This window comes from Shinella sp. BE166, from assembly GCF_051201095.1.
Taxonomy (GTDB): Bacteria; Pseudomonadota; Alphaproteobacteria; order Rhizobiales; family Rhizobiaceae; genus Shinella; species Shinella lacus.
In genome coordinates this window covers 54584-110065 of record NZ_JBPEHL010000018.1, presented here as the reverse complement: position 1 = coordinate 110065, position 55482 = coordinate 54584, and the positions used below count along the sequence as shown (strand labels likewise).

Here is a 55482-nt window from a genome sequence, read left to right as displayed (position 1 = left end):
TTATACCGTCGCGGTTCTCCTCGGCGCCGCTCTCGCCTTCGCCGTTTTCTATGGGGTCGGGCGCGATTGGGAGCAGGCGCTTTATCGGGCCGCGACGCTGCTGGTCGCCGCCAGCCCCTGCGCGATCGTCATATCGGTACCGGCGGCGATCCTGTCGGCGCTTTCGGCGGCCGCGCGCGGCGGCGTTCTGTTCAAGGGCGGCGGCGCGCTCGAAACGCTGGCCGCCGTCAATATCTTCGCCTTCGACAAGACCGGCACCCTCACCAACGGCCGGGCGGCCGTGACGCGGATCGTCGCGCTGGACGCGGACGAATGCGGCTTCCTGTCGTTGCTCGCCGGGCTCGAAGCCCATTCCGAGCATCATGTCGCGGCGGCCATCCGCCGGGAGGCGGCTGCACGTGGCATCGCGCCGGCGCATGTCGTGGATGTCAGCGCGCGCCCAAGCGCAGGGATCGTCGGGTCGGATGCGCTTGGTGTCCTCTGGGCCGGCAATCTTCATCTCGTTCGGGACATGGGGGCGTCGGTTGATCACGCCCGGCTTCGGGAACTGACCGACAGCGCCGAGACCGTCGTCTATCTGGGACGAGGACCGGCTGTCCTCGGCGCCGTCGGAGTGGCGGACGAGGCGAGGGCGAGCTCGGCCCCGGCGCTCGCCGCGCTGCGGGCCGGCGGCGTGCGCCGCATCGTCATGATGACCGGAGACCGCCGGCCGGTGGCCCTGCGGATTGGCGGGCAGCTCGGCCTTGCTCCCGACGAGATCCACGCCGAAATGCTGCCGCAAGACAAGGTGCGCCATGTGGGGGACCTGGCGAGCGGCGGCACGGTGGCCTTCGTCGGCGACGGCGTCAATGACGCGGCCGCTCTTGCCCGCGCCGATGTCGGCATCGCCATGGGCGCGGCCGGCTCGGATGTCGCCCTTCAGGCCGCCGATGTCGCCCTATTGTCGGAAGACATGAAGAAGCTGGCCGATGCGCAGCGTCTGGCACGACGGACCGCCGCGATCATCCGGCAGAACCTCGTCGTCGCGATCGGCGCCATGCTGGTGCTGGTAACGGGCGGGTTGTTCTTCGATCTGCCGCTGCCGCTGGCGGTGGTCGGACATGAAGGCGGGACCGTGCTCGTGGTCCTCAACGGCTTGCGGCTGTTGTCGGATCCGATCCGGCGGCCAGTGGACAGGGCCGCATCCGTCCGTGCGCTGGAGGACGGGTTGGCGACGTCGCCACCGGTTGCGGCCACGTCGCCGGCCGACACGCCGGTATAGGCGCCGGCCGCGTTCTGCGGATCAACAGGACAGGAAGCGGGTGCGCGTGTTCTCTTCGAGAAGCAGACCCGTGATTCCGCCGAACACCCATTCCCGCAGGCGGCTGTGACCATAGGCGCCGGTGACGACGATATCGGCGTCGCTTTCGTCGACGAATTGCAGAAAGCCGATCGTTTCGTCGGCGCTTTTGATCATCTGCGGCCTGGCTTTTACATTGTGCCGGGCGAGATAGGAAACGATATCGGCGAGGCTCTGCCTCTCGGCCGGTGCGGGCTCCGGGGAAACGGAAACGACGGCGACGTCATAGGCGACCGATAGCAGGGGAAGTGCATCGGCAATCGCGCGGCGGGCCTCACGGGTGTCCTTCCAGCCGATGACGATCTTTCTTGTCGCAATCGCGTCCCGGTCCCTCCCGACCACCAGCAGCGGCCGGCCGGCGCGCAGGACGATGGCCGCCGGGTCCGCGCGCTCTTCGGCCGCCATCAATACGAGATCGGCGATACGGGCGGCGGCCACGACCGCCTCGGTCGGCGCCATTGTTTCGCCGCGCCATTCCGCCTCGATCCTGTTTGCCGCCAGATGGAGGAACGCGGCGCGGGCCTCCTCCATGCGCTCTGCGAGCGTTTCGGCGGCGCAAAGCCCGACGAGCCGCGCGCCCGAGCGGGATGCCAAATCGATGGCGGCCTCCGTTATCGGCTCGAACGGCCGGTCGATATCGAGATTGACGAGAATGGATCGATAAACCACGCGTAGATTCCTTCCGGTCCAGGTAAGCGGTCGGAAGCATAGCGCCGATAGCGCGGTAGATATTGATCCTGGTCAAGTATCGCGTAGGGCCTGCCAAAGGGCCGGGTCAGCCGCCCCGTTCCGCCTCCGGAGGCCTTACCTTGGATTGCGAGCATGCGCTCCACGTTCGCCGAGAGGATCGGGGGCAGGAACGGCCGCAGAAGTTCCAGCCGGGCGACGATTGCACCGTGAGCGGGTCCAGCAATTTCCCCGACGCCCCGGTGAAGACGGACACGTTTTAACGGGCCATTGCAAAGATTTTGGGCGCTCCTATCTCTTGCTAGAGATCGTTGGAGACACCCGCGATGAAGACCATCCCTATCGAAACTCTCATTTCCGACGCGGCTGAAATTATGTTGCCGCGGCGGTGCGCCAAGGCAACCCGACCGGCTGTGGCCTGTATCTGCTGCGGAAACGCTGATCGGGCAATGGACGACGACGGGTGCGGCATCTGCGATGCTTGCCTCGATGCGCCGCTGCAGGCGATTTGTAATCTGGAAGGATTTGATTTGCCGGAAGTCTTTCCTCATTTATCGCGGCGACGGTAGCCGTCGCGCGTTCGCAACCATACGGTTCGGAAGGGCGCTCTCCGAATGGGTCGAGCGCCCTTCGGCATTACTGGAAGGTGCGCCCGGCGGATCATGCGGGTCGCCGCGAGCGTTCCATCTGATTACCTCTCGCCTATCATTTCGATACCGCCGCGAAGCTCCACCACGAATATGTCCGGCGGCTCGGTGTCTTCGACGCGGACCTCGCGGGCGGGATAGGCATGGCTAAGCGGGAAGGACAGGCACATCAGCCGACGTGCTGCACGGACAGGGCACGGGCGGAAGCGGCCTGATCAGCGATTTTGCGGAGACGGAAGGGTCGAGCCAGTCCGCCCAGGTGTTTCGCTCAAGGATCACGATTTGCCGATCGTGGTAGGGAGCGATATCGGGGCCGGGCGGCATGGTGAAGGCCTCACCGACCTAATCGGTGGCCCGCCAGATGCCGACAATAGCAAAGATCAGCTCCGCGATCTTGCGAAATAGCCACTAATCCTTGCGTTTTTTTTGCCTTTCTCGGCCGGTTCGGTGAACTCAGTTATGCGGACCCCCTTTGTTTTTCCCGCGGCGTTTTTGGCGAGGTCCGCCTTGCGAAGCCTTCAATTCTACCTCAGCGCGGCGGACCTCGATAGCAAACCATCGCAATTTTGGCGCCCGCGAGCCACTAATGCCGCCACACCTTCACTGCGGAGATCAGCAAGATGATCGCTAGGGCTGGCAGCAGTACCGCGTTCGGAACGATCCCGAGAAGCAAGCCGCCGACAAAGGTGCCGACAATCGAACCGGCAGCCATGATCAAGAGAAAGGCCTTGTTGCGGCTGATAACAGAGAAGCTCCGATCACGGCTATAGCGAGTGAACCCGACCAGCATGGTTGGCAGGCTTATGGCAAGCGAAAGGCTGCCACCGAGCTTGATGTCCGCTCCAAAGAGGAGAACCAGTGTCGGGATCAGTAGTTCGCCGCCCGCTACTCCCAGCAGTGATGCGACGATGCCTATGATGAAGCCGGCGAAAACACCCGCGATGAGCTGGCTGACGCCGGTCAACATCGGTTGGCCGGCTGTCGCGTCGTGCCCGAACACCAGGACGATCGCGATTGCCACGAGCATGATGGCGATAACCTTGTAGAGCGTCTCCGACCGCAGCTTTGTCGCCCAGCCTGCGCCGAACCAGGCGCCGATCAGGCTTCCGGCGAGAAGATTGAGGACGATCGGCCAATTGTCGGCGACGGCGCTGAACGGAACGGTTCCTGCCCGAAAAGGAAGCGCGGTCGCAACGACCACGAGGCTCATCGCTTTGTTGAGGATGACAGCCTCAAGCGCTGCAAAGTTGAAGAGCCCGATCAGGATTGGGAGGCGGAACTCCGCGCCGCCGAGCCCGATGAGTCCTCCAAGAGCGCCAATAATCGCGCCAATTGTGAATTAGCCCCGAAAGGCTCTCGTGTCGCCCCCCAATTTGAACGGACAGTTGGCATAAGCAGAAAGGCATAGCGTCTGAACGCTGCAACCTGCGTATGTCGGAGCGTTGGACCCAAGGTAGCACCTTGTCTGTAGCGCCCATTATTCCCGGCGTCGTGAGTGGAACGCCACGCACAGAGGCACCGTGGCGGACATTGTGATCAAGCCATCGTCGGCCCCCAGCTTCGGTAGAAGATGTAGCCAGCGACGACGAAGATGAGCGCCGCGAACAGACGGTTGAGTGTGTTCTTGTAGCCACTCAGTCGAGTTGCCAGCCTCATTCCGAGGATGCCGCCTGCGATGCCTCCACCGATGAACTCCGTTGCAAGCCACCAGTCCACCAGCCCGGATGCCGCATAGTTCAGCGCGGTCGCCAGTCCGAAGGCGCCGACGGACAGAAGCGACGTGCCGATCGCATTGATCATCGGCATGCCGGTTGCCAGCATCAGACCTGGCACAATCAGGAACCCCCCGCCGATCCCGAAGAAGCCTGACGCCGCTCCGGCGGCCAGCGCCACGGCTGCTGTGACAAAGCACATCTTAAGGTCGATCGGCCGGCTTTCGACCGACGGCGGCTTCCTGGGCTTAAGCATCAGGGCGCCGACGACGACCATCAGAATGCCGAACAGGAGAATCAGTCGGTCTCCGTCCATCGCCTTTCCGAGGCTGGAGCCTGCTAGCGCGCCGAGGACGCCGAGCGCTGCAAACACCGCGGCGCACCGCCACCAGACGTGTCCCTTGATTGCGTGGCTCGTAAAGTTCGCGAAAGCGTTGACCGAAACTGCAAGCGCACCGGTTCCAATCGCGACATGAGGCTGCGCGACTCCGACGACGTAGAGGAGGAGCGGGGTCGCCAGGATCGAGCCGCCGCCGCCGAGAAGGCCGAGCATGAAGCCGACGATCCCGCCGGAGCCGACAGCCGCTAGAACGGAACCAATCATGTTCTTCTGCTCCACGCTCTGTCGTAGACTGCCATACCGATTAACATGGCGGCGACGAACAACACCGTTTGTGGGATGCCAACCGATAGGGAGGCGACTGCAGGGCCGGGACAGAAGCCGCCGATCCCCCAGCCAATTCCGAACAAGGCCGATCCGATGAGCAGCGGCGCGTCGATCTTCCGGGTCGTGGGCACATGGAAACTGTCGTCGAAGGTGGGATGGCGCATCTTCTTCATCACCTGAACGCCGATGAAGGCGACAGCGACGGCGCCGCCGAGGACGAAGGCAAGACTTGGATCCCAGTTGCCGAAGACGTCAAGGAAGCCTCGGACGCGAACCGGATTGAGCATGCCCGAAAGCGACAGGCCGAAGCCGAAGACGATGCCGGATAAGAGGGCGGCGCCGAACTGATAGATGGTCCTGTTCATAGTCCGAAACCTCGTAGAATGGCGACCGCGACCACGCCCGCGGACAGGAATGTGGCAACGGCCACCATCGATCGCGGCGACAGGCGGGCAAGCCCGAGCACGCCGTGTCCGCTGGTGCAGCCGGATCCCATCCGCGAGCCGAAGCCGACCAGCAGTCCGGCCACGATGATCAGCGGCCAGGCTGTGATGATCTCAACAGTCGGCCAGCCACCAATGACCAGCAGGTAGACGAGCGGCCCGAGCAGGAGGCCAAGAACGAACGCAAGATTGGTGGTCAGGCCGACGCCTTGAGCCAGACGCCCGACAATGCCGCTGATGCCGGCAATCCGGCCGTTCAAGAGCAGGAGCATGACCGCGGAGGCGCCGATCAACATGCCGCCGCTCAGCGACTGGAAATAGATGCTCATGTCTCTTCCTTTACGCAGAAGATGTCATAGAGGGCGGAGACCAGCTGTGCGGCTTTCTCCTCGGTCAGGCGGTAGAAGATCTGCTTTCCCTCCCGCCGGGTTTCGACGATGCCAGAGCTCCGCAGCACGGTCAGATGCTGCGAAAGATGCGGCTGATGGACGTCAAGCTTTTCCTCGAGTTCGCCGACCGAGAACTCGCCCTCGACCAGCGTGCATACGATCATCAGACGCGCCTGGTGGGACAACGTCTTCAGAAGATCGGCGACGGCTCCGGCTCGGCCCGCCATCTCGGCGGGAGAGAGCCGCGCCTTCATCATTTTCTCTGAGTCGGTGCTCATTCCCATGCGGCTCCCTGCAATGCGTCGAGCGGAAACTTCAGGTAGCGCTTGCCGTTCGCTTCCGGCTCCGGCAGTCGCCCACCGCGGATGTTCACCTGCAGGGCATGCAGGATGAGCTTCGGCATGGGCAGCGTCTTGTCACGCTTCGTCCGGAGCGTCACGAACTGTTCTTCTGTCACGCCAGCAAGATGCTCGTTGAATTTCTTCTGCTCGGCCACGGTGCTTTCCCAGCGCGGAGCACGGCCGTCCGGCTGGTAGTCGTGTCCGGTGAAGATGCGTGTCTCGTCCGGGAGAGCGAGGATATCCTGAATCGACTTCCATAGGATGCGGACATCACCGCCGGGGAAGTCGGCGCGCGCCGTGCCGCTGTCGGGCATAAACAGCGTGTCATGAACGAAGGCCGCGTCGCCGACCACATAGGTGATCGAGGCAAGTGTATGCCCTGGCGAGAACATCACCTTGGTGTCGATGGAGCCGACCTTGAACGTCTCACCATGTGCGAAAAGCCGGTCCCATTGCGAGCCGTCGATCGCTAGCTCAGGCCAGTTGTAGATCTCCTTCCAGAGCTTCTGAACATCGACAACGCGTTCGCCGATCGCGGTTCTGCCACCGGTCTTCTCCTTCAAATACTGGGCCGCGGAGAAATGGTCGGCATGTGGGTGGGTATCGAGGATCCACTCCACCGTCAGGCCATTCTCCCGGACATAGTCGAGGATCGCGTCGGCGTTTATGGTGCCAGTGGCTCCGGCCTTCTCGTCGAAATCGAGCACTGGATCGATGATGGCGCACTTGCCCGTCGCTGGATCGGACACAACATACTGGACGCTCCAGGTGCGCCTGTCGAAGAAGCCCATCACCTTCGGGCGACGCGTTGCGTTCTGCTCGAGCCATGCCGCAGCTGCACTAGTGTCGAAGCCGTTGGCTCGTCCGAATTCGACGACGTCCTCAGCAGCCATCCGGCCGTCGAGGACCTCCCCGATCAGGTACAGGCTGAGAGATCTCGTGCCGGACTTGCAGTGTGCGAAAACCGGTCCGCCGGAGTCGTCGAGCGCCTTCTGGAACGACCGCACGTCCGCTTCGGTGATCGTGCCGAGCGTGACAGGAACGAAAGAGTAGGACAGGCCGCAATGCTCGGCCGCCTGTTTTTCGGCGTCCGTTCCCGGCTGGAGAGCGTCTTCGGCGTCCGGTCGGTTGTTGATCAGCGTCGTGAACCCCAAGCTGCGCAGGGACCGAATGACGTCGACGCTCGGCTGCGGCGAGACCGATAGCTTCTCAGAAATCTTGATGGCAGACATGCCTGACTCCATGTTTCGATACATTATACAATATAATATAATATATAATGAAGAAATTACAACGGGGTTCGATGACCAGATTGTCGCAGCGGGTTGTCGAGAATGTGCACCGGCCTACACCTGACGGCGTTGTGAGTTGCTCCGACTACTATGAGGCCTGCAGCACGCTGAAAATGCTGTCATTGTTTCGCGAGCGATATAAGCCGCGGTTCCATAATAGAACTTATCTGATATGTTATAACGTAACGAAAATGCGGCGCTTCCTAGCTTGGAAGCGGTCTCCGGTCATACCGGTGTCGATCCTCCCGCGCCACTGCAAGTCACTTGCCAACCAGCCGGTCAAACGCCAAGCTCCCCCGCGCAAATGAGGCTTGGGGACAATGAAAAATTCAGACGACATTCGCGATTTGGAAATCCGATTGCACGGCCTTAATCGTGCCGATGTCCCCTACACGCTCTACTATGATGAGACGAACAATCATCGCAAACTTCATGTCACCACGAACGGCCTGAATGTCAAAGACCCTGGCTGTTTTGTGTTGGCCGGCGTCGCCATCGCCAGCAACGTAGCCGTCCCGGACATCCAAGATCTGCGGCGCGTTCTCTTCTTACAACCAACGACCGGCGAGATTAAACTCACCCACATTGCGAAGGGTGACTTCATCCAAATATTGCGCTCCCGGCGCCTGGGGGACTTGTTAGACTGGGTCGAGTCTCAGGGACTGCACATTCACTATCAGTGCCTCGATCAACTCTACTGGTCGATTGTCGACATAGTCGACAGCGCGATCCTGGCTGCAGAACGTCCAGACCTAGTCGCCGTTGCCCCGCCGTTGAAAGACATGTTGAACATCGCGCTACGCAGCGATTTCGACACAACATTATCGCTCTTCCGATCTTTCAATTTCCCAGCCATCGATCCGAGGGACGGGCCGCGATTTTACGAAGCCCTCCGGACGATTCTCCAGCGACAGGCCAGCCACCTACATCCCGTTTACGGACGGCTACTCGATAGCCTTTTCGAAGCGGCTGCCGAAGGCGAGACGTTCCCATTTATCGAAGGTACCCTGGATGACGCGCATATTCTCATCGAAGGATTCGACATCTTTTTCCGGCATCGCCTGACGATCCTCGGCAAATCCGAACACGTTCTGGACGTGGAGGAGGTCGTTCGCGAGAAGTTTCAATCGTTCCCCCTTCCTGCCGGCATTGCTTTTCGTTTTTCCGATTCAAAGCACGAGCCGATGATCCAGCTTTCGGATGTCATCGCCGGCCTGCTCGGTAAGTTCTTCAACTATCTCGTGCTCAACAGTCCTGCCAAAATCCGAAATGATATAACAGCTCTCGATGCTCGCCAAAGATCAAACCTTAGCAAACTGGGCGCCCATCTCACCCGGGCCGCAGAGGAGAACAACGCGTTCGCTCACCGCGTCATGAGTTTGACAGACACGGCAAAAACGAATCTGCTGTTCTCTTCTGACCCATGACTTTGGCTGCTATCCGCCGCTCCCATGACATTTTTTGAATTTCGCGCCCGAACCACAGGGACAAGGATCGTTGCGTCCGACCCGCTTGCGCGGGCGCTGTGACGAAGCCCTGTTCATGGCGTCTCGGAAGGATGCCATCCGTTGCGGGAGGTTGGGGGGAAGCTGGAGCTGTGGCGGAGGACCGGACAGCTTCAACTGCGCGATAATGCGTCTTTGCTCGAGGAGTTCGGTACGACCCTGTGGCGACAGCCCAACCTCATACGGAGCCAGTCTCTCCATCTCCGCGTCGGCCCGGCGGAAGTCGCCACAGTATGCAAGGACAACCGCGTAGTGTGATCGAACTGGGATCAGGTAACTTGCAAGCTTCAGCTCCTGCAACGTTGGTAAGAGGTTCGTTTCGATTATCTCGCGAGCACCAACGAAATCGCGTCTGCTCATGAATTCGTCAACCAAATCCTGACCGACCCGGATCAAGGATTCTGGCGAGTTCGCCATCGCATAAAATTTCATGGCGTGCAGGCGCGCGAAGGGTGAGATCGCCCCCTGCGCTGTCTTGATTTTCGCCAGAAGATCGAGGCAATCGGCAAGGTGCTTTATGTCGTCCTCAAGGTCTGGCGTCTTGTTCAAGAGCGGGTAAAGCTCCGGTGGGTTGAGGCCCACCACGGTCTCCGGCCTTACTCCTAGCAGCTTAAAGTATTCGTCCAGAACCTGTAGAACTTGCGCCTCTGCGACGTCATACTCTTCAAGAAAGTACATCGAGGACGCGGCGTTATAGCGAAAGATCCGGCTGTGGGCGGGTGTATTGCGAAGGCCAGCGCGAACGGTGTCCATCAGACGCCTCGCACCCTCGGCATTCCGTTCCTGTGCGAGAAGGGTCATCTCCTTCATTCCGACAGCCAGATGCTCGTCACCTCCAAGCTCGAACCGCTGCACCAGACGCTTCATTTCGTCAATGTGCTTTCGTGGTGTACCTGTGTGTTTCCTCATCTCGTTGAAAACAATGCCATCGAGCGCCCAGAACCTAGATTCAGGGTCGACCTGTTCGGAAAAGGCCGCTTTCATCAGATGAGGTTCGATGATTGGCCAAAAGCCCATTTCGTGGAACACTTCGTCAGTTCCGAACTGAACCAGCGTCTTGATCTCACCGGTCTCGCCAAGCAACCGGATATAGAGGATGACCTTCCTGTACTCCCACCGTTCCCGGATGGAGTTCGCGAGCAAATCTTTCAGCGTCCGGCGTGCGGTTTGAGCAGTGGCTTCACCAAGTTCCAACAGCCGGCCCCGCCCAACGAGCCTCGCTGCGTCGTGTACTTTCAGCGCGGCACCTCCAAATGCCTGGACCAGGCCAGCGGTCCGCAGCCGTCGGAGGCTTGCGGCAAGTTCGACGGGGTTCATGTCGAATACCGCGGATGCATACGCTGCAACATCGTCACGCGAAATAGCGATGTCGCTTATGCTGAGGATGGCCAGAAGACGGCTTGCTGATTCCGGCAGTGTATCGATGACGTGTGCAAGAATGAATTCTTGCGCTGTCTCGACGGTGTGGGAAAGTGCCGCAAGCTTATTGCAAAAATCTGATAGCGACCCTGCATGTTCGGTGGTTGCAATCTGGACCGCGTTCTGGATGTAGAGTGGCAGACCTCCCGTCTGGTCGAGCATCATCTGACACGACGCCGGATCCACAATGCAAGAATGCGACGCAGCTTCCGCCGCTATGGTGTCGGCGGACCAACCCACAAGGGTTTCTTGCTCGATCTGAAGCAGTGCGGCGAGTTCCTGCGCGCTCCGCCCTGGCTGGCCCAGAAGAACGAAATCAATCCCCTGCGCCGCACGGACGCAAGCTGCAACATCGACAGCCGGCGGAATATGTGCGTTATCGAGCACGACCGAGACTGGTTCACCGACAATATGCTGCCCTCCAATGGACTTTAGGATTTCCATGCCCGACGCACCAGGCAGAAGCACTTGTCCCAGGCCACCCTTCTCCTGAAAAATCCGCGCGGCAATTTCTCTTGCAAGCCCAGCGGCCAATCCTCCGCCTGGAACGTCCTGCGCGTCAAAGTAGATGAAGGTGCCAATCGTATGTAAGGCGGCATTGGCCGCCCATGAGGTTTTACCTGATCCGGAGTAACCCGTGATCAACCTAGCCGGGCCTTTCCCCGACAAAGATGGCTCGTCCTCCTGCTCTCGATAGGGGTTTGGAGGGGCCGGAAAGTCCTGGAGCTGGATGACTAACTGCTCGAACAGTTCGGGTAAGTCGGATATACGGAACTGGTGATCGGTTCGCGGCGGCTGGCCCGCAGCAGCGAGCGTGACAACTCCGGCAAGCTTCCACATAAGCGTGTCGGGCGTAAGCACTGCAAAAGGCAACCGCTCCGCCAACGATCGGACATGATCGGCCATTGCGATAACGCTCGGCCTTGGCCAGGGGACTATCTCATCGGACCTCGTTTGCTCAGCCGGCCACTCGATCGCTACATCTGCAGGCCAGCTTGACTCGTTCATTCGTTTGATGAGCGAAGCACGCGGCGGCGCGCTGCTCGCAATGATGAAGCGGGCTGAACCAGCGCGAGTACCATTTTCATGAAGGGCTCGATAGGATGCAAAGCGATCTATCGCCTCCGATACATCGGGCCACCCAAGTGTCTCGGCGCGAAGTTTGACCTGGACGTAGATGCGTCCCGTATCCGAAAGAACCTCCAGATCCTCATCGCTTTCGACGAGTACAGATGAAGCCTTGAATTCGGCAGCGCGCAGGAGAACAGCTGCTACGTAGAGATGCTGATATAGGAAGCCGCGATGTGTTGCTTCGATGCGGCTTAGCTGGGCCGAGTCGACGACCTTTGGCCTTGTTTGCCCGTTCGCGTTTGTCATGCTCCCTCCCCGGGTTTAACAATCCGCCAGACGTCAGTAGCGCAGCTCGATAGCTTCGAAAAGCGGAACCGTCGCCTTAAACTGGCACAGGCTCTCGAAATCAACCTCGCGCCACTCGGACCATCTCTACCGTGGATCACTACAAGCGCCAGCCTTCAAAATGGTATGCTGTATCGCCGCAGCCCGCGAATTTTGAACGTCGGCGGTGGTAGCGCAATGCATCGTGGTGGGTTCGCTTCGACGTCGCCAGATGACGCCAACGTCATCATGATCGGGAACAACGTCTTACTTGCTACCGGCGCATCGTCGGTAACAATTTTGCCCCCAGAAAGCTGTGACCAGGACCGTGCGCGGTTATGACAAATTGCAAAATTGACGTGCTAGTTGAGTGGTGTACAGATCAATGGTCGAAGCTCCTGTACGATCACGCCAGCTTTTGGAGACAGCATCGCGCCGATCCAGTTGTCGGAAAATGTCCCCGCCGGGTCGGCGGGTGACAGCCAGATCACCTCGTTTGTATCGAGTTCGATTTTCACCTCGCTGCCGATCGGACTGCCGGCGACGGTCTGGACGTAGTGGCGCTTGATGGCATGGGGTTTCCCCGCCGGGTCGATAAGCTGGTTCTCGCGATAGGCCACCTGGATCTTGCCCCCCTGCCCGCTCGACAGGCAATCGGTCGCTCGCTCGCAGCGAATGACCGAGGAAAATGTGCAGGACCATGTGAAGCCGCTTCGCCACATGGGATTGTCGGCGGCCCACGCGGCAGGCGCCACCAGCAGCAGCGCCAAAATCAGTCGATGCCTCAAAATTTCGTCATCCTTCACTTGGCGCGCAGGCACAGTTGAGCCGCGAACATGATGGATGACGATAAATTATAATTTCCATCCTGCGCAACGATATCGTTGAGTAATCAAGGCGGAGGCAATCGCGAATTCACCTGTCTTCGGATTTCATCCCGAGCATCAGGTCTTGCAGAGGCACCTTCAGATTGGTGCTGATCCGCGTGATGACCTGAAGGGACGGATTTGCCGTCGCGTCAAGAATCCGGAAATAGTAAGGCGTGGTGATCTCGCAAAGCTTCACCAGCTCCTTTTTCGTCAGGCCGCGCTTCTCCCGCTCACGCTCCATGACGATCGCCATGTTTCGCAGGATCATCGTCCCAAGGTCTGTATCGGCCTTCTTGCGTTTGCTCGGTGCCATCTGATAAACTATAGTTTACTCGTTCGTGTTTTTGATGAGAGAGTTGCCGATGTCAGCCAACGCCACGCCTGCCAACGTCATCGCCGGAATCCTTCTGGCGGCCGTCGCCCTGCCCACGCCCGCTACAGCGAGCGAATGGGGCTGCGAGGTTCTGTTGTGTGCTTCGTCTTCCAACCCGTCCTGGAGGGGCGTGCCCGCCTGCCATCCGCCGATGAACCGGCTGATCTCCGCGATGAAGAAACCGGGCTTCGACTGGCCGATCTGCCCGGAAGGAGGAACGAGAGAGCCGGGCTATCAGAGATATGCGGAGTGCCCGGAGGGCTATCAGGTCGGGAGCAGCAGGGACCGCAACGGCTTCGCCAGGGAAGGCGATCTGTGCGTCAAGACAGTCAACGTTTGCCAGGACAATACGCACGGTCTCTACAACTTTGATCGGCAGCGGAGCTGCATACAAACGGTCTCCATGTCTCGACCGCTCAGGTCAGAGCCTTACTTCTTCGACATCAAGAATGACACCTCTGGCCAAACCGAGCGGCATTGGTTCGAGTTGCACAAATAACCGGATTTCAGCGGTTAAGGAAGGTTTAAATCCATGCGGACTGTCAACCGACACACCCTGCTCGGCCACGTCGGCAACATCATAAAGCTCAAGAATGTGCTAAAGGTGAACATCGCCACCAATCGCGAATGGCAGGCCGACGGCGATCGAAAAACCGCCACCGATTGGGCGCAGGTGACGATCCTCGACAGGAAGCAGGCCGAGTGGATCGAAGAAAATGTCGGGCCGGGCGATCTCGTCTATGTCGAGTCCCGGATCTCGAATTCCAGCTACGAGCGCGACGGGGAGCTGGTTTACACCACCGACGTCATCGCGCAGCTCTTTAATCTCCTCTCGAAGAAACCATCCTGACAAAAGGCCATTGGCCACCGCCCGTTCCGGTCGGCCGCGCTCTATGCGAAGCACGGAGCCAGCCTGCGGCCGTCTCCGCCGATCCCGGTAACGATCGCTTGTCTAGTCGGCGGCTTCGCCTCCGGCATTGAGGCCCGGCGTCGGGCCGCATCTCTGTGTCCGCCCCATGACAGCGCCGGCCGTTCGGATCAAGGGGCAGGCGCGGCACAGCCGCTTGTCGCGCCGGCAAAAAAACGGCTTTCCGCCTGCGGCCGAACCTTCCGTTTTTTCCCCGTCACGACCCCTTGACCCGACCGGCCGTCGCCGCAGGGCGGGCTTTCGCCCTCCCCGCTCCGTCCGGGGGAATGTCAGAGGCCATTCCCCCGGAAAGACCGGGAAGGCTTCGCCCAAGGGGGCTCCCCCTTCGGGAAACGGGAAAAACAGGAGACAGACAATGAACATCTACACCGAGACCGCCCGTTTCGACACCGGCCGCGCCCTGACCGAAAACGAAATGCGCCGCATCGCGCCGTCGATCTTTGCCGTGACCGCCCATGAGAGCCGGTCCGAGCGTTTCAAACCCATCCCGACCATCGAGGTCTTGCGCGGCCTCATGAACGAGGGTTTCATGCCGGTCGGCGCCAAGCAGTCCCGCAGCCGCACCGAGGGCAAGGCCGACTTCACCAAGCACCTCATTCGAATGCGCCGTGTCGATGACGGCAAGGTCTATAATGTCGGCGATACCGTCTGCGAAATCCTCCTGAAAAACGCCAATGACGGCACCAGCGCCTACGAACTGATGGCCGGGCTTTTCCGGGTGCGGTGCCTCAATTCCCTCGTGACGCAGACCGGCACCATCGACGCCATCAAGGTCCGCCATTCCGGGGACGCGCAGCACAAGGTCATCGAGGGAACCTATCGCGTTCTCGGCGAGGCCGAACGCACCCTTGCCGCTCCGCAGGATTGGTCGACCATGCGCATGAACCCCGAGGAGGCTAGAATTCTGGCAGATGCCGCCCATGTTCTCCGCTTCGGAGATAGCGAAGGCGAGACGACGACGCCAATCAAGCCGGAGCAGTTGCTTGTCCCTCGCCGTCACGATGACCGCGCCAACGATCTGTGGACGACGTGGAACGTGGTGCAGGAAAACGCGATCAAGGGTGGTTTGCGCGGCGTCGGCCGCGACGATCTCGGCAGGCCGCGCCGTGCAACCTCCCGTGCCGTCAACGGCATCGATCAGGATATCAAGCTCAACAAGGCCCTGTGGCTGCTGGGAGAAAGGATGGCCGCGCTGAAGGCGTAAGCATCGCATCTATTGTTCCTGAAGGGATGCCTGGCCGTAAGGTCGGGCGTCCCTTTGCATTTGCGAAACCGCGAGTTCGGTCAGCTCCGGTGGCCGTGTGCCTGCCCCTCGCCGCATCGAGCGGCGCGGTCCAGGACGAAGGGCGCCCCAAAGCCCCGCCCCTCGAACTCCCTTCCCGCCCATAGCCATTAGGATTTCGAGGACAAACCGTCCCGATCGCCCACCTTGTCGAGCTGGCCGCGAATATAGGCGTCGATGTAGTCGAAGACTTCCACCGCGCCAGCATCCGTCTCAATCAGGTCGATCGGCCGCCGACCGCCGAGATGGGCGTTAGCTTGGCGCGCCCATTTCAGGATTTCGCCATCGGTGCGCAGCACCGGGCGGGCCTTATCCAGCATTGTCGCGAGATAGTGCGGCTTCGCATACCATGAATGCGGCTTTATGCTCGCACGGCGTCGGCCAGGGACGACATCCGGCAGTTGCGACGCGCGCAGTTCGTCCTCCGTGATATGCCGCCGGACCCAATGGGCCAGCTTTGCCAGCGAGACGTTGGCTTGCCGCTCGAGGTCGCCACCAGCGCCAACCTTGCGAGTCGGTATAACTAGGCCGCGGACAATATGTGGGCAACGCGCCTCCAGCATTTCCAGGGCCGGCGCAAGGTCCGTATCGTTGGTGACGAGCACCACCTGGTCGATCTCTCCGCTCAGGGCGTCATCATAAAGCTGGAGCGCCAGATTCACATCCGACTGCTTCTCCTCCAGCTTCCAGACCTGGATCTTGTCGCAATCGCGCGGCCACCGTTTCGGGTCGTCGGCTGGAACAATATGCTGGTTGGCCTTGTAGAGGGAATAATGACCCATCACGAAAGACAGCCGGCCGCCGCAATGCGACGTCAGCGCATTGTGGTAGTGGGCCTGCGACGAGACCGAATCCTCGCCCTTGGAAGCACTCTCGATGATCTTGGCGGTGAAATACTTGATCGCGCAGTCCGGATGCAGGGCCATCGTTGCCGGATCGGCTTCCGGCGTCGTGCGATAGAGGATCGTCGGCAGAATTTGCGTCTCGAACAGGGCCAGGACGTCAAGCCATTTGAACGCCGTCTTGCGCAGGCAGCCGTAATAGAGATTGTAGCCGTCGATATAGACGCGTGTTCTTAACGCCGGCACTCCTTGCCCCCAAGACATAAAAAAACCGGCTTGCGCCGGCTTTTTCCCCCAACCGCCCGGAGCCCATGTCTCTCAGGATGCTGGGTTAGTTGTTAGCTCTCAACATAGTGTCATGGGCCTCGCTCGTCAACCGGTTTTGACCGTCACCCATGCCGTTTGAACCAGCGATTTCGCCGTAATTTCTCGTAAAATAGGCATTTCACAGTCAATCTACAAGCAATCACCACCTGCCCTCGTCACGGTCGACAGCCGGAGGATATCGTCTCGATGACCGCATGGTCCTTGACGATGGCGGAAAAGCCATCGTTCAGCAAAGCCATGATCGCAGCGGTCGTGATCGGAACGGTTTCGATCCTTTCCAGGCAGATCAGGCTATCGTCGGGATCGCGACCAGCCTGCAGATGAGCACGCAAGTCCAGCAAGGCCTGTTTCGCCATGTCCCTGTCCTCGTAGAAATAGGGCGGCACGGAAGGGTCGTCCCAGCAATGTTCGCCAGGGCGCGATTTGGCGGCCACGGTATAGAGGATGAGGGTTGGCGCCGTCTCCATTGCATTTCTCCTTCAGCGATAAATCCCTGTCGGAACGGAGCGTAGCTGCAGGTTTGACGCAGGCAACTCGCAGAAATGCGAGTTGGGCCACCGCCCGTTCCGGTCGGCCGCGCTCTATGCGAGCACGGAGACAGCCTTCGGCCGTCTCCGCCGATCCCGGTGATGATCGCTTGTCCAGTCGGTGGCTATGCCCCCGGCACTGAGGCCCGTCGCCGGGCCGCATCTCTGTTTCCGCCCCATGACAGCGCCGGCCGTTCGGATCAAGGGGCAGGCGCGGCAGAGCCGCTTGTCGCGCCGGCAAAAAAACGGCTTTCCGCCTGCGGCCGAACCTTCCGTTTTTTCCCCGTCACGACCCCTTGACCCGACCGGCCGTCGCCGCAGGGCGGGCTTTCGCCCTCCCCGCTCCGTCCGGGGGAATGTCAGAGGCCATTCCCCCGGAAAGACCGGGGAGGCTTCGCCCGAAAGGGGCTTCCCCTTCGGGAAACGTAAACTCAGGAGACAGACCATGACCGAACTCGCAAACTTCATCCGCATCAACGAAGACAACACGATCAGCGGCAACATTGCCTCGATCTCTTACGACCTCGATATCACCGGCGAGGCCTTCACCAGCACCAACGCAAAAGCGCCGGTCTACCGCCTTTTTGCCAAGTCCCCGCGTGGTCGGCGCATCGAAGTCGGCGGCATCTGGAAGAAAAAGAACCAGACCGGCGGCGACTATCTCAGCCTCTCCGTCAGCACGGGGCACGGCAGGCTCAACGCCAATCTCGGCCGCTTCCCCGGTCAGGACGACGAAGACCTGATGGCCGTCATTCCGTGGGACTGATCCACGACCGAAACACCTGATGACCGAGGGGGATCGCTCCCCTTCGGCGTACCCGGAAACCTTCGACGACGATTTCAAGGATATCATCATGGATGCCCCCAACATCGACACGCTCGGCGTTGCGCTGGTGGAGAAGGGCTTCGCGCCCAACCTCGCCCTTCTCGACATCAACAATTCCCTGTCGGTCCCGCAAAGTTTCGACATGCCAGCGCCGTGGAGCCTGCCGTCGCGCATGTTCCGCTTTCCAATCGAGGTTTGCCGCCCCGATGACGATCAGCCGCGCACCCTCGGCCTTCGCCATCCCCTCTTGGCCGATCATCCCTACGTTCGGCATGTTGAGACCCGGCTGGGTTTCGAGATCGCGCGCAGCGGCGCGCCGAACCGTCACGGCTATTCCACTGCGCCGACCGCCCGCTGGTGGCATGCCGTCGATCTGGTCATGGCGGGGAAATGGCGCGAATTGCTGGAAACGCGAGAATTCACCGAGCGGGACTGCATCATGCAGGCCGTCGCCTTCGGATGCCGCTATTCCCATCACGAGGACAAGAAGGCATCCGGCTATCTCTCCGTCCCAGACGCCCGAAAGGTCATGGATGCAGTCGGTTCGAAAGAGCCCGGCGAACGCAGCGCGACGATCCGCACCTTCTCGGCGCCGTGCCTTTGCCGTCAGGAAAAGGGCGCGGAGCATTGGCCGATCAATACCGGCCGCCTGTCGGCCGAGGCCGTGGCATGGGGAATGATTTTCGGCATTGAGGATGGCTGGTTTCGCCATGACCGCGCCGGTTTCCTTCAATGGTCCGAGCTGGGGCGCGAGCGCTATGCAGCAGGCGATAGCGCCTCATATGTGCAGGCAAGCGGTCAAGCCGCCTTCGCCTTCTAAGCACTGGTCCAAGCGAGGAAGGAAAACCCCTATGGGTAAGCAGACCATTACCATTATCCAGACATTCCGCACCGAACGCCGGATCACCGTGGAGGTCGATGCGGAAGATCACGAAAGGGTCATCGAGAAATTCGAGAGTGGCAGCGCCGAGGTTCCTGTCTTTGACGATCCGAGGTGGAAAACCGAATGGAATTTGCAAAGCGAGGATTACGAATGAGCCGCTATACGATCACCCTCCTGAAAGGCGAGAGAACGGACGACGAGGCTGTCATCGGATTCGACCCGCCGTTGCGCACCTTTTTCCTTCAGGGCTTCGACACGGACGACGATTTCGGCTCGCCGGAAATCTGGCTCGGCACGCTCTTGGAGGAATTCCCGACCTTGGAAGGGGTCATCGAGGCGGCGCGCCGGCAAGGCTACGAGGTTCGCGGCCTTGAGCGCGCCGACATGATTGCGCTTTTGGCGGAGGCGGGTCACGACTATGAGCCTTCCATCGCCGAGAAACTTGGTTTCATCCTGTAGTTCCCCCCTGCCCCGCCATCATCTCGGAGGAGCAGGACCGCTTTTGACCGATGGCGCCCGCATCGAGCGGGCGCGCATCGGTTGGGGGGGAGCCCTCGCCCCTCCCCTCGCTCTCCCCTTCCCGCCCAAACTTCGAAAATCGGCCATGCCTGGCTAGATGCGGGCGTTTCCGGATTCTGGTACAGGGGTACCTAGAGTCGATTGCGCCTGTCAGCGGACCTCGCGGGTCCATGAGTTTAAGCGGATGGGCCGAATTTTAAAAATAGATTCGTGTTGATTCAAAGACTTACGCTATCCGGTCTAGACCGATTTGCGGCGCCGTGCGCGCACCCCCCCTTGGCGAGCCTCTGTGGTGTGATATTTTGCGCAGCAAGCAGCCCGGTTCTTTCACGTTTTCTTTTTGGTGAAAGGACCAACACGATGCAGCCCCTTAACAAGCTCAATCTCGAAGTCGTCGGCATCAGCGTTGGTGCTGAGGGCTACTTCGCCATCTCCGCCGTTCTCTTGACCTTTCTTGTGGCAGCGGCGGGCTTTTTGGCGGGCCGTAAGCTTGGCTGGTGGTGAAGGTTTTCCAATGCCGGAAAGCAAAGGGCAGCTTGTCCGCGCGCTTTTCTTTCTGCCTGTTTCCCGGTGATGATGCCCGTTTCCCAGCCGCAGCGCCGTGAGGACGGCGCGGCCGCGGCCGCAGCGAGCCGCAGGCGAGCGGAGCAGGCGGAGGAAACCCGCGCTCCCCAATAGCGCCGTAGGGTTTTCCGGAGCCTCGTGGGAAACGGGCGGTTTTCCATGATGGTGATTTTCTTCGGTATCCTGGTGGGGCACTGCCTGTTCCGGTTGGGCGCGCTCTATGCGAAGCATAGAACCAGACTTCAGCCGTCTCCGCCGTTTGCCTGTCCCCTGCCGCATCGAGCGGCGCGGAGCAGGGCGAGGGGTGCCCCGAAGCCCCACCCCTCGAACACCCCTGCCCGCCCAAGAAAAAGCGGAGCGCTGCGAGCGGGCGCAGTCGGTCCCGGCTCGCCCTGCGGGCCGCTATGCTGAGCCTCCTGCGGCTGCGCTCCGTCCGCTCTCGCGCGACGAGAATTCCCGAAATCCCGCCCACGGGCGGCGCGATGCTGATTTCTCCGATGCTCTTCATCGTTAGAGGACAGCGCCTGCTCGTTTCACATCGCGCCGGCGCGTCCCGCGCGCTACGCGCCCCCTCCCCCGGCGCGGCGTCGCTGCGCTACGCCCGCCCGCCCACAAAGCCACTCGATTTGCGCCATGGAAAGCGTCTGGCCGTAGCAGCCGCGTTCTTGTAGCTTGCCTTTGCCGCGATCTCGTCGTGATACAGTTGCGACAGGTCCAGCTTTTGCGGCACGACGCTTCGGTCGGGACAAATCTGCTTGACCTCGTGGATCGACACTACGTTCTTGACGCCGGCGGCTTTTGCGTCCCTCGGACAGACCATGACGGCTATGCGGCCGGTTCTCGCAAACGGCATAACACCGACCGGGCGACCGCGCTCCCGCCTGTTGCTCCATCGAGGCGAAAGCCCAACGAAATCAAGATGAGCCGCTCGATATCGTCAAGTTTTCGCAGGGTCGGCTCCGCTGGAAATATGGGCGAGCAGAGTCTACCCACGCACAGTGACGTGCATAGGAATAATTGCTCGGAATGAGCGTATGTTCCTTATTTGTTCTTGTTCCCATTTGGAGTCAATCTGTCTCGTATCGAGCATTGTGGATGGGAGGGGCCAACGCCCGTTCCGGTCGGCCGCGCTCTATGCGAAGCACGAAGCCGGCTTGCGGCCGTCTCCGCCGATCCCGGTAACGATCGCTTGTCCAACGGGCGCTACGCGCCCGAAGGGGAGGCCCGTTCCGGGCAGCGTTCCTGTTTCCGCCCCATGACAGCGCCGGCCGTTCGGATCAAGGGGCAGGCGCGGCACAGCCGCTTGTCGCGCCGGCAAAAAAACGGCTTTCACCGCTGCGCGCCGAACCTTCCGTTTTTTCCCCGCCACGACCCCTTGACCCGAACGACCGCCGCCGTGGGGCGGGCTGCGCCCTCCCCCCTCTGTCCGGGGGAATGTCAGAGGCCATTCCCCCGGAAAGACCGGGGAGGCTTCGCCCGAAAGGGGCTTCCCCTGCGGGAAACGGGAAACCAAGGAGACCGACAATGACCGACACCAGTGCAGCAACCGAAACCATCATGGTGGCGCTGAACAAGCTCGACCGCGACCCCCTGAACGTGCGCAAGACCTATAGCAAGGAAGGTATCGAGGAACTGGCCGCGACCATTCGCGGTGACGGCTACCGCATTCTGCAGAACCTCGTCGTCCGCAAAGGTGACAAACGGGGTCGCTTCTTTGTGACAGCCGGCGGTCGGCGCCATGCCGCGCTCGACCTTCTGGCGGAGTTGGGCGAGATTGCGAAGGATTTCGCGGTCGAATGCAAGGAGCGCAGCGCCGCCGAGGCGACCGAAATCAGCCTCATCGAAAACATGCAGCGGGAAGCCATGCACCCGGTCGATGAATACGAGGCGTTCCGCGTCATGGCCGACGCCGGGAAGTCCGTCGAGGATATCGCCGCCCGTTTCGGCACCACCGAGGTCATGGTGCGCAAGCGCCTCGCCCTGGGCCGTGTCGCCCCTGCCCTGCTCGATCTTTACCGCAACGAGATTATCAGCTTCCAGCAGCTTTCGGCCTTCACCGTGTCCGACGATCACGAAAGGCAGGTGGAAGTCTGGAATAGTTTGCCATCGTGGAATTGCGATCACCGCGCCATTCGTACTGCCCTGCAAGGCGAAGCCGTAAAGGCCACCGACAAGCGCATGAAATTCATCGGCGGGATCGACGCCTATGAAGCCGCTGGTGGAGCCGTCAAGCGCGATCTCTTCGATGAGCAGAACGGCGGCTATGCGCTCGACGTCGCTCTTGTCGAAAAGCTTGTCGGCGACCGGCTTGAAGCCGAGGCCGGAACAGTTCGCGGGGAAGGCTGGAAATGGGTGGAGGTCGTGCCGGTCATCCCGGACGAAGCCCATCGCATGCACCGGGTTTATCCCACCGACGTTCCGTTGACGGACGAGGAACAGGCCGAGGAGGAACGGCTGGAACACGAACATGACGAGCTGGCGGAGCAGATCGAGGCAGGGGTGGCCGACGGCGGGGCCGAGCCGCGCATCGAAGCCATTCGGGCGAGGCTGGCGGTTCTATCGACGGCGCAGGAAGCCTACGCCCCGGAGGACATCGCCAAGGCCGGTTGCTATGTCACGATGGACTATTACGGCAATGTCGAAATCGAGCGCGGTCTTGTCCGGCCCGATGATGAAGTCGAGGCCGGAGACGAGGGGGAAGACGGCGACGAAAGCGCCGAAGGCGATAACGAGGAGACGGAAGCAGGTGAGATGACGGTTGCGCAGCAGCCCGAACAGCGCCCCGAACCGACGTTCAAAATTCCCGCCCTGCTTGTGCAGGAGCTTACGGCGCAGAAGACCGCCGCCATCCGGGCCGAGCTTGCGCATAATCCGGACGTCGCCCTCGCCGTCGTGGTGCATGCCATGCTGGTGAACCTCTTCGGCAACTACGGCGGCAATGAGTACACGTCCCTTGAGGTAACGGTGAAAAGCGAAAGGCTGGAAAACAGCATTGCCAATCCAGCGGAGTGCAAGGGCATCGTGGCGATGGACGAACTCAAGGAAAACTACGGGCATACCATTCCGGGCAAGCCGAGCGATCTTCTGGAATGGTGCCTTGAGCAGCCGACGTCAACGCTTCTCGACCTCCTGGCCTATGCGGCGGCAAAGTCCGTCAATGCCGTGCAACACCCGCACTATGAGCGGAAGTCGCAGCGCGCCCATGCCGAACGGCTGGCACAGGCCCTTAAGATCGACATGACGCAGTGGTACGAACCGACCGGCGAAAACTACTTCGGCCGGATCAGCAAGGCGGGGATCAAGCAGGCGGTCACCGAAGCCGCTGGCGAGGATTTCGCGCTCGGCGTTCCCGGCATGGAAAAGGCGAAAGCCGTGGAATATGCCGAACGGAAGATCACCGGAACCGGATGGCTGCCCGCGCCGGTGCGGATTGCTCTCACCGCCGAGCAGGAGCGCGAGCGGATGGCGGAGACCGATGTCGATGATGACGGCGTTTGCCCGTTCGACATCGAGGACAAGCCGAACGCCGAGCACCAGCAGTTCCCCGAAGCAGCCGAGTAATCGGTTGCGGCAGGTCGCGCCAGTCTCCGGCGCGGCCTGCTCCCCTCGCTGAATTTCCCAAAACCAGCCGCGATGAGACGCCGGGCATCGCCCCGGCGATTGGCGACGTGCGCCCTGCGGCCCGGATAGGTGATCCCATGACCTCCCCCCGTCTCAATTCCATCGTCAAGCTGTTTGAAACCTGCCGCTACAAGCATGACCTCTACACCGTCTTTGGCGACTGGTGCGAATGCTCCGCCATATCCATGAGCAATGCCGTTGATCAGGCAAACTTCGAGAAGCGCGAGGCTCGCTATGTCGAAATCGCTCGAAAATACGGGAGCGAAACCATGGCGATATTCTCGAAAATATTCGGTGAAGTGGTCATGGCGCTGGAGGAAAAGCCGCAGGACATCCTGGGCATGACGTTCCATGCGCTCGAATTGCACAACAAGGCGAGGGGGCAATTCTTCACGCCGTATCCCATCTGCCAATTGATGGCCCGCATCATCGCCGGGAGCGCCGAGGACATGCAGCAGGCGATTGCCAAGCGCGGCTTCATGCTTGCGCAGGAACCCGCCGTAGGGAGCGGCGCAATGATCGTCGCTCTGGCCGAAGCCATCCTTGAAGCGGGCTTCAATTACCAGCAGCTTCTTCATGTGACCGCCGTGGACATCGACCCGCGCGCCGTCCACATGGCCTATATCCAATTCTCGCTCCTGCACATTCCGGCGACCGTCATCGTGGGCGACAGCCTGGCAATGCGGTTTCGGGAGGAATGGCACACGATGGCCCATGTCATGGGCGGATGGTCGGCCAAGCTTCGGCACGCAAGATAAAACGCCGGGGGGCAACCGGAGGCGGCTCCTTCTGTTGCCGTACCGCACCGGGCTGCGGTGGTCGCCGGTGGCCCCGCCGCGCCGAAGCAAGCGACATCCGCGCCGGTTATTGAGAGGAATGGGCAACTGCGTCTGTTGTGAATTGCAGGGTACAGGCTAGAAGCCCCGACCGGATTGACCGGCCGGAACTTCTTTGAGAGGGGGGCTGGCCGGCCCCTCTCAATCTCTCCCCCATGAGGGGGCAGGGCAGAGCCCCGCCCCCTTCAAACCCCCTACCCATGGAGGGGGTGGACCACCCCCTCCAAACCTCCCCGGTGTCGCATTCGCCCCTGCGCCGTAAAGGACGGGCGGTTCCCCCAAAATGCTGACGCATTTCGGCTCCCCCATCCACCGCCTTCGGCGGTCGCTTCGCGTTCCTTGACTGCTTGGGTCGCCAATGCGGGCTCCTTTTCGTCAGAGCGAAAAGGAGGCTTATATGACAGACCGGAAAATCACCGTTATCGACGGCGGTAGCGCGCAATACTGGAGGCAGCGGAAAGAAGGCTTCCGGCTTATCCACGAGGCGGAGCGCGCTGCGGAGCGGCTGGCCGATGCACCGATGTATCTTCACGGCGGCTACGACGAGGATGGCGACGTGATCGCGATCGAAAATCTCCGCTCTCATGACGATATGGAGGATGCGATCCGGGCGATCGAGGCGAACGAGACGGCCGTGAGTATCCTCGTAGCGCAGGGACGCACAAGGATAGGAGGCTGCGAGATCAGGGCGGTGATCAAGGCGATGGCGCCCGACTATGAAGGCATCGAGGATCCGGAACGCAATGCGCTCTGGGGACCGGGCACCGACTGAGATGCAGGCGAAAAGCGGCTACGGCCGCCTTTCGCCTTTACCTCGACGAGTGAGCCCGGTCAGCCGGTTCGACCGGCCGACCAAGCTGATGAAAGAGGGGCAAGCCCCCCTCTCAACACTCACCCCAATGGAGGAAGGGGCAAGCCCCCTCCTCCAAACCGCCTCCCCAAGGGAAGGGCCGGCCCCTCCCTTGAACCCACCCCTGGGGAAAGGGGACGGTTCCCTCCTCCCTCCTCCCTTTCCCCAAGCCCCTATCCCTCTCCCTGGGGCGAGAGACCTGGCATCTGTGGTATATCGGGCGGGTTAGCTTCGTGGATCAGCACGAGGTTTCGCAGCTTAACAGCTGTTAAGTAGCGACCGATGCGGCCAGTCATATCGCCGAGAACTGTGCCATCTCAGGCGAACTTAACAGCTGTTAAGTCGCTAATTTCTGATCACTTGAATTCCATATCAGTGATATGTGTGGTTCCGCACGCCGCCTGCGTTAACCTTTCGTTAACGAAAAACGCCTTGAAGAATCGGATTCTGTCTGGCATCCATGACGGAAATGATCGCGTATCGCGTCCAAAACCGTCAAGAGGAAGAAATGCTTCAACCGGCTTCTCGAAGCGTCACCGATACGGCATCGAAGATCGGCAATTACACGTCGAAGCTTTCCGCGGAACTGCATGAGATGCGCGAAGGTTTCTATCCGCCGACCGCGAAGAAGACGTTTGCGCGCACCTTCTCGACGACCGACCTCGTGCGACTGCTCAAAGTACCTGAAAGCACGTTGCGGCAGCTCACCATCGAGGGGAAGGGGCCAGTACCTGAGCGGGCCGACAACAATCGACGCACCTATACCGTTGAACAGGTGAGAGAGTTGCGCGCATTTCTCGCGGAGCTTCGTCCGGACGATGCCCAAACTCTGCTGCCCCATCGGCGTGCGGGGGAGAAACTGCAAATAATCGCGACAGCGAATTTCAAGGGCGGCAGTTCCAAGACGACGACTTCCATCCACCTTGCCCATTTTCTTGGCCTCCAAGGCTATCGCGTTCTTTGCATTGACCTGGACCCCCAAGCGTCAATGACGGCATTGTTCGGGCTCCAGCCGGAATTCGATCTCGGGGAGAATGAAACGGCCTATGCTGCGATCCGGTATGATAACGACCGACGGCCGCTGACAGAGGTTATCCGGACCACGTATTTTCCTGGGGTCGATCTCGTCCCTGGAAATCTGGAACTCATGGACTTTGAGTTCGACACCCCTTCCTACCTCTCGCAGAAAAATCGTGATGATCTCGGACTGTTCTTTGAACGGCTCAACAATGCGATCGCTGGCGTAGAGGATCGATACGACATCGTGATTCTCGATACGCCCCCGTCGCTCGGCTACTCCACGCTTGCAGCACTTTATGCAGCTACGTCCCTGATCATCACGGTCCATCCCGCCATGCTGGATGTTGCGTCGTGCAATCAGTTTCTCATCATGATCTCCGATCTCAGTGAAACCTTGGCGCAGTTCGGTGCCCGTTTCGAGCACGACTTCTTCCGTTTCCTATTGACCCGCGTAAACCCGAACGATGGGCCGCAGAAATATATGTCGGGAGTTATGCGCCGTCTCTTTGGAGGCGACGTTCTGGTTGCCGATGCCTTGGAATCGACCGCCATCGCCGGTGCGGCAGTCGCCAAGAAGACCCTCTACGAGCTTGAAGCAGGCGAGGTCGGCCGAGAAGCGCTCAAGCGGGCTATCGAGAGCGCCGACCGCGTTAATTTCGAAATTCTTGAACTCGTTCACAAGGTTTGGGGGCGTAGCGCATGAAGAAGAGCATACTCCAACGGATGGCGGCGGATGCCGAGAATCGCGGTGATGCAGCTCCTGCCAGTGATGGGACGGACAGGATTGGCCTTACTCGTCGCCACTCGTCGCCCGTCATTTCCAACGTAGGAAGGGCGCTTTCCCACCTCAGCGAAGACGTCATTGTCTCTCTCGATCCCTCGAAAGTAGATGCTTCACCCTTCAAGGACAGGTTTGAGTACGATGCAGAAGCCGATGAAAAATTCGGTGCCTTGAAGTTCTCAATAGCCACGGAAGGCCAGAGAATCCCGGTCCTTGTCCGGCCTCATCCAACCAAGAGCGATCACTATCAGCTTGCTTATGGGCGCCGTAGGCGTGATGCCATTTTGGCGATCATGGCGGAGGCTGATCGTCCTGAAACCATCAAGATCAAGGCCTATGTGCGTGACCTGACCGATCGCCAGTTGATCGAGGAGCAAACGCTCGAAAATGGTCCACGAGAGGATCTCAGCTGGATCGAGAAAGCTATGTGGGCCGTGCAGCTGAAAGGCAGCGGTATTTCTCAGCGTGAAATCGCTTCGATCATGGGGCTATCCGAAGTCGCGGTCTCACAAATGTTCCGCGTAACGTCCGCCATTCCGGAAGACATCATCTTTGCAATAGGCCGCGCTCAGGCAGCGGGCCGCCCGAAATGGACCGCGTTTGCAGAACTGCTGAAGGACGCGAGCAAGATTGACGCCGTCCGAAAAATTGTCCCCACGGCCGAGTTTCAACAGGCAGACGGTGCTGGGCGTATTTCCCTGGCAATGCGGGCGACCACCTCGCCGGTGTCTCAGGCGGAAGAACACGTACAGGAAGAAATCCTTGATTTCGTCATTGGCGGCCGTGTTTTCGGCCGCATGAAATCTACCTTGTCGGGAACGATCGTGACGATCCCGAAAAAGGAGCAGGTCTTTGCGCGGTGGCTGGCAGAACGAATGCCGGAGCTGATGCGTGAGTTCAACGCGGCCGATCCCTCGCAGTAAGCGGGGTTTCGGCTGAGAAAATCAATTGGTCGGAAGGAGAGACCGCCGCAAAAGAAAAAGACCCCCAAAGCGTTACCGCCGTGGAAGTCTTCCTCTGATCTAAGCACCCAGAGAATCGCATTTCCACGAATCACAGTCAAGAGTCTTTGGCGCCGTTTTGGTGAGTGGATTTCTTTTGCCTTTTGAGAGGTGAAGGAAAATGCAGATAGGACGTGTAGCAACGCCCCACGGGCGGCCGATGACGCTTGCCTTGGTGAGAGGTCAGCTCGAAACGGCTGATCGCCGCCCGAGCAAGGCGGTCAACAAATGGAAGGTCTTCAACGACATCGGCGAGACGAAGGACGTTTTCGGCCTTCAGGATCGTTCAATCACTGTTCTGCAGGCGCTGCTGAGCTTCTATCCAAGCGACGAGCTTTGCGATGAAAGCGGCGGCCTTGTCGTGTTCCCATCAAACAGCCAGTTGTCCATGCGCGCCCACGGCATTGCCGGCACGACCTTGCGCCGACACCTCGCGGCGCTGGTAGACGCCGGTTTGATCGAACGTCGCGATAGCCCGAACGGCAAGCGCTATGCGCATCGGGGCAGGGGAGGGGAGATCGAGGCCGCATTCGGCTTCAGCCTGGCGCCCCTGCTTGCCCGTGCGAGCGAGTTGGCCAGCCTTGCGCAGCAGGTCGCCGCAGAGCGCCTTCAGTTCAAGCGCGCCAAAGAAGCGTTGTCGCTTTGCCGGCGCGATGTCCGCAAGCTCATCTCCGCGGCCATGGAAGAGGGCGCTGATGGTGATTGGGCGACGATCGAAGCTATGTTCATCGGCCTCCTGGCGCGTCTCCCGCGCTCGCCTCACCGCGAAGACGTCGATGCGGTGCTCGAAGAAATGGAGTTTTTGCGCGAGGAAATCATCAACCGCTTGGAAATTCAGGTAAAAGCAGAAAAAATGGACGTCTATGACCACCATAACGGTCGTCACATACAGAATTCAAAACCCGAATCCTTCCATGAACTTGAACCTCGCTCAGAAAAAGAGCAGGGCGAGAAGCCGAGCAAGAAACCGAAACAGATCGCCGAGCCGCTGAAGGCATTCCCGTTATCGCTGGTGCTGAGAGCGTGCCCGCAGATTGCCGATTACGCGGCGGGCGGGCGGGTTGAAACCTGGCGCGACCTAATGTCGGCCGCGGTCTTGGTCCGGTCGATGCTGGGCGTCAGCCCGTCGGCCTATCAGGAGGCGTGCGAGGTGATGGGGCCTGAAAATGCTGCGGTTGCCGTCGCCTGCATCCTGGAGCGTGCCGAGCACATCACTTCCCCCGGCGGCTACCTGCGCGATCTCACCCGCAAGTCGGCGCGCGGTGAATTCGGCCTTGGGCCGATGCTGATGGCCGCGCTCAGGGCGAATGGCGAAGGCGAGAAGCGAAGCGCATGATCGCCCGCCTCCTGCCCGCATCAAGAAATGTCGGGGATCCGATCGGCAATCTTCAGCAGATAGTCATCGATGGCTTCCTCGATGTAGCTGTTAAACTTGCGCCGCTCGATAGCGGCGAGGATCTTCAGCTTCTTGTGGACCTCGACGCGGATATGGATACCGGTCGTGACCTTCTCGGTGTCCCGGAAACGCTTACCGGCGATGGGATCGCGGCTTTCGCCCTTAGCGACCAGGTCGCGGAACTGGGTCCGGCCGGCCGCCGCTATTGGCGATGCGCCACCATCATCGTCGGTTTTCGCCGGCGGAGGAGAGGCCATGGGCTTTTCGCGGACGGATGGCCGGTCGCGGCCGGTCGAGATCAGCCCGAGGACGAGATTCTTGCTGTCCGATCCTTCGCTCATAGCAGAGCCTCCTTCGCCGTCGACCTGTAGAGGGTGAGCAGCTCGCCGAGTAGCGTTTCCATCTCGGCGATTGCCTTCGGGTCGGATTTCGCGGCAGTCTGGAGCGTGCCGGCGGCGCCGATCGACTGATAGGAGGCGCGCCGGGCGATCGTCTGCGACGCAAGGGCGACACCGCTCTCCCGCAGGATTTCGCGCAGCGGCTCGTGGGCCTTGGCCCGGCCGGTGACAAGGTCATGCTGGTTGATGACGATCATCGCCGGCAGCTTGCGTTTCTGGTCTTCCTCGACCACCGGAATATGGTTCAGTGCAAGCTGCATTCCGGCGACCACATCATCCTGGGTGGTTTGTAGCGGGATCAGAACGATGTCGGCACAATAGAGACCGGCGAACAGGTTTTCGTTCGTGGTTCCCTCGATATCGATGAAGACGATCTTTCCTTCGAATTGGCGCTCCAGCGCCATCTTGTAGATCCGGTTCGGGTCGAGGCAGCTTACCGCCTCCAGCCGGTCCGGCCAGACGTTCATCTGTTTCGACATCGTGACCCAGCGCATGGTGTTGGCGCGGCTGTCTGCGTCGATCAGAAACACGTCGTTGCCAGCATGGGCGGCCGTTCCTGACAACGCCCGGACAAGCGTGGTTTTCCCGGTTCCGCCTTTCGGGTTGGCGATGGTGACGATCATTGTGGCTCCTTATAGTGGTAAACTATATTTAATTCCTTCGTCCTCTCTCCGCAACGAAATCGTTGCCCGTTGTTCATTGCCCATTGACGATTGACGATTGATGACTGCCCGCTGACAACGGGCAACGGTGAACGGGCAATCATCAATTGCCCGTTGATTATGAGCAATTTCCCTTTTGTAACTAACCGTTGTTAATGGGTAATTGCCAATTAACCGCGATGCCGCTGTTAACCCGAGCACGAACAACGGGCAATTGTTGATATGAAGCGTATTGGCGGGGAAGCTTCGTCCAGGCAGGGGATCGAGAGCGCTTGTCCGTTTGAAGCTGTTTTGGTGGATAAAATATAGTTTAGTTTTATGTGGCAGGATAGTCAAGTTTGTGGTACAAACTCGACGTCGCCCCGCCTCCGGCAGGGCAGTGGTTCGCGCCTCTGGCGCTCCGGGTCGCCTCCGGCAACCTGGCAAGCGGGAAGGAAAAGATGCGGAGCGAGGTGTTGAGGGTCCGACTGCAGCCAGAGGAGCGCGATGCGCTCGCCGCGCTGTGCGAGGAAGGGCGCACCGCCAGCGACGTCATCCGGCTGCTGTTTCGCGAACAGGCGGGCCTTCCGCTCCCGGTCGGGCCAGCCGAGGCCGACGCCCTGCGCGGGACGAACGAGGAACTGCGGCGCATCGGCATCAACCTCAACCAAGCGGTCCGGGCGATGAACGAGGGTCGCGTCGGTTACGAACCGCATCTCGACGCGGCCCTGCGCACCCTCCTCGATGGCGTGTTCCGGCTGCGCGCCGACGTCGATCTGATGCTGCGGATCAGCCGCAAGGAGCGGAGGGGAGCTGGCCGTGGCGCATGACTGGTCCGGACTGCTTGGTGAGATCGAGGCTTTTTCCGCCCGCCGCGCCACCTCGTTGATCGACGAGGAAGAGGAGCTGCGTCGCCGGCGCGTGATCGGGGTCGCTCTGTCGGGCGGGGAGCCGCCGCGCCGATTTGTAGCCAAGGGCATCGCGAGCAAGGCGCACCCTGGCGCCGTGTCGAGAAGTGAGCCGACAATCGCGTCGATCCTGCAAGCGCCGCTGTCATCGCAAAAGGGTGTCATTGCGCTGGTCGGAGCTTTGGGTGTCGGCGACCAGAGGGGGGATGATGACGAGCTGAAGAAGTCGGCCGGCGGGGGAGGGGGCGGGGCGTCCTTTGCAGCCGCGCCCAGTGTCGCCCGTCCTCTGAGCGCGCGGGGCGCAGCGAAGGACAGGTCCAAAGCGGAGACGGCAAGCCGCGCGGCGATCGCCGCCGGTGCGCAGCCGGTGGTGATCAAGGTGACGTCGACCGTATCGAGCCGGGCGTCGGCTGCTGGCCTGATGAACTATCTCGGCACACGGGAAGTCGAGAACGAAAACGGCGAGAAGGGCAAGGTGGATATCCCGGTTTACGATCAGGATGGCCTTGCCATCACCAGCCGCGAAGAGCGCGCCGCCGCGCTCGCGGAGTGGGGCGCGGATTTTCGCGACGCCTATGCGGTCAACGCGCTCGCGACCTTTTCCATCACCCTTTCCGATGAAGTCGACGACGACACGCTCCACGATGCCCTGAACGCCGCCTTCGGGTCGAAGCCCTTCCTCTATTCGCGACATCCGGACGGCAGGGTCTCGATCTATGCGGTGACCAATCTGCCGGCGAAGAAAATCGCCGGCGCGTTAAAGGCACGCGAGAAAGGCGAATGGCCGGCGCGCGCCTTGGAAAATACAGAGTCCGATTTCGCGCGCCGGCTGGCCGACGCCGGCGTGTCGGCCGAGGTCCGCATTCTCGGTGCAGCCGTTTCGGAGAAATCCGGCCGCTACTTCCTCGAAAAGTTCCTGCGCACCGAGAAGTCCATCACCACCAGCGAAGGCGATCCGGTCAAGCGTGGTTCCAGCGTCAAGGAAAAGGCGGATGGCATCTGGCGCGCCTGGTCCTCGCACATTCGCACCGTTGAGCCGCGCAACGCGTTCCATGTCATCTTCTCGGCACGGGCCGGGACCGATCCGGAGGCGATGACCCGCGCTGTTCGGGATTTTCTTAGCGAGCAGGTCGCCGGCCATCGTTGGATCACCGCCCATCATCCCGATACCGGTCACGTCCACGTCCATGTGATGATCTCGGCGCGCGACGATGTCGGCAAGGCGCTGCGGCTGACCAAGCCCGAGCTGTACGAATGGCGCGAGCGGTTTGCGACGAAGGCGCGGGAGCAGGGCATCGCTATGGTCGCCACCCGGCGTGCGGATGTGGCGGCCACGCGGCCCTATAGCCAAGCGCAGGCCGGCGCATATGAACGGGGCAGACAAGATCCTCGCTATCTCAAGACGCCGGCTGTCACCAATCGCGTCGAGCGCAAGCGTGCCGGCGTCGTCGATCGCGCGTCTCTCTCCAATGGAAACCTGGCGCTCGCCCCGAAATGGCAGGCGACCGCGAGCGCCCTGAAGCGGGCCGGCGCGGAACCTTCCGTGATTGCGGCGGCCGACCGGTTCGTAGCTGCGGTAACCGCTCAAGCACCGCATGCTGCTCGGGCCAGCGGCTTCGTCCTGCTCCGGTTGGACGTCGAGCAGACCATGGAACGCGAGACGGTAGCTGTCATTATCGAGGGGGCCGTCGGCGTCGAGGCCAAGTTGATTTCCGCCGAGGGGAAGTCCGTCCGGGTTCTGGCGCCCACGACCGCGAGCGTCAGCAAGATCGAGCGCGAGCTAGCCAAGCAGAACGACGAGTTTGGCCCCGGTTCCGAGATGCGGTCCGTTGCCCGAGATTTCCAGGCGCGGTTGCTGGCGCATGGATTGCGCGCCGCCGTCATCGTCGAGGCGGCCGGCTCCGTCAAGCATGGTGCGCCGTCTCCTTGGCTGCAGAAGAAATTCGATGCCTTGGCGGGGCAGTCCGCTGCGCCGCCGGACGAGCCTTTGGCGGAATTCAAGACCCTGATCGCAACCATTCAACAACAGAAGGAAAAGGCCATGCCCCTATCGTTGGAACAGTTCGACGAGCGCGTCTCACGGGCGAACAAATCCATGGACCGCCTGGAGACGATGGTCGATAGCAGCGCTGAGCGACAGGCCGTCGAGGAGATGCGCAAGGAAATCTCCGCGCTGTTCGAAGAGCAGCGTCGTGACATCCAGATGCAGCAGATGCGCTCGGTCAACGACACAGCGGGGGCAGGGGGCACGCCGCCGCCGGCGCGCGTCGACGAGGCGCGCACTCAGGATCGGCCAGCGCCGGCAACGGTCGATCCCGCAATCGCGGCCCAGCAGCAGGCCATTGCCGCGGGTCGCGCTTCCCGCGCGGCGCGAGACCAGGCTGGCGCGTCGAGGGCTGCCCAGGACGAGCAGCGTCAGCAGATCCTTCGGCAGGCGGAACAGGAACGCCAGCGCGGCAACGACCGCGACGGGGCCGAACGGTAGGTGCGCTTCCCTATTCCTCCATCAAGCCGTCGAAGACTTCCAAGAGGGCGTTGACGATGGCCTGGCCAAGCGCATTGGCAGAGACGGCAACCTCATCGTCGCCCTGGTCTCGGGTGGCGATCGCAAGGTTGCCGCCTTCCTCGGCGACAATCGCTTTCGCCCGCTCGATGGCCCAAAGAGCGAAATCGCTCCGGTTGGAGATCGTCATCGTCTCGGTGGTCTCATCCATGGCGTTTACTCTCCGTCGGCGCAGCACAACCCGCTGTCAGTTTTCCTCTTGCTGAGATCCAGCCATATCGCTTGGCGGGTATCGGGGGAACCATCTTCAGAATCTTACCTTGGGACTGAATTCCGATCCCTGGGATATCCATGAAGCGGCGCATCATCTCGATACCGGCGGCGATCGAGTGGATCTTCTCCGTCAGCGGTGCGATTTTCTCGCAAGCTTCCATTACAGATGCAGCAATGGCAGTACATATGACCGCGGCTGTCGACCAAGCCGACGGTGCGCAGGTGTATTTGGCCCGGAAGGATTGCGATAGGCATCCCCGATCAGACCCCTCTGTCCATTTCCTTGTGTCACATCTGCAGTCGAGTCACTGTTAGCGCAGTACCGTTCGTGCTATAAAGCAGGGGATCCAATCCCATTGGAGTGTCTCATGAGACAGCTCGGCGCGATACTGACAGCGATCACTCTGGCGACGCTTGGAACCGCGAGCGAAGCTCAAGAGCGACAGCCTTTTCATGTTGCCGAGTTCCCGGACAACAGGATTATCAGCTTGGCCATTCTCATGTCCGAAGCGTCCGCCGACTTGCAGTTTGATTACGACGTCGAGGTGGAGCTGACCGAGCATGACCCTGATGGCCAGACGATCTTTGCCGACGATGGGCACCATCTGGTTCGGGTGCGGTGCACGGCGCCGAGAGCTGTCAAGGTGGGGAGCATTCTTTACAAGCTGGGGACGCCTGCTGTGGCGGACGACTGGAAAGGAGACCTCTGGAAGACCCTCTGCTTCCAGCCTGTCTCATAGTAGAGTTCAAAGCGGCAGCACGGGAGTCGAAAAGAAGTATTTTTCCTCTGAGCGAACAGCCGCGCCTCGTGCGAGGCGCGGCTTCGCAGCCTTACTTAACCTGGGTGACGGTCAGCTTGCCATTGACCCGCTCGGCAACGAACTGGACCTTGGCGCCGACCTTGAGCTTTTCCAGAAATGCTTCGTCGGCGACTTGGAAAACCATGGTCATAGCGGGCATTTCGAGGCTTTTCAGTTCCTCGTGAATGAGCGTGACCTTCTTGGCCTTCTCGTCCACCTTCTTCACTGTACCGTTCGTAAACTCTTGGGCGAATGCGCCAGCGGTGGAGGCGAGCGCGATTGCGGCGGCGAGGGTAATCTTCGCGATGGTTTTCATATCAGCTTCCTTTCTGATTACTTCTTGGCGACCGTGACGTCGCCGTGCATGCCCGCATCGTAATGGCCGGGCACGAGGCAAGCGACCTTGAAGACGCCATCATTGGTGAACTTCCAGACGATCTCCCCGGTCTTGCCCGGGGCGAGGCGGATCGCGTTCGGGTCGTCATGTTCCATCTCCGGGAACTTTTCCATGACGGCCTTGTGCTCCATGACCTTGTCTTCCTGGTCCAGAACGAACTCGTGATCGAGTTCACCGGCGTTCTTGATCGCAAACACGATGGTCTGGCCCTTGCGAACCTTGAAGTTGTTCGGGGTGAAAATCATCTTGCCGTCGTCCGTCTCCTTCATGGTGACGCGGACTGTCTGCGTTGCCTTGGACTTGTCGCCAGGTTCCCCGACAGTCATTTCTCCGTGGCCACCTTCATGGGAGCCCGAGGCAAGGACCGGCGTCGCGAGAGTGGCCAGCAGGAGGCCAATGAGTACAGTTTTCATAACTCTGTCCTTTGGTTGAGAGTATTTAATCAGCCGTGATCCGAGTGCTTCGGAGTGAGCTTTGTCTTTGCATCCTTGGCCTTAGGAATGTCCGGAAGCGCTCCCGTCCATTCCCAAGCCTGCGTACCGGGTGGGTTTTCATACCAGCCCGGGTCGCTATAATCGCCCGCTGAGATGCCCTCGCGGACCTTCACCACGGAGAACATGCCCCCCATTTCGATAGGGCCGTGGGGACCCCATCCAGTCATCATGGGAACGGTGTTTTCCGGTATCTCCATCGACATTTCGCCCATATCCGCCATACCGGCGGTTCCCATGGGCATGTACTCGGGACGGAATTGCCTGATCTTCTTCGCAACCTCCTTCTTGTCGACACCGATGAACGTCGGGATTTCGTGTCCCATCGCATTCATGGTGTGGTGCGACTTATGGCAATGGATTGCCCAGTCGCCGACATACTTGGCATCAAACTCGTACGCCCGCATCGCACCGACCGGGATGTCGATGCTGACTTCCGGCCACCGCGCCTCCGGCCGAACCCATCCACCGTCGGTGCACGTCACCTCGAAATCATATCCGTGCATGTGGATCGGGTGGTTGGTCATCGTCAGGTTGCCGACGCGCACACGCACCCTATCGTCCTTGGAGACGACCAACGGATCGATGCCAGGGAAGACACGGCTATTCCAGGTCCACAGGTTGAAGTCCGTCATTTCCATGACACGCGGGACGTAAGTCCCGGGATCGATGTCGTAGCCACTGAGCAGAAATACGAAGTCCCGGTCGACGGGCATGAACTTCGGGTCCTTTGGGTGAATAACAAAGAACCCCATCATGCCCATCGCCATCTGGACCATTTCGTCCGAGTGCGGGTGGTACATGAAGGTGCCGGACTTCACGAGATCGAACTCGTAGACGAACGTCTTGCCGACGGGGATGTGGGGCTGTGACAGACCACCGACACCGTCCATGCCTGACGGGAGGATCATCCCGTGCCAGTGGATGGTTGTGTGCTCCGGCAGCTTGTTGGTCACAAAAATGCGAACACGGTCCCCCTCGACCGCCTCAATTGTCGGTCCCGGGGACTGGCCGTTGTACCCCCAGAGATAGGCTGTCATGCCTTCCGCCATCTCGCGCTCGACAGGCTCCGCGACAAGGTGGAACTCTTTGACGCCATTGTTCATGCGGTAGGGCAATGTCCAGCCGTTCAGCGTTACGACGGGGGTGTAGTCCGGACCTGTCGTCGGGCGCACAGGCGTCTGCGTGGTGGCGGAGTCCATCACGGCTGCTTCTGGAAGCCCCATGTTTGAGGTCTGTCCCCAGGCAGTGGATGAGACGATTGCCGCGCTAGCAGCACCGGCTCCAAGAAACTGTCTTCTATTGAACATCTTCGTTTCCTTTCTCAGTGCCCGCCGCTTTCGGCTTCCTCAGCCGACGCGACTTCGGTCTCCGCCGATGCGGAACCAGTGCTGCCGCCATAGATGACGGGTGCAAGGTTCGCTTCCGCGAGCCAGAAGTCGCGCTTGGCGTTGACGGCAAGGATGGTGGAGTCGATCTTTTCGCGGGTGTCCGCGATCAGTTCGAACGTGCTGGTGATCATGCCGTTGTAGGTAAGGAGGGACTGTTCCTCGATTGCACTACGAAGCGGCAGAACACTGTTTCGGTAGTGACGGGCGATGTCATAGTTCGACCGGTATGCCACGTAAGCGGACCGAGCCTCGGAGCGAACGTTAACCGCTTTTTCCGCAAGCTGATTGGCCGCTCGCATATAGGCGAGTTCGCCTTTCCGCATACGGGCCTGACCGGAATCGAAGATCGGTATCGTGAACTCCAATGACGCGGTCTTCGAGATGCTGCGATGGGTTTTCCCATCCTCACGCTCTCGTTCCTGCTCCAGTGTGCCGACCAGCTCGATGTCGGTGACAAACCGGGTGACATCCTCCAGCTTGTAGGACTGGGCAGTCGCATCAAGCTCCAGGCGTGCGACCTGCAGGTCCATACGTTTGTGGATCGCTTCGGCTTCGATGTCGTCCCGCTTGATCAAGCCCTTCGGCAGCGAAGGCAGGCGGTTCGGAATCTGGAAGTCGATGTCCGAACCCGACAGCCCCATCAGCCGGATCAATTCTTCCTTGGCGAGTTTCGCTTCCAGACGCGCCTTCGCAGTTTCGCCCGTCAGCTCGGCATAGAAAACGTGCTCACGCGCCTGATCGGCCTTCGCCATCGATCCGGCTTCGCCTATCTTCTTCGCCAACTCAGAGGCGGCGTCGGCGGCAACCTTGGCCTGGTTGAGATAAGCAACATTCTCCCATGCAGCTACTGCATTGATCCATGCGCGGCGGGTTTCTGAAGCCAGCGAGATGGTGTCCAATGCTGCGTTCAACTGTGCCTGCCGGAACCGGGTCTCCGCCAGTTTGATGTTCTTATCATAGGTGACCAAAGCAAGAATGTTTGCGGCAATGGCACCTTCCAATACCCGGTACGCTTCGAGACCAGGGGTGCCGATACCGGAAAGTCCCACCGAGAACGACGGGAGGACAGACAGTTGTGTCTGCCAAGCGTCAGCCGCACTGTCGCCGAGATCGGCGTAAGATGCCTGCAAGCCCTTGTTGTTCAAAAGTGCGACCTGTACGGCGGTCTCGACGTCTATGGTCTTTTTGGCCATCAGCGCCTTTACGCGTTCGCGTGTCTGCTCAGCTTGTTGGCGGTTCTGCACCCAGACAGTCTGCTTACCGGTCGCCTCGGAACCCCTCGCAGAGGCGTTGGCGAAACCCGCATCTTTTGCTGAGTACCCCGTGCTGACGCAACCCGTTGCGAAAATCGGAAGCACCAGGGTCGAGATCAGTTTGATCTTCAGCGATACCATCATGCACCTCCGCCGGGTGCTTGAGCATCGTTGAGACCACGCCACGGCTTGGGATCGACCGGCATGCGGTGGGAATAAGCACCCACGGCGTTCTGGTAGGCGATGGGGGCAACATCGACTACCGTGTCGGGATGATTAGACGAGGCAACGACTTCGGGCAGCGTGGATGCGCATCCGCTCACAACGAACGGAAGAGCAGCCACCAGTAACAAACGGTTCATGGTGAAAATCCGAGAAAATAGATGACAGGCGCGTCAGAGCGCGTAATCGCGCAAGACACAGCAACACCCTCAAAGGGCCGCTATTTCTCAGATATTAGGAGGCAGATGCAGACGTGGTGCCAAGCCAACATAGCGCGTGTCATCGATAAAGCCGTGGACCGGTTCGAAACGCGGATGGGCTAGCGTCGTGCTGCCGCAGTCAATGGCCGCGACGCCACAATAGTCCTGACAGCAGCTTTTCTTCGAGCTTTTGGAGTCGGCATGGTCGTGTTGATCGCCATGGTGATCAACGTCGGCCATGGCAGCGTGATCGCTGCCATGGGACATTAAATGGTCCGCCTCGACCTGGGTCGCTTCGACCGGCACTTCCGGATGCATTGCAGCGTTGACCGTAGACAAGCTATATCCAGCCAGTGACACGAGGATCACCAGTCGAAAGGCCAGCGCTACCGCTGCAGATGCGAATCGAAAAATTCCGCTCATACTTAAGTAAATCGCTAGACCCTTGAACATTGTCAATCGACGCTTCTCTCAATCATGGATTCGCGACGTTTGTGTGGCATATCCACCACGCGCTAAAATAGGGAAGCACGCTCGGCAGCTCGTGAGCCGACGAGCGTGTGCTGGCAGTGCCGTCAGTTGCTGCGCTGTTTTTTCAGGTAGTCTGCCTGCGGATCGATGATCGATACTGAGCCGTACCGGCTGTTGGTACGTTCGACCCTGCCGTTGTCCAGAACGCGAAAGCTGACATCGGGGTCGGACACGGACGATGCTGCATCACCCGGATTGCCGTGTCCCTGCGTAATCTTCGCGATGGGCGAAGCGGTTTCGCTGAGAATGGTGTTGGCGAAGGCACCGGAGGTGACGGACAGCAAGGCGACAGCGGTGACGGCGATTCGTTTCATCATGATCTATTCCTCGTTTAAGACTGCTACGTGCAGCATCTGGAATTTAGATCGCTCGTTTTTCGCCCACCTGTCCCGCACTATACAAATTTGTAAACCGGGGATCACAGCATCTGCCGCAAGAATGCCCAAATCTCAGAGCGTTGAAGTGAGCTACCGGTTTCACTACAGGGCCAAAACTCAAGAAGAATTCTTTGCCGCATGAAAATACTTATAATCGAAGATGATCACATCACAGGAACCTACATTCAAAAGGGTTTGAGCACTGCAGGGCACGCAGTAGACTGGCTCCGGGATGGCCGTGACGCGCTCGCGGCGGGCTTGGACCCAGGGTACGATGTTCTCGTTGTAGATCGAATGATCCCTGGTCTGGATGGCCTGAATCTCGTCAAAGGCTTACGAGCAGCGTCGGTACGAACGCCGGTGTTGTTTCTCACGGCGATTAGCGGTGTGGACGATAGGGTCGAGGGTCTAGAAGCAGGCGGTGATGATTATCTGGTGAAGCCTTTTGCGTTTTCAGAACTAACTGCTCGGATTGGTGCCCTCGTTCGACGCCCCCCAATCGCAATAGAAAGGACAAAGTTGCGGGTAGGCGACTTGGAGATGGACCTGGTCACCAGAACCACCTGTCGCGCGGGGCAGCGCATCGAACTCCTACCGCGCGAGTTCTCGCTACTGGAATTGTTGATGCGGAATGAGGGGAGGGTCCTTACAAAAACGATGTTCCTCGAAAAGATATGGAACTTCAATTTCGACCCGCAAAGTTCCGTTGTGGAAACCCACATCAGCCGCCTGAGGGCGAAGATTGACAAACCATTCGAGAATCCACTTTTGCACACCGTCAAGAACACCGGTTATACCTTGCATGCTCGCGGGTAGCGTATTCAAGAGCACGGCTGTCCGGCTCGCAATTATCTATATTGCACTTTTTGTGATTGCCTACCTCGTAGCCAATATCGCGGCCTACCAGATGGTGATTCGATTCCTCGATGACAGGTTGAATGCCAACGTCATGGAACGATATCGGGAAATTACCTCAGCTTACGAGGGGCGCGGTCTCGTCGGCGCAGTTTGGATGATCGAGAGCCATGGCCCTGCCATCAGGGGCCAGGAGACGATGTACACACTGCGAGGCCCCGCTGGCGAACTGGTCGCCGGTAACGCGGAGCTGGCAGATGTGCCAGCAGGGTTCTCGCTGCTCCGGCCGGAGGACCAACACGCAAGCGCGTCGCACTACAAGTTGTTCCGAGGCCCATTGGGTGAAAACGATCTGACCGTTGGTATCAGCTACCGCGACACCGACGAACTGGCCCGGATAGTTTTGATAAGTTTCGGGTGGGCGACCGCGATCATCCTTGCCGTCGGTATGACTGGAGCGGCGATCCTGGCCTATCGCACTCGTAAGCGCATCTTCGTTCTCTCCCGCACCGCGCACGAAATTGGACATGGCGAGCTTTCCAAACGGCTTCCAGTTTCATCTCGGATGGATGAAATCGACGTCCTTTCGTCTGAGGTCAATGTCGCGTTGGCGCGGCTGGAATTGAGCGTTTCTACCCTGAAACAGGTAACCACGGACGTCGCTCACGATCTGAAGACACCGATTGGGCGGACCTTCCTTGTCCTTGAGGATGCCATGGAATCCGATGGGGTCGGGGATATGAGAGGCGGGATCGAAGCCGCCTTGGTCGAACTTAAATCCATTGCCGACACGTTCGACGCCCTCCTGCGGATCGCGCAGATCGAGGCGCGCATCCGAACAGAAAACTTCACCGTGTTCGATCTGAAGCCCTTGGTCACTGACCTTTACGAAATCTACGAGGCTATCGCTGTCGAGGGTGGATACGAGCTGTCCCTGAGTATCGGAAGTGGAGCTTGCCTTATAAATGGTGATCCCGATCTCATCCGGCAGTTGTTGGCCAACCTTCTGACGAACTCAATGAGGCATACGCCAGACGGGTCGAAAATCGCTTTAGAACTCTCGCGTGGCCATCGCACCATCAGTTTGGGCGTTTCAGATAACGGCTCTGGGATTCCTCGTGAAGAACGGAAACGCGTTTTCGACCGATTTTATCGCCTCGAAAAGAGCAGAACGACAACCGGGTCTGGATTGGGTCTCAGCCTGGTCAAGGCAATCGCCGAGTTGCACGGCGCAAATACGGAACTGCTGGATAACGAGCCCGGTCTCCAGGTCGTCACAAAGTTTCGAGAGGCGGAGAACGGGAACCTTTAAGCTCTACCAGGGTTTGCATTTGAGTTTTGGGAGCTTTGAATGCAGGTGCGAACCCAACTTCGGGAAGTTCTGCGCGCGATCAGTGTTTTGCTGATGGTGCTCCACGTCATGGCCGCTACACCCGCTGGGGTACACCAAATGGGGTGTCGCGAGGTTGAGGTTAGCACAAGCGATTCCCACCGGGAGATGCTGCCCACGGGCACTTGCTGCACCAACCTTCATTGCTGCCCGGTCATCCAGGACGTTTCGACACCTGGGGCACCGCTTGCGATCCGATATCTCCCAGAAATGCGGCTTCAGACAGATGTCGCCCTCGTGCTCGACAAATCCATCGACCCGCCCCCTCGAACCCTGTCGCTGTGACGTGTTTTCCTCTCACAAACAGGAGTTCAAAATGAAAATCCTTCTGAAATCATCCGTCGCCGCAATCCTACTGGCCACCGTAGTCGGCTCGTTCCCGGCCGCAGCACAGATGGCGTATCCGGAGAAATGTAAGTCCGACATGGCCAAACCCGGTGACACCACGATGCAAGGCCACGAAATGTCCATGCCCGAAATGACTGACTACCAGAAAGACTCGATGGACGGCATGAAGATGATGAACATGAACATGATGCAGGGAATGATGAAAAAAGACCCTGACGTCTCGTTCGTGTGCGGAATGATTGCGCACCATATGGGTGCAATCAGCATGGCTGAGGTCGAACTGAAACACGGCGATAACGCTGAGGCCAAAGCGGCAGCTCAGAAAATCATCGACGATCAAACGAAGGAGGTCGAAGAGCTGACGTCCTGGGTCGAGAAGGAGGTCAAGTGATGCATCATCAATCCTCCGAGATGAAAGCCTGCATCGAAAGCTGCTTGGCCTGTTACAGCGAGTGTCTATCTATGGCGATGGGGCACTGTTTGGAAGTGGGCGGCAAGCATACTGAGCCTGCGCATTTCAAGCTGATGATGGCCTGCGCCGAGATTTGCCGGACGTCGGCTCAATTCATGCTCATCGGTAGCGGGCACCATAAGCACATTTGCCGAGAATGCGCCGAGATTTGCCGCCAGTGTGCCGATGATTGCGAACGGGTCGGCGATATGCAGGGCTGCGTCGACGCATGCCGCAGATGTGCGGAAAGCTGTGAACAGATGGCCGCGTGACCTGACGTGGCCCCGACGACTCCTCGTCGGGGCCACCACTTCATTTACGTGCAGCGCGCAACGATGACGACGTTCGTGAGCATGTAGAGGTTGGCACGAATTGTGATTTCCTCTTGGCTGCGGGTACTCACTACGGTGCGTTGGGGTCCATGGTAGGCTCGCAGAAATCTGAGCTTCCCTGTGTACCGCTACAGAACTCACGTCTAGGCTATCATAGGGCCGCGCTTCTAAGCCTGAGCGAGTTGCCAATTACGCTCACCGACGACAGCGCCATGGCTGCCGCTGCGATGATCGGAGACAAGAGCAGCCCGAAAGACGGGTATAGAATACCGGCTGCCACTGGCACACCCGCCGCGTTGTAGATAAAGGCGAAGAACAGGTTTTGGCGAATATTTGCCATCGTTGCTCGGCTGAGCTGACGGGCACGTACAATTCCCTGTAGGTCGCCTTTCAGCAGGGTGACACCAGCACTTTCGATAGCAACGTCGGTACCGGTACCCATGGCGATGCCAACGTCGGCAGCTGCCAGGGCAGGAGCATCGTTGACACCGTCGCCCGCCATGGCAACGATTTTGCCCTCGCTTCTCAGTCTGGAAACAATCTTGCTTTTGTCTTCGGGAAGCACCTCTGCCTCTACTTCCGAAATCCCCAGACGACGTGCCACCGCAAGCGCCGTCGTCTTGTTGTCGCCAGTTAGCATCACCACCCTGACCCCTTCCGCGACAAGGTCCTTGACGGCTTCCGGGGTTGTCGCCTTCACGGGGTCGGCGATAGCAAACAATCCCTCGACATGCCCATCGGCAGCCATGAAGATGACCGTTGCGCCCTCGTTTCGCAGTTCTTCGGCGTGAACTGTGACCGAGGATACGTCGATACTGTTTTCTTCCATGATCCGGTGGCTGCCGAGGATTAGCTTTTTGCCATTGACGACCCCCGTCACGCCCTTGCCCACCGGGCTGTCAAAGTCCTGAGCATCCCCAACGGCGATTCCGCGTTCTGTCGCCGCGTTGACAATAGCAAGGGCGAGCGGGTGTTCGCTCGACCTTTCAAGCGTCGCTGCCGTCTGGAGCAGGTCAGTTTCGGAGACACCGTCACGCGGAACGATAGCGGTTAATTTTGGCCGACCCTCGGTTAGGGTTCCGGTTTTATCGACTACGAGCGTATTGACCTTTTCGAACCGCTCAAGTGCCTCCGCGTTCTTGATCAGGACACCAAGCCCAGCACCTCGGCCAACGCCGACCATAATCGACATGGGTGTAGCGAGGCCGAGCGCGCACGGGCAGGCGATAATCAAAACTGCGACAGCTGCAACAAGCCCATGGGCGAAGCGCGGCTCAGGGCCAATAAAGAACCAAACAAAGAAGGAGATGATCGCCACGGCGATGACTACCGGCACGAACCACCCGGAAACTTCGTCTGCCAGACGCTGGATAGGAGCCCGAGAACGCTGAGCCTCTGCAACCATTTTCACGATCTGGGCAAGCATGGTGTCCTTGCCGACCTTACCGGCTTCCATGATGAAGCCACCGGTCTGGTTCATCGTGCCTCCGATCAGCTTTGAACCAACTTCCTTTGTAACCGGCATCGATTCGCCGGTTATCATGGATTCGTCGATGGAGCTGCGACCTTCCAGCAGGGCACCATCGACCGGGATCTTTTCACCCGGCCGAACACGCAGGCGGTCTCCGACCGATACAGCGTCGAGGCCAATATCCTCGTCGCTACCGTCGTCGTTGACGCGCCTTGCGGTCTTTGGAGCCAGATCGAGAAGCGCACGTATAGCCCCCCCGGTCTGTTCCCGCGCCCGAAGCTCCAGTACCTGGCCAAGCAACACGAGAACCGTGATCACCGCCGCCGCCTCGAAATAAACGGCGACTGCACCCTCGCTGGAACGAAATGTTTCCGGGAAGATACCCGGCATGATCGTCGCGACCACGCTGTAAATCCAGGCGACGCCGGTGCCCATCGCAATGAGCGTAAACATGTTCAGGTGGCGGGTGATGATGGACTGCCAGCCTCGTTCAAAGAATGGCCAGCCGGCCCAAAGAACCACCGGTGTCGCCAAAACCAGCTGGACCCAGTTCGAGGTCTGTGGCCCGAGCACCATGTGCAGGTTCGTCAGGTGCCCGCCCATTTCCAAAACAAGCACCGGCACAGACAGGATTAAACCGATCCAGAATCTGCGGGTCATGTCGGCCAGTTCGGGGCTTGGGCCCGTCGCGACCTCCGGTGTTTCCGGTTCCAGAGCCATGCCGCAGATTGGGCAGTTTCCCGGCCCTGGCTGACGAACTTGGGGATGCATCGGGCAGGTGTAAACGACACCCTCGACTTCATCGACGGACGTTGCAGTCTTTAGTGGAACCACGTTCGATGAGTGATCATGGCCATGTTCGTGTCGATGGTGGGCATGCCCACGATGTTCGCTCGTCATGTCAGCCTCCCGTTAAATTGCGCCGTCATAGGTGATGAACGACATCATACCCGTCGCCATATGGTAGAGGTGGTGGCAATGCAGCGGCCAGCGACCCTGGTTTATCGCATCGAAGGCGATGGTAACCTGGGTCATGGGCGGAAGGACCACAGTGTCGCGCACCGCGCCTGTCAGTTTCTTTCCGTTGATCTCGACGACCTGGAAATGGTGACCATGCAGGTGCATAGGGTGAGCCATCATCGACATGTTGTGCATCGATATCTGTACTCGCTGCCCCTTGGCGACACTCAGCGGCTCCGTCTCTCCGATACGCCAAGTGTACTTCGCCATGTCGCCAGTGAGCATCAAAGTGTATTGACGATCAGGAGGACGGACCGCCAGCGGCGTCAGGCTCAGGAACTGCTGCTCCAGTGCGAGGTCGAGGACGGGACCCTTTTCCGTGCCCAGGGCATCGATTTTGTCCACTTGGGCGTCGGCGGTGGCAAGGACGATGCCTGTTCGTTCCTTGGCTCCTTCGCGCAGGGCCAAAATGGGAAAAGTGCCCGGTCCGGCGGGCAGTTTCACTCTGATATCGACGCGCTGGCCCATGGAAACAGGGAAGCGACGTCCGACGATTGGGACGATATCTATTCCGTCGACTGCAATCAGCTCACCGTCGACGGAGCCTGTGTCGATGGTGAAGGCCGTCGCTGTGGCACCATTGATGATGCGCAATCGGACTCGGCCACCCTTCTCCACCTGAACAACCTCGGGATCATCAAGGGTCCGGTCGTTGGCGAGATAGGCGTCGTATTCGATGTCGTTGAGGTCCATGGTCTGCATGTCCATCGTCGGCATCGCCGTGGCTGCATCACCATCCATCGGCATCTGGTGACCGGCATGCTTGTTCGTCAGGATGGTCGACATGTCGCCATGGTCCATCAACATCCCCTGCGCAGACCCTTCAGACTGGAGGCCCGCCAGCAACTCTTCGGGCGATCTGAACGAAAAATCATGGAGGAGGACCACCACTTCCTGTTCGTCAGTTGCCCGATCTCCGGCGGTACGTACAATCAAAGGTGCCGCCAAAAGGCTCTGTTCCTGAAGGGTGTGGGCATGCATCCAGTGGGTGCCGCCGTTGCCAACGGGGAAATCGTACAGTCTGGTTTCTTTCGCGTTCAAAAGCGCCGCAGGATTGTCAGGAACTCCATCCATACTCCATGGAGGCGTTAGCCCATGCCAGTGGATCAAGGTTTCCTCTGCTGTTTCATTGAGGAGGCGGACATTGAACTGTGTTTCCGCGTCCAGGACGAGTCCTGCTCCGCCGTTGCGGTTCGTGAGCCCGAACACGGATGCAGGCTTACCGTTCACTTCAAGCACACGTTTTCCGATAATCAAGTCGGTCACGGGTGCGCTGGCTCGGGCGACGGCGGCACCCAGTGGAGAAATTGCCGCTGCGCCGATGGCCAGCGTTTTCAAAAAATGTCGACGATGCATGGTGTCTCTCTCGATCTCGGTCGGCATGCCGACCATGTTGTTGATGATTGTGCCGCGCGTGGGCACGAGGTCGTCAGGCAACAGATCGAGGGGGTTCAAACCCAGGTGAGGGGACATGCCCTGAAAGGCGCACCAGCCAATGTATTTGTGGGCGAGCGGAAAACGGCGCTCTTATCTCTGGGATTGAATCGGCAATCGTCGTAAGGCAGACCGGGCAAGGGGAGCTGCAGCAAGTCTTGTCATTGAGCGCATCATTTGACTTCGCCGCACGGTGGTGATCCTGCTCATGCACGACGGCTGAACTTTGTGCGCTATAACATGTGTGGGCGACGGCGTGCGAAACAGGCGCGCTTGAGAAGATTGCGGCGGCGATTAGCGCTACCACAACCCTCCAGAAGCCCGATCTCTTGTCACACCAGCTCATTGCTCAACTCGCCTTCGCCCACATTGAACGTTACTCGTTCAAGCCCTGCTGACATTGATCTCTGTCAACACAGCCGCTCGTACGGTCATCCTGCGCCTTCCAACAGTGGGAAGGTCAAGAGGTTTTTTGAATATTGCGCTTTCATCCCCGTCTGGCCGCAGGGCACTCCGAGGTGATTTACCACTGTTCGGTTATAATTGGGGCGATCCTGCATCTATGACGCAGTTCGGTCATAAGCCTCTGCCAGCTAGCAATGGACGTGAACTCTTGGACAAGGTTTCCCCAGCGATGATGAGGTAGCAAGTCCAGCGTTTTTTCAACGGAATGGCAACCGCTATCGCACCGGTTTATTCAATCCACGACATACCTGAGCGTTGGCGCAGAGGCTTAAATGGCAAAACACATCCCGAAAGTGAGCCACATGTCGCGATGTCTGGGGACTGTCGCTGTGCTTGTGCTCTGCGTCACGCTTGCTGAAGCCGCGGCCAACGTGGGCAGCGTTGTCGTCAATCGCCAGCGGGACATGAAGGAAATTGCGGTGGCGGCGAAAACCATTGCCGCGATGTTCAAGGCACCCGATACGTATTCGTCGGCTACCTTCGGAGAAGCGGCGAGCACGGTTAGCGAGCGGGCGGGTCAGCGATTGACCGATCATTTCGGCGTGATCGGAGCCGCAGAAGGGTCGAAAGTAACCGAGGCACTTACGACCGATTATGATCGATTTGAAAAACTGGCTGCCGATCTCAAGGCCTATGCAGAGGTATTGGCCAAGGCTGCTGACGAACACCCGAATGCCATGACGGACGATATGCGGATGAACGAGGGGGAGCTTATGGAAGGTGGCATTCTAGGTTCCCGGAAAAAGATCGATGCATCCGCGATGTCGGCGGAACATGCATTCCATATGATGTTGCAGACCTGCACGTCGTGCCACTCGAAATTCCGCGCGAAGTAGCGCGACTCCTTTGAGGAGCCGACAACCTTCATTCGGATGCCGGTCGTCAAATCGCGTGAACACCGAACTTGGCGTCGATTCCTGGAAGATCGTTGTCGGGGGCTTTGGCGATTTCGTCGATGATCGGACAGTCGGGCCGCTCGTCACCATGGCAATTGTGCGCCAGGTGCTTGAGTGTTCTGGACATCGCCTGGATAGCCGCAGCCTTCCTCTCAAGCTCGGCAACATGTTCAAGCGCGATGGCTTTGACATCCGCGCTACTGCGGGATTTATCGCGCCAGAGGGTGAGGAGGGTCTTCATCTGCTCAACTGAGAACCCCAGGTCCCGGGACCTGCGGATGAACTTCAGTGTGTGGATGTCGTTCTCGCTGTAGGTTCGATAGCTCGATTCCGTGCGGTGGGCAGGCGCGATGAGTTTGATCTGTTCGTAGTAGCGGATCATTTTGGACGAGACGCCGCTCGCCTTGGACGCTTCTCCGATGTTCATTTCTTGTCTCCCTATTGAGTAGGGCTGCCCATAGGACAGCCTATAATTACGGATTAACCGAGCGAAGGCGCAGCGCGTTGCCGACGACAAAGACGCTGGACATCGCCATAGCGGCAGCCGCGAAAATCGGCGACATCAGCGTGCCGTTGACCGGGTACAGCACTCCCGCAGCGACAGGGATCAAGCTGACGTTATAGGCGAAAGCCCAGAACAGGTTCTGCTTGATGTTCCGGATCGTTGCCTTGCTGAGAGCGATAGCTTTCGGCACGCCGTTCAGATCGCCAGACATCAGCACCACGTCCGCACTCTCGATTGCGATGTCGGTGCCAGTGCCGACCGCCAGGCCAACATCCGCCTCCGTAAGAGCAGGAGCATCGTTGATGCCGTCGCCGATAAAGGCAATCTTGCGGTTCCCGGTGCGCAAGCGCTTGACCGCATCTACCTTTCCTTCGGGCAGGACCTCGGCGACCACCTCGTCGATGCCGAGTTGGCGAGCGATGACGTTGGCGGTGCGCTTGTTGTCGCCGGTTATCATAGCGACCTGCAAGCCCAAGGCATGCAGCGCCTTGATAGCAGCCGGTGTTGTGTCCTTGATGGGATCGGACACCGCAATGACCGCAGCCAACTTGCCGTCGATGGCGGCGTACAGGGGAGATTTCCCTTCATCGCCCAAAGTAGCAGCCTTGTCGCTCACGCCTGATAGATCGACACCCGCCTTCCGCAAAGCACGATCCGCGCCAACAAGGACCTTGCGATCATTCACCGTGCCTTCAATTCCGAACCCAGGGGTAGCCTGGAACGCAGATACGGTTTGTGAGCCGATACCTTCTTCCTTTGCCGCGGACACAATCGCTTCCGCAATCGGATGCTCAGACAGGGCTTCGAGACTGGCGATGAGCCCAAGAACCTCCTGCCGGGTGAACCCATCTTGAACGATCAGATCCGTCAATTCCGGTCGCCCCTTCGTCAGCGTACCAGTTTTATCGAGCGCGACGACATCGGCTTCACGAAGGCTCTGAAGCGCTTCGCCCTTCCTGAACAGAATTCCAAGCTCGGCAGCGCGCCCAGTGCCGACCATGATCGATGTCGGTGTCGCGAGGCCCATGGCACACGGGCAGGCGATGATCAGCACGGCGACGGCGTTCACCAATGCAAAGCTCAACGCAGGCGAGGGGCCGAGCACATACCATGCCGCAAAGGTGAGAACTGCCGCCAGAATGACGGCGGGGACGAACCATCCGGTCACTTTGTCGACCAGAGCTTGAATCGGAAGCTTCGATCCTTGTGCCGCTTCAACCATTTTGATGATCTGCGCCAGAAGGGTGTCCCCGCCGACCTTGGTCGCTTTAAAAGTGAAGGAGCCGGCCTTGTTGATGGTCCCTCCGACCACCCCAGTTTCGGTGGTCTTCTCGACCGGTACAGGTTCGCCTGTGATCATGGACTCGTCGACATAGGAACTCCCATCGACGACAACACCATCGACGGGCACTTTCTCACCAGGCCGGATGCGGATGACGTCACCGACGACAACATCAGTGATCTCGGTCTCCACGAATTCGCCGTCACGCGAAACGAAGGCTGTTTTTGCCTGCAGCCCGATCAACCGTTTAATTGCCTGGCTGGTTTGACCTTTGGCGCGGGCCTCCAGGAATCGACCCAGCAGGATCAGGGTAACGATGACCGCCGCAGCTTCGTAATAGACATTGGCCGTACCCGCTGGCAGCAGATTGGGAGAGAAGGTGGCCACAACGGAGTAGAGCCATGCCGCTGCTGTCCCCAGAACGACCAGCGAGTTCATGTCCGGGGTCCAACGGATTAGGTTCGGCACGCCCTTTTGGAAAAACCGCAGTCCGGGTCCAAACAGCACGAAACTCGCCAAGGCAAACTGCAGATACAGATTGTTCTGCATGCCAATGGTGTTCATGATCAACTCGTGAACGCCGGGAATGAAGTGGGACCCCATCTCCAGCAGAAACAATGGGAGGGTCAGGGCCACTGAGAAGATGAGAAGCGATTTCAGCTTTTTGATTTCTTCGCCACGACGATCTTCAGCGTCGTCGGTAACCGCAACTTGATGCAAGCGGCGGATTTCATACCCAGCCTTCTGAACCGCAGCCTCCAAGGCGACCATGTCGGCAGCACCTGCTGCGCGAACAGTCGCCCTCTCGGTAGCCAGGTTGACGGTGGCATCGACTACGCCGGGTACGGCTTTCAAGGCCCTCTCCACGCGCGCCACGCAGGACGCGCACGTCATTCCTTCGACACCGAATTCCTGGACGACAAGTTTGGGCTCATAACCAGCCCGTTCAATCGCTGATACGACCGCTTGGGTGTCTGCTGCGCCCGTAAACTGGACCGTCGCTCGTTCCGTGGCCAGGTTCACGTTCGCCGATGCGACGCCCGGCACTGCAGCAATAGCCTTTTCAACGCGCAGAACGCAGGATGCGCATGTCATTCCCTCGATGCCAAAATCGGTGGCGATGGGTAGCGGAGAGGCTGGGGTGATCTTAGAAATCGCAGTCATCGAAGGAATCCTTTTCCTAACTGCATAGATAGGTAAGGCTTCCAAAGATGGTAAGGTCAAGCGTTTCTTTGGGGAAATCGGTCCCTTGGGAAAATGGGGCCGCTCCCGACCCGTTTGGACCGGTTCTGGATCAACCCACTTCCTTGGACGTGATCGACATACTGTTCTCGCAATGTCCGGCGATCATTTGTCGGCTCGACTAGGCGTCTCGTGGTGAACTGAACGTTCCGTCACTAGCTCGAGGTTGGTTTCGTGCTGACGAGAGGGAGCGGAGTCCGCTCCTGAAGCAGAGGTCATCGTGTTCATCCTCAACGCTGCACGGCAAGACAGCGCCTTCATGGGTGTGTAGCGAAACCTTAGCTTGTATTTTCCCTATCGGAAGGAGCGGTAATTTTTCCACAGTATTAAGCTAAATTTTTCATTAAATTTTAGCGAGGCGACATATGTGGCTTTTTGTGCCTATCGGCGCAGAAATTGAGAGCGGATTGAAGGGCTGAAACTACTCGCCGGTCTGCTTTACCGAGCATCTGACCACCAGAGCAGAACTCAGCTTGTAAATCAGGGCTACTGTAAAGGAGCACCGAGGCAGCAATTACAAAGTAGCGAGTGCATGCATACCGACCAACGTAGCGATCATACACGCTGCGATGAATCCTAGCACCGCCAGACACCGATTTGCCTTGCGGACAATGTTCGGCCGGGCCCGGCGTTTTGGACGCGGACGATGGGGCGGAATCAACTGGCCACCTTGCCGAAATTTTTTCTTACCGCCGGTCGTGGCAACGCCCTCGCGCCAGAATGAAGACGAGCTGCGGGGTTGGCGCAGCTCGTCCAATCGATCACTTCGAGAGTGACGGCGTGTAACCCGCGTCAGTGATCGATGCGCTGATCACCTCCGTCGCAACACTGGTTTCTATCGTCACTGTCCTGGTGCCAAGATCGATTTTGGCGATGGCGTCGGGATCGACTGCCTTTATCGCCTTGTCGACTGAGCCCACACAGTGGCCGCACGTCATATCGGGAACATCGAACTTAATCATGGGAGGTCTCCAATTGCTTTGACTGACCGAATGTGGGGCTTCCAACAATGGGAAGGTCAAGGGGGGCTGGAAAATTTCCGCGTTAGTCCGTCGCGCCTGTTCGTGTAATAGCCTACTTCACAGCGAACGTTCCCTGTGACAGAGTCGGCATATGGTTGTCATCGCGGCGCTCCGGCGCGTCCTTTTGCTGTTTGCTGTACTGGGGTTGCTGTTCGCCCCGGCCACTATCGGCATGGCGATGGCCGCGATGAATCCCGATGCTGGCGCGCAGATGGAGATGGATGGCGACGCGGATATGCCGTGCTGCCCAGACGAGCAACCGATCAAGAAGTTCGATTGCGGCAAACCATGCCCGCTGGCTTTGATATGCTCGACCAGTCTCGTCGTGAATTTCGGCTCCAATGCCGACTGGAAGGTTCTCGTCACCATGCGGAACCTGACGTTCTCGCTCCCCAGCGATAACGACCTCCTATCAACCTTCGCTGAACCACCCACTCGCCCGCCAAGGGCGTAATCTCACAGGCTTCCGTATGAGCAGGTTGCGATCTGCCTGAATGTGAACGCATGAGCGACGCTTGCTGCGTCCTCCGGTGAGATATCAATGAAAAACATCCCACAAACTATGCGGCTGCTGACAGCTGTTCTTTTCGTGCCGCTTCTTCCTTACACCGTCTCGGCTGGCTCGGCGAACTATGAGTTCCATCTGGCTGAGACGTCAGTGGCCCAGGGTCCTGAGGCGGTGGTCACCGTTCTCATCAAAGATAAACGGTCCGGCAAACCCGTGTCAGATGCCGTAATCTTCGCCACCCGCCTTGACATGGCCCCTGAGGGGATGGAGGCCATGACCACGACATTGGACCCGCTTCCCTCCGAAGAAGCTGGCGTCTATCGCTTCAAGGCCAACCTCTCCATGGAAGGAGGATGGCGATTTAAACTGGCCCTAAAGGTCCAAGGTGAATCAGAGACGGTCCAAGGCGAGCTGGTTCTGCAGGCAAAGCCATGAGAGTCGGCAGGATTCTTCTCGCTTCGGCCGTGTTGATCGCCGTCGGGGCAGGGACCTATGCGGCTGGCATCAACGGCATCGGTCGAGAGCACGTCGAACGTTTTGTTTCGTCAAGCGTAGGGTCTCCGCCTGCAAGAAAACAGGCAACGGGCAAAGTGATCTATTTCCGGCATCCAGATGGGCTGCCGGAATATTCCGCCGTTCCGAGGCAAACACCAGACGGCCGGTCATTTCTTGAGGTGCGTCAAAGCGAGGACGTCAGCTTCGACGCGGTCCAACAGGAAAATGAAAATGCGATAGAGGCGACCGAGCGCAAGGTCCTATACTACCGCAATCCCATGGGCCTCGCTGACACATCGCCGGTTCCAAAGAAGGACTCCATGGGGATGGATTACCTTCCGGTCTACGAGGGCGAGCAGCTTAAAGATGGCGAGCTACGAGTGCCTCTGGGCAAGCTGCAGAAAACCGGCGTCAGAACAGCCACGGTCGAACGGCAGAAAATCTCGCGTCGCGTGAGGGTTCCGGGCACAGTGCAGTTCGATGAGCGACGCGTCCAGTTCGTCTCAATGCGGACAGATGCATTCATAGACAACGTTGCGAACGTCACAACCGGTGACCGGATAAAGGCCGCTGACCACCTCTTCTCGTTCTACTCCGGCGATATCGCCCGGGCAGCTGCGGAGTATGCGGCATCCGTCCGAGCAGGTATCGGAGGTAAGGGCATCGATGGGGTGAGGCAACAGCTTCGCAACCTGGGGCTTCAGGACAGAACCATCGACATTATCGCCAAGGAAGGCGTCGTGCCTCGCTCCTTAGAGTATTACGCCCCTACCGATGGCGTCATTCTCGAACGACCAGCGCTCCCAGGCATGATGGCCGAAGCTGGTGATGCTCTATTCCGGATCGTCGACAACTCGGTGGTCTGGGTTATTGCCGATGTGCCGGAGTCTGACCTTGCTACCATCAAGGTCGGTCAACCCGTTTCGGTCAGATTCCCGAACTTCGCGGGCAAGGTCGTCCAAAGCACAGTCGCTCTTGTCTACCCGGACCTGCAAACACGGACCAGAACAGCAAAAGTTCGGATAGAGATTGCGAACCCTCAGGGCACGCTACTGGCAAACATGTTTGCCGAGGTAGAGGTGGAAACCGGTGCAGATGCACCGGTCGTCGCGATCCCAGGATCTGCGGTCGTTGATACCGGAAGTCGCCGGTTGGTGTTCGTAGATAAAGGGGAGGGACGGTTCGAAACGCGCGACGTGAAAATCGGTGCGCGCGGGAATGATACCGTCGAAATTACGGAAGGGGTTGACGTCGGAGACCGTGTCGTCACGGCAGCAAATTTCCTTTTGGACGCCGAAAGTAACCTGACGTCGGCTCTCAACTCTCTCGCAGCCACGGAAGGCAAGCCATGATCGCAAACCTGATCGCCTGGTCCGCTCGCAATCTCGTGCTGATTTTCGTTGGTGCGGGTCTCGCTGTTGCGGCAGGCGTCTACTCCCTCAGGACACTTCCCCTGGACGCGATACCCGATCTGTCGGATGTTCAGGTCATCGTCTACACCGATTACCCGGGGCAAGCGCCACAGGTCGTCGAAGATCAGGTCACCTATCCGCTGACGACGTCGATGTTGAGCGTACCGCGCTCCAAGGTCGTGAGAGGCTTCTCCTTCTTTGGCGTTTCGTTTGTCTACGTCATTTTCGAGGATGGCACCGATCCTTATTGGGCGCGCAGCCGAGTCCTGGAATACCTGAACGCTGCCGCCAGCCGTCTTCCTGGCAACGTCGCGCCGAGCCTTGGTCCCGACGCGACCGGTGTGGGCTGGGTTTATCAGTATGCGTTAATTGCCAAGGAGCTGTCGCTCGCCGAGCTTCGCTCCCTGCAGGACTGGGTGGTCAAGTTCGGGTTGGCCAAAGCCGATGGCGTTTCCGAGGTGGCCAGTGTCGGTGGCTTCGTGAAGCAGTATTCGGTCGTCATTGATCCAATTCGTCTTCGGGCACAAGGAATTACGCTCAAGCAGGTGACCGACGCTATTCGCGCCAGTAATCGCGATGTGGGTGGCCGGACGGTCGAACTGTCCGAATTCGAGTTTATGGTGCGAGGAAAAGGCTACCTGCAGGGCGGCTCTGACATCGAGAACATCGTTCTGGCGACTGAGATGGG

At 59.4% G+C, this 55482-nt stretch carries 56 protein-coding genes and 2 pseudogenes (2 of these 58 only partly in view); 29 read left to right on the top strand and 29 right to left on the bottom strand.

Annotated features, from left to right (window positions below; translation table 11 throughout):
- A protein-coding gene (locus J2Y63_RS29920; RefSeq protein WP_082342770.1) for a heavy metal translocating P-type ATPase crosses the window boundary here: on the top strand, positions 1 to 1261 show its 3' portion. It extends 719 nt beyond the left edge of the window; the window shows 1261 of its 1980 coding nt (coding positions 720–1980); its start codon lies beyond the left edge, outside the window; its stop codon occupies positions 1259 to 1261.
- A gap of 21 nt (positions 1262 to 1282) precedes the next feature.
- Here the strand turns inward: J2Y63_RS29920 and J2Y63_RS29915 are convergent, their stop codons facing one another.
- Positions 1283 to 2008: a universal stress protein gene (locus J2Y63_RS29915; protein ID WP_050746467.1), complete on the bottom strand. Its 726-nt coding sequence runs from the start codon at positions 2006 to 2008 to the stop codon at positions 1283 to 1285.
- A 344-nt stretch (positions 2009 to 2352) separates the two neighbouring features.
- Here J2Y63_RS29915 and J2Y63_RS29910 point away from each other — a divergent pair, with 344 nt between their 5' ends.
- On the top strand, positions 2353 to 2595 hold the full coding sequence (locus J2Y63_RS29910; protein WP_082342768.1) for a hypothetical protein: 243 nt from the start codon (positions 2353 to 2355) through the stop codon (positions 2593 to 2595).
- A gap of 247 nt (positions 2596 to 2842) precedes the next feature.
- Here J2Y63_RS29910 and J2Y63_RS29905 read toward each other — a convergent pair.
- From J2Y63_RS29905 to blh, 7 genes and pseudogenes are all read right to left on the bottom strand, one after another.
- Positions 2843 to 3128: pseudogene (locus tag J2Y63_RS29905) on the bottom strand (SOS response-associated peptidase family protein); the annotation flags it as partial.
- Between the two features lie 128 nt (positions 3129 to 3256).
- Complete coding sequence (locus J2Y63_RS29900; RefSeq protein ID WP_082342766.1) at positions 3257 to 4006, bottom strand: sulfite exporter TauE/SafE family protein; 750 nt, start codon at positions 4004 to 4006, stop codon at positions 3257 to 3259.
- Positions 4007 to 4209: 203 nt separating this feature from the next.
- Positions 4210 to 4989 (bottom strand): sulfite exporter TauE/SafE family protein, encoded by a 780-nt coding sequence (locus J2Y63_RS29895; RefSeq protein WP_197284035.1) that lies wholly within the window; start codon positions 4987 to 4989, stop codon positions 4210 to 4212.
- Positions 4986 to 5417 carry a YeeE/YedE family protein gene (locus J2Y63_RS29890; RefSeq protein ID WP_050746464.1) on the bottom strand — a complete coding sequence of 144 codons (432 nt, stop codon included), beginning with the start codon at positions 5415 to 5417 and terminating at the stop codon, positions 4986 to 4988. The genes J2Y63_RS29895 and J2Y63_RS29890 overlap by 4 nt, the downstream gene beginning before the upstream one ends.
- Positions 5414 to 5824 carry a YeeE/YedE family protein gene (locus J2Y63_RS29885; protein WP_050746463.1) on the bottom strand — a complete coding sequence of 137 codons (411 nt, stop codon included), beginning with the start codon at positions 5822 to 5824 and terminating at the stop codon, positions 5414 to 5416. The genes J2Y63_RS29890 and J2Y63_RS29885 overlap by 4 nt, the downstream gene beginning before the upstream one ends.
- A complete protein-coding gene (gene bigR, locus J2Y63_RS29880) occupies positions 5821 to 6168 on the bottom strand; it encodes a sulfite-sensing transcriptional repressor BigR (RefSeq protein WP_088016576.1) in 348 nt (115 codons plus the stop codon). The genes J2Y63_RS29885 and bigR overlap by 4 nt, the downstream gene beginning before the upstream one ends.
- Positions 6159 to 7457: a bifunctional sulfur transferase/dioxygenase Blh gene (blh, locus tag J2Y63_RS29875; protein WP_306041640.1), complete on the bottom strand. Its 1299-nt coding sequence runs from the start codon at positions 7455 to 7457 to the stop codon at positions 6159 to 6161. Before blh ends, bigR begins: the two co-directional genes overlap by 10 nt.
- Positions 7458 to 7837: 380 nt before the next feature.
- On the opposite strand from blh, the gene J2Y63_RS29870 reads away from it, so the two are divergent.
- Positions 7838 to 8944: a DUF3800 domain-containing protein gene (locus J2Y63_RS29870; protein WP_306041638.1), complete on the top strand. Its 1107-nt coding sequence runs from the start codon at positions 7838 to 7840 to the stop codon at positions 8942 to 8944.
- Between the two features lie 9 nt (positions 8945 to 8953).
- On the opposite strand, the gene J2Y63_RS29865 is transcribed toward J2Y63_RS29870, so the two are convergent.
- The 3 genes from J2Y63_RS29865 to J2Y63_RS29855 form a co-directional block, all read right to left on the bottom strand.
- A complete protein-coding gene (locus J2Y63_RS29865; RefSeq protein ID WP_306041636.1) occupies positions 8954 to 11818 on the bottom strand; it encodes a YecA family protein in 2865 nt (954 codons plus the stop codon).
- A gap of 380 nt (positions 11819 to 12198) precedes the next feature.
- Positions 12199 to 12642: a hypothetical protein gene (locus J2Y63_RS29860; protein ID WP_306041635.1), complete on the bottom strand. Its 444-nt coding sequence runs from the start codon at positions 12640 to 12642 to the stop codon at positions 12199 to 12201.
- Positions 12643 to 12751: 109 nt separating this feature from the next.
- Complete coding sequence (locus J2Y63_RS29855; RefSeq protein ID WP_306041633.1) at positions 12752 to 12958, bottom strand: helix-turn-helix domain-containing protein; 207 nt, start codon at positions 12956 to 12958, stop codon at positions 12752 to 12754.
- Between the two features lie 109 nt (positions 12959 to 13067).
- Between J2Y63_RS29855 and J2Y63_RS29850 the strand changes: the two genes are divergently transcribed.
- From J2Y63_RS29850 to J2Y63_RS29840, 3 genes are all read left to right on the top strand, one after another.
- Positions 13068 to 13577: a hypothetical protein gene (locus J2Y63_RS29850; RefSeq protein ID WP_306041631.1), complete on the top strand. Its 510-nt coding sequence runs from the start codon at positions 13068 to 13070 to the stop codon at positions 13575 to 13577.
- Positions 13578 to 13610: 33 nt separating this feature from the next.
- Positions 13611 to 13928 (top strand): single-stranded DNA-binding protein, encoded by a 318-nt coding sequence (locus J2Y63_RS29845; RefSeq protein ID WP_306041629.1) that lies wholly within the window; start codon positions 13611 to 13613, stop codon positions 13926 to 13928.
- Between the two features lie 433 nt (positions 13929 to 14361).
- Positions 14362 to 15210, top strand: a complete 849-nt coding sequence (locus J2Y63_RS29840) for a DUF932 domain-containing protein (RefSeq protein ID WP_306041627.1) — start codon at positions 14362 to 14364, stop codon at positions 15208 to 15210.
- Between the two features lie 188 nt (positions 15211 to 15398).
- Here the strand turns inward: J2Y63_RS29840 and J2Y63_RS29835 are convergent, their stop codons facing one another.
- Both J2Y63_RS29835 and J2Y63_RS29830 read right to left on the bottom strand, forming a co-directional pair.
- A complete protein-coding gene (locus J2Y63_RS29835) occupies positions 15399 to 16376 on the bottom strand; it encodes an antitoxin Xre/MbcA/ParS toxin-binding domain-containing protein (protein ID WP_306041626.1) in 978 nt (325 codons plus the stop codon).
- Between the two features lie 236 nt (positions 16377 to 16612).
- Entirely contained in the window at positions 16613 to 16924 is a 312-nt protein-coding gene (locus J2Y63_RS29830; protein ID WP_306041624.1) for a hypothetical protein, read from the bottom strand.
- 505 nt (positions 16925 to 17429) lie between these two features.
- On the opposite strand from J2Y63_RS29830, the gene J2Y63_RS29825 reads away from it, so the two are divergent.
- From J2Y63_RS29825 to J2Y63_RS29805, 5 genes are all read left to right on the top strand, one after another.
- A complete protein-coding gene (locus tag J2Y63_RS29825; protein WP_306041623.1) occupies positions 17430 to 17750 on the top strand; it encodes a DUF736 domain-containing protein in 321 nt (106 codons plus the stop codon).
- 19 nt (positions 17751 to 17769) lie between these two features.
- On the top strand, positions 17770 to 18630 hold the full coding sequence (locus J2Y63_RS29820) for a hypothetical protein (protein ID WP_306041621.1): 861 nt from the start codon (positions 17770 to 17772) through the stop codon (positions 18628 to 18630).
- Between the two features lie 31 nt (positions 18631 to 18661).
- The gene (locus J2Y63_RS29815) at positions 18662 to 18847 is read left to right on the top strand and encodes a hypothetical protein (RefSeq protein WP_306041619.1); all 186 of its coding nucleotides are present in this window, start codon (positions 18662 to 18664) and stop codon (positions 18845 to 18847) included.
- The gene (locus tag J2Y63_RS29810) at positions 18844 to 19152 is read left to right on the top strand and encodes a hypothetical protein (protein ID WP_306041617.1); all 309 of its coding nucleotides are present in this window, start codon (positions 18844 to 18846) and stop codon (positions 19150 to 19152) included. The genes J2Y63_RS29815 and J2Y63_RS29810 overlap by 4 nt, the downstream gene beginning before the upstream one ends.
- Positions 19153 to 19572: 420 nt before the next feature.
- The gene (locus tag J2Y63_RS29805) at positions 19573 to 19716 is read left to right on the top strand and encodes a hypothetical protein (protein WP_306041615.1); all 144 of its coding nucleotides are present in this window, start codon (positions 19573 to 19575) and stop codon (positions 19714 to 19716) included.
- 655 nt (positions 19717 to 20371) lie between these two features.
- Here J2Y63_RS29805 and J2Y63_RS29800 read toward each other — a convergent pair.
- Positions 20372 to 20638 (bottom strand): annotated as a pseudogene (locus J2Y63_RS29800) (hypothetical protein); the annotation flags it as partial.
- Positions 20639 to 21300: 662 nt separating this feature from the next.
- On the opposite strand from J2Y63_RS29800, the gene J2Y63_RS29795 reads away from it, so the two are divergent.
- The 6 genes from J2Y63_RS29795 to repC all read left to right on the top strand — a co-directional run bounded on the left by J2Y63_RS29795 (position 21301) and on the right by repC (position 29221).
- On the top strand, positions 21301 to 23337 hold the full coding sequence (locus J2Y63_RS29795; RefSeq protein ID WP_306041612.1) for a ParB N-terminal domain-containing protein: 2037 nt from the start codon (positions 21301 to 21303) through the stop codon (positions 23335 to 23337).
- Between the two features lie 107 nt (positions 23338 to 23444).
- Positions 23445 to 24155: an N-6 DNA methylase gene (locus tag J2Y63_RS29790; RefSeq protein WP_435269012.1), complete on the top strand. Its 711-nt coding sequence runs from the start codon at positions 23445 to 23447 to the stop codon at positions 24153 to 24155.
- Positions 24156 to 24630: 475 nt separating this feature from the next.
- Positions 24631 to 25005, top strand: coding sequence for a hypothetical protein (locus J2Y63_RS29785; protein WP_306041608.1), 375 nt, complete (start codon positions 24631 to 24633; stop codon positions 25003 to 25005).
- 586 nt (positions 25006 to 25591) lie between these two features.
- Positions 25592 to 26806 (top strand): plasmid partitioning protein RepA, encoded by a 1215-nt coding sequence (gene repA / locus J2Y63_RS29780; RefSeq protein ID WP_306041757.1) that lies wholly within the window; start codon positions 25592 to 25594, stop codon positions 26804 to 26806.
- Positions 26803 to 27807, top strand: coding sequence for a plasmid partitioning protein RepB (repB, locus tag J2Y63_RS29775; RefSeq protein WP_226923634.1), 1005 nt, complete (start codon positions 26803 to 26805; stop codon positions 27805 to 27807). Before repA ends, repB begins: the two co-directional genes overlap by 4 nt.
- Before the next feature lie 199 nt (positions 27808 to 28006).
- The gene (repC, locus tag J2Y63_RS29770; protein WP_306124226.1) at positions 28007 to 29221 is read left to right on the top strand and encodes a plasmid replication protein RepC; all 1215 of its coding nucleotides are present in this window, start codon (positions 28007 to 28009) and stop codon (positions 29219 to 29221) included.
- 20 nt (positions 29222 to 29241) lie between these two features.
- Here repC and J2Y63_RS29765 read toward each other — a convergent pair whose 3' ends face one another.
- On the bottom strand, positions 29242 to 29622 hold the full coding sequence (locus J2Y63_RS29765) for a hypothetical protein (protein WP_226923743.1): 381 nt from the start codon (positions 29620 to 29622) through the stop codon (positions 29242 to 29244).
- Positions 29619 to 30302 carry a ParA family protein gene (locus tag J2Y63_RS29760; RefSeq protein ID WP_226923742.1) on the bottom strand — a complete coding sequence of 228 codons (684 nt, stop codon included), beginning with the start codon at positions 30300 to 30302 and terminating at the stop codon, positions 29619 to 29621. The genes J2Y63_RS29765 and J2Y63_RS29760 overlap by 4 nt, the downstream gene beginning before the upstream one ends.
- A 377-nt stretch (positions 30303 to 30679) precedes the next feature.
- Between J2Y63_RS29760 and J2Y63_RS29755 the strand changes: the two genes are divergently transcribed.
- Together J2Y63_RS29755 and J2Y63_RS29750 are read left to right on the top strand one after the other, a co-directional pair.
- On the top strand, positions 30680 to 31150 hold the full coding sequence (locus J2Y63_RS29755) for a MobC family plasmid mobilization relaxosome protein (protein WP_226923740.1): 471 nt from the start codon (positions 30680 to 30682) through the stop codon (positions 31148 to 31150).
- Entirely contained in the window at positions 31140 to 33713 is a 2574-nt protein-coding gene (locus tag J2Y63_RS29750) for a relaxase/mobilization nuclease domain-containing protein (protein ID WP_435269011.1), read from the top strand. Before J2Y63_RS29755 ends, J2Y63_RS29750 begins: the two co-directional genes overlap by 11 nt.
- A gap of 10 nt (positions 33714 to 33723) precedes the next feature.
- Here J2Y63_RS29750 and J2Y63_RS29745 read toward each other — a convergent pair whose 3' ends face one another.
- A complete protein-coding gene (locus J2Y63_RS29745) occupies positions 33724 to 33942 on the bottom strand; it encodes a hypothetical protein (protein WP_226923736.1) in 219 nt (72 codons plus the stop codon).
- Positions 33943 to 34372: 430 nt separating this feature from the next.
- On the opposite strand from J2Y63_RS29745, the gene J2Y63_RS29740 reads away from it, so the two are divergent.
- Positions 34373 to 34744, top strand: coding sequence for a hypothetical protein (locus tag J2Y63_RS29740; RefSeq protein WP_226923734.1), 372 nt, complete (start codon positions 34373 to 34375; stop codon positions 34742 to 34744).
- Positions 34745 to 34835: 91 nt separating this feature from the next.
- Here the strand turns inward: J2Y63_RS29740 and J2Y63_RS29735 are convergent, their stop codons facing one another.
- From J2Y63_RS29735 to J2Y63_RS29705, 7 genes are all read right to left on the bottom strand, one after another.
- Positions 34836 to 35120, bottom strand: coding sequence for a copper-binding protein (locus J2Y63_RS29735; protein ID WP_226923732.1), 285 nt, complete (start codon positions 35118 to 35120; stop codon positions 34836 to 34838).
- A 17-nt stretch (positions 35121 to 35137) separates the two neighbouring features.
- Positions 35138 to 35614, bottom strand: coding sequence for a cupredoxin domain-containing protein (locus J2Y63_RS29730; RefSeq protein ID WP_226923731.1), 477 nt, complete (start codon positions 35612 to 35614; stop codon positions 35138 to 35140).
- A 29-nt stretch (positions 35615 to 35643) separates the two neighbouring features.
- Positions 35644 to 37002, bottom strand: a complete 1359-nt coding sequence (locus J2Y63_RS29725) for a multicopper oxidase family protein (RefSeq protein WP_306041598.1) — start codon at positions 37000 to 37002, stop codon at positions 35644 to 35646.
- A gap of 14 nt (positions 37003 to 37016) precedes the next feature.
- Positions 37017 to 38477 carry a TolC family protein gene (locus J2Y63_RS29720; protein WP_306041755.1) on the bottom strand — a complete coding sequence of 487 codons (1461 nt, stop codon included), beginning with the start codon at positions 38475 to 38477 and terminating at the stop codon, positions 37017 to 37019.
- Positions 38477 to 38698: a hypothetical protein gene (locus tag J2Y63_RS29715; RefSeq protein WP_226923729.1), complete on the bottom strand. Its 222-nt coding sequence runs from the start codon at positions 38696 to 38698 to the stop codon at positions 38477 to 38479. The genes J2Y63_RS29720 and J2Y63_RS29715 overlap by 1 nt, the downstream gene beginning before the upstream one ends.
- Positions 38699 to 38785: 87 nt before the next feature.
- Complete coding sequence (locus J2Y63_RS29710) at positions 38786 to 39217, bottom strand: hypothetical protein (protein WP_306041595.1); 432 nt, start codon at positions 39215 to 39217, stop codon at positions 38786 to 38788.
- 116 nt (positions 39218 to 39333) lie between these two features.
- The gene (locus J2Y63_RS29705) at positions 39334 to 39606 is read right to left on the bottom strand and encodes a hypothetical protein (protein WP_226923725.1); all 273 of its coding nucleotides are present in this window, start codon (positions 39604 to 39606) and stop codon (positions 39334 to 39336) included.
- A gap of 198 nt (positions 39607 to 39804) precedes the next feature.
- Between J2Y63_RS29705 and J2Y63_RS29700 the strand changes: the two genes are divergently transcribed.
- The 4 genes from J2Y63_RS29700 (at position 39805) to J2Y63_RS29685 (ending at position 42982) form a co-directional block, all read left to right on the top strand.
- Entirely contained in the window at positions 39805 to 40482 is a 678-nt protein-coding gene (locus tag J2Y63_RS29700) for a winged helix-turn-helix domain-containing protein (protein ID WP_226923723.1), read from the top strand.
- Positions 40469 to 41833, top strand: a complete 1365-nt coding sequence (locus J2Y63_RS29695) for a sensor histidine kinase (protein ID WP_306041591.1) — start codon at positions 40469 to 40471, stop codon at positions 41831 to 41833. Before J2Y63_RS29700 ends, J2Y63_RS29695 begins: the two co-directional genes overlap by 14 nt.
- Positions 41834 to 42227: 394 nt before the next feature.
- Positions 42228 to 42650 (top strand): DUF305 domain-containing protein, encoded by a 423-nt coding sequence (locus J2Y63_RS29690; RefSeq protein WP_306041589.1) that lies wholly within the window; start codon positions 42228 to 42230, stop codon positions 42648 to 42650.
- Positions 42650 to 42982: a four-helix bundle copper-binding protein gene (locus tag J2Y63_RS29685; RefSeq protein WP_226923718.1), complete on the top strand. Its 333-nt coding sequence runs from the start codon at positions 42650 to 42652 to the stop codon at positions 42980 to 42982. The genes J2Y63_RS29690 and J2Y63_RS29685 overlap by 1 nt, the downstream gene beginning before the upstream one ends.
- A gap of 211 nt (positions 42983 to 43193) precedes the next feature.
- Here the strand turns inward: J2Y63_RS29685 and J2Y63_RS29680 are convergent, their stop codons facing one another.
- Complete coding sequence (locus J2Y63_RS29680) at positions 43194 to 45413, bottom strand: copper-transporting P-type ATPase (protein WP_226923716.1); 2220 nt, start codon at positions 45411 to 45413, stop codon at positions 43194 to 43196.
- Positions 45414 to 45425: 12 nt separating this feature from the next.
- On the bottom strand, positions 45426 to 46889 hold the full coding sequence (locus J2Y63_RS29675) for a multicopper oxidase family protein (protein ID WP_226923748.1): 1464 nt from the start codon (positions 46887 to 46889) through the stop codon (positions 45426 to 45428).
- An 815-nt stretch (positions 46890 to 47704) separates the two neighbouring features.
- Here J2Y63_RS29675 and J2Y63_RS29670 point away from each other — a divergent pair.
- The gene (locus J2Y63_RS29670; RefSeq protein WP_226923714.1) at positions 47705 to 48268 is read left to right on the top strand and encodes a cytochrome c; all 564 of its coding nucleotides are present in this window, start codon (positions 47705 to 47707) and stop codon (positions 48266 to 48268) included.
- A gap of 46 nt (positions 48269 to 48314) precedes the next feature.
- On the opposite strand, the gene cueR is transcribed toward J2Y63_RS29670, so the two are convergent.
- The 3 genes from cueR to J2Y63_RS29655 all read right to left on the bottom strand — a co-directional run bounded on the left by cueR (position 48315) and on the right by J2Y63_RS29655 (position 52319).
- On the bottom strand, positions 48315 to 48755 hold the full coding sequence (cueR, locus tag J2Y63_RS29665; protein WP_226923712.1) for a Cu(I)-responsive transcriptional regulator: 441 nt from the start codon (positions 48753 to 48755) through the stop codon (positions 48315 to 48317).
- Positions 48756 to 48801: 46 nt separating this feature from the next.
- Entirely contained in the window at positions 48802 to 51279 is a 2478-nt protein-coding gene (locus J2Y63_RS29660) for a heavy metal translocating P-type ATPase (protein ID WP_226923710.1), read from the bottom strand.
- Positions 51280 to 52118: 839 nt separating this feature from the next.
- On the bottom strand, positions 52119 to 52319 hold the full coding sequence (locus tag J2Y63_RS29655) for a heavy-metal-associated domain-containing protein (protein WP_226923706.1): 201 nt from the start codon (positions 52317 to 52319) through the stop codon (positions 52119 to 52121).
- 151 nt (positions 52320 to 52470) lie between these two features.
- Between J2Y63_RS29655 and J2Y63_RS29650 the strand changes: the two genes are divergently transcribed.
- The 4 genes from J2Y63_RS29650 to J2Y63_RS29635 all read left to right on the top strand — a co-directional run.
- The gene (locus tag J2Y63_RS29650; protein ID WP_226923704.1) at positions 52471 to 52833 is read left to right on the top strand and encodes a hypothetical protein; all 363 of its coding nucleotides are present in this window, start codon (positions 52471 to 52473) and stop codon (positions 52831 to 52833) included.
- Positions 52834 to 52920: 87 nt separating this feature from the next.
- A complete protein-coding gene (locus tag J2Y63_RS29645) occupies positions 52921 to 53322 on the top strand; it encodes a FixH family protein (RefSeq protein ID WP_082342937.1) in 402 nt (133 codons plus the stop codon).
- The gene (locus J2Y63_RS29640; protein ID WP_050746975.1) at positions 53319 to 54734 is read left to right on the top strand and encodes an efflux RND transporter periplasmic adaptor subunit; all 1416 of its coding nucleotides are present in this window, start codon (positions 53319 to 53321) and stop codon (positions 54732 to 54734) included. Before J2Y63_RS29645 ends, J2Y63_RS29640 begins: the two co-directional genes overlap by 4 nt.
- Positions 54731 to 55482: the 5' end (the start) of an efflux RND transporter permease subunit gene (locus tag J2Y63_RS29635; RefSeq protein ID WP_306041751.1), read on the top strand. The gene runs 2419 nt beyond the window's last position; 752 of the gene's 3171 nt are visible here — the first part of the coding sequence; its start codon is at positions 54731 to 54733; its stop codon lies off the right edge, out of view. The genes J2Y63_RS29640 and J2Y63_RS29635 overlap by 4 nt, the downstream gene beginning before the upstream one ends.

Bases quoted from the DNA above. Each gene is read 5' to 3' on its own strand.
- repA (WP_306041757.1), top strand. From the start codon at position 25,592: ATGCTTCAACCGGCTTCTCGAAGCGTCACCGATACGGCATCGAAGATC.
- J2Y63_RS29650 (WP_226923704.1), top strand. From the start codon at position 52,471: ATGGTTGTCATCGCGGCGCTCCGGCGCGTCCTTTTGCTGTTTGCTGTA.
- J2Y63_RS29785 (WP_306041608.1), top strand. From the start codon at position 24,631: ATGACAGACCGGAAAATCACCGTTATCGACGGCGGTAGCGCGCAATAC.
- J2Y63_RS29805 (WP_306041615.1), top strand. From the start codon at position 19,573: ATGCAGCCCCTTAACAAGCTCAATCTCGAAGTCGTCGGCATCAGCGTT.
- J2Y63_RS29870 (WP_306041638.1), top strand. From the start codon at position 7,838: ATGAAAAATTCAGACGACATTCGCGATTTGGAAATCCGATTGCACGGC.
- J2Y63_RS29680 (WP_226923716.1), bottom strand. From the start codon at position 45,413: ATGACGAGCGAACATCGTGGGCATGCCCACCATCGACACGAACATGGC.
- J2Y63_RS29640 (WP_050746975.1), top strand. From the start codon at position 53,319: ATGAGAGTCGGCAGGATTCTTCTCGCTTCGGCCGTGTTGATCGCCGTC.
- J2Y63_RS29715 (WP_226923729.1), bottom strand. From the start codon at position 38,698: ATGAACCGTTTGTTACTGGTGGCTGCTCTTCCGTTCGTTGTGAGCGGA.
- J2Y63_RS29885 (WP_050746463.1), bottom strand. From the start codon at position 5,824: ATGAGCATCTATTTCCAGTCGCTGAGCGGCGGCATGTTGATCGGCGCC.
- J2Y63_RS29825 (WP_306041623.1), top strand. From the start codon at position 17,430: ATGACCGAACTCGCAAACTTCATCCGCATCAACGAAGACAACACGATC.
- J2Y63_RS29810 (WP_306041617.1), top strand. From the start codon at position 18,844: ATGAGCCGCTATACGATCACCCTCCTGAAAGGCGAGAGAACGGACGAC.
- J2Y63_RS29795 (WP_306041612.1), top strand. From the start codon at position 21,301: ATGACCGACACCAGTGCAGCAACCGAAACCATCATGGTGGCGCTGAAC.
- J2Y63_RS29910 (WP_082342768.1), top strand. From the start codon at position 2,353: ATGAAGACCATCCCTATCGAAACTCTCATTTCCGACGCGGCTGAAATT.
- J2Y63_RS29865 (WP_306041636.1), bottom strand. From the start codon at position 11,818: ATGACAAACGCGAACGGGCAAACAAGGCCAAAGGTCGTCGACTCGGCC.
- J2Y63_RS29765 (WP_226923743.1), bottom strand. From the start codon at position 29,622: ATGAGCGAAGGATCGGACAGCAAGAATCTCGTCCTCGGGCTGATCTCG.
- J2Y63_RS29815 (WP_306041619.1), top strand. From the start codon at position 18,662: ATGGGTAAGCAGACCATTACCATTATCCAGACATTCCGCACCGAACGC.
- J2Y63_RS29820 (WP_306041621.1), top strand. From the start codon at position 17,770: ATGACCGAGGGGGATCGCTCCCCTTCGGCGTACCCGGAAACCTTCGAC.
- J2Y63_RS29725 (WP_306041598.1), bottom strand. From the start codon at position 37,002: ATGTTCAATAGAAGACAGTTTCTTGGAGCCGGTGCTGCTAGCGCGGCA.
- J2Y63_RS29850 (WP_306041631.1), top strand. From the start codon at position 13,068: ATGTCAGCCAACGCCACGCCTGCCAACGTCATCGCCGGAATCCTTCTG.
- J2Y63_RS29700 (WP_226923723.1), top strand. From the start codon at position 39,805: ATGAAAATACTTATAATCGAAGATGATCACATCACAGGAACCTACATT.
- J2Y63_RS29740 (WP_226923734.1), top strand. From the start codon at position 34,373: ATGAGACAGCTCGGCGCGATACTGACAGCGATCACTCTGGCGACGCTT.
- J2Y63_RS29695 (WP_306041591.1), top strand. From the start codon at position 40,469: ATGCTCGCGGGTAGCGTATTCAAGAGCACGGCTGTCCGGCTCGCAATT.
- J2Y63_RS29660 (WP_226923710.1), bottom strand. From the start codon at position 51,279: ATGACTGCGATTTCTAAGATCACCCCAGCCTCTCCGCTACCCATCGCC.
- J2Y63_RS29890 (WP_050746464.1), bottom strand. From the start codon at position 5,417: ATGAACAGGACCATCTATCAGTTCGGCGCCGCCCTCTTATCCGGCATC.
- J2Y63_RS29670 (WP_226923714.1), top strand. From the start codon at position 47,705: ATGGCAAAACACATCCCGAAAGTGAGCCACATGTCGCGATGTCTGGGG.
- bigR (WP_088016576.1), bottom strand. From the start codon at position 6,168: ATGGGAATGAGCACCGACTCAGAGAAAATGATGAAGGCGCGGCTCTCT.
- J2Y63_RS29645 (WP_082342937.1), top strand. From the start codon at position 52,921: ATGAAAAACATCCCACAAACTATGCGGCTGCTGACAGCTGTTCTTTTC.
- J2Y63_RS29655 (WP_226923706.1), bottom strand. From the start codon at position 52,319: ATGATTAAGTTCGATGTTCCCGATATGACGTGCGGCCACTGTGTGGGC.
- J2Y63_RS29745 (WP_226923736.1), bottom strand. From the start codon at position 33,942: ATGGATGAGACCACCGAGACGATGACGATCTCCAACCGGAGCGATTTC.
- cueR (WP_226923712.1), bottom strand. From the start codon at position 48,755: ATGAACATCGGAGAAGCGTCCAAGGCGAGCGGCGTCTCGTCCAAAATG.
- J2Y63_RS29735 (WP_226923732.1), bottom strand. From the start codon at position 35,120: ATGAAAACCATCGCGAAGATTACCCTCGCCGCCGCAATCGCGCTCGCC.
- J2Y63_RS29845 (WP_306041629.1), top strand. From the start codon at position 13,611: ATGCGGACTGTCAACCGACACACCCTGCTCGGCCACGTCGGCAACATC.
- J2Y63_RS29720 (WP_306041755.1), bottom strand. From the start codon at position 38,477: ATGGTATCGCTGAAGATCAAACTGATCTCGACCCTGGTGCTTCCGATT.
- J2Y63_RS29840 (WP_306041627.1), top strand. From the start codon at position 14,362: ATGAACATCTACACCGAGACCGCCCGTTTCGACACCGGCCGCGCCCTG.
- J2Y63_RS29685 (WP_226923718.1), top strand. From the start codon at position 42,650: ATGCATCATCAATCCTCCGAGATGAAAGCCTGCATCGAAAGCTGCTTG.
- J2Y63_RS29705 (WP_226923725.1), bottom strand. From the start codon at position 39,606: ATGATGAAACGAATCGCCGTCACCGCTGTCGCCTTGCTGTCCGTCACC.
- J2Y63_RS29760 (WP_226923742.1), bottom strand. From the start codon at position 30,302: ATGATCGTCACCATCGCCAACCCGAAAGGCGGAACCGGGAAAACCACG.
- repB (WP_226923634.1), top strand. From the start codon at position 26,803: ATGAAGAAGAGCATACTCCAACGGATGGCGGCGGATGCCGAGAATCGC.
- J2Y63_RS29730 (WP_226923731.1), bottom strand. From the start codon at position 35,614: ATGAAAACTGTACTCATTGGCCTCCTGCTGGCCACTCTCGCGACGCCG.
- J2Y63_RS29690 (WP_306041589.1), top strand. From the start codon at position 42,228: ATGAAAATCCTTCTGAAATCATCCGTCGCCGCAATCCTACTGGCCACC.
- blh (WP_306041640.1), bottom strand. From the start codon at position 7,457: ATGTCTGCCATCAAGATTTCTGAGAAGCTATCGGTCTCGCCGCAGCCG.
- repC (WP_306124226.1), top strand. From the start codon at position 28,007: ATGCAGATAGGACGTGTAGCAACGCCCCACGGGCGGCCGATGACGCTT.
- J2Y63_RS29895 (WP_197284035.1), bottom strand. From the start codon at position 4,989: ATGATTGGTTCCGTTCTAGCGGCTGTCGGCTCCGGCGGGATCGTCGGC.
- J2Y63_RS29675 (WP_226923748.1), bottom strand. From the start codon at position 46,889: ATGCATCGTCGACATTTTTTGAAAACGCTGGCCATCGGCGCAGCGGCA.
- J2Y63_RS29830 (WP_306041624.1), bottom strand. From the start codon at position 16,924: ATGGAGACGGCGCCAACCCTCATCCTCTATACCGTGGCCGCCAAATCG.
- J2Y63_RS29855 (WP_306041633.1), bottom strand. From the start codon at position 12,958: ATGGCGATCGTCATGGAGCGTGAGCGGGAGAAGCGCGGCCTGACGAAA.